The 57363-nt window shown below is 57.8% G+C and carries 54 protein-coding genes and 1 pseudogene (2 of these 55 cut by a window edge); 18 read left to right on the forward strand and 37 right to left on the reverse strand.

Annotation, left to right across the window (positions count from 1 at the left end; translation table 11 throughout):
• Window positions 1–373: the 3' portion of a hypothetical protein gene (locus BLS41_RS36680; protein ID WP_074774200.1), read on the forward strand. 92 nt of this gene lie to the left of the window's left edge; 373 of the gene's 465 nt are visible here — the last part of the coding sequence; its start codon lies beyond the left edge, outside the window; it ends in the stop codon at window positions 371–373.
• Window positions 374–384: 11 nt separating this feature from the next.
• On the opposite strand, the gene BLS41_RS39320 is transcribed toward BLS41_RS36680, so the two are convergent.
• A complete protein-coding gene (locus tag BLS41_RS39320; protein ID WP_171910398.1) occupies window positions 385–522 on the reverse strand; it encodes a hypothetical protein in 138 nt (45 codons plus the stop codon).
• A gap of 107 nt (window positions 523–629) precedes the next feature.
• Here BLS41_RS39320 and BLS41_RS36685 point away from each other — a divergent pair, with 107 nt between their 5' ends.
• From BLS41_RS36685 to BLS41_RS36700, 4 genes are all read left to right on the forward strand, one after another.
• Window positions 630–872 carry a DUF3717 domain-containing protein gene (locus BLS41_RS36685; protein WP_074774203.1) on the forward strand — a complete coding sequence of 81 codons (243 nt, stop codon included), beginning with the start codon at window positions 630–632 and terminating at the stop codon, window positions 870–872.
• 116 nt (window positions 873–988) lie between these two features.
• Window positions 989–2065, forward strand: a complete 1077-nt coding sequence (locus tag BLS41_RS36690) for an ATP-binding protein (RefSeq protein WP_074774206.1) — start codon at window positions 989–991, stop codon at window positions 2063–2065.
• A 111-nt stretch (window positions 2066–2176) separates the two neighbouring features.
• Entirely contained in the window at window positions 2177–3103 is a 927-nt protein-coding gene (locus tag BLS41_RS36695; protein ID WP_074774209.1) for a hypothetical protein, read from the forward strand.
• Between the two features lie 7 nt (window positions 3104–3110).
• Entirely contained in the window at window positions 3111–4355 is a 1245-nt protein-coding gene (locus tag BLS41_RS36700; protein ID WP_074774212.1) for a vWA domain-containing protein, read from the forward strand.
• A 313-nt stretch (window positions 4356–4668) separates the two neighbouring features.
• Here BLS41_RS36700 and BLS41_RS36705 read toward each other — a convergent pair whose 3' ends face one another.
• Window positions 4669–5679 carry a zinc-dependent alcohol dehydrogenase family protein gene (locus BLS41_RS36705; RefSeq protein ID WP_074774215.1) on the reverse strand — a complete coding sequence of 337 codons (1011 nt, stop codon included), beginning with the start codon at window positions 5677–5679 and terminating at the stop codon, window positions 4669–4671.
• Between the two features lie 78 nt (window positions 5680–5757).
• On the opposite strand from BLS41_RS36705, the gene BLS41_RS36710 reads away from it, so the two are divergent.
• Window positions 5758–6138, forward strand: coding sequence for a MerR family transcriptional regulator (locus BLS41_RS36710; RefSeq protein WP_074774218.1), 381 nt, complete (start codon window positions 5758–5760; stop codon window positions 6136–6138).
• A gap of 608 nt (window positions 6139–6746) precedes the next feature.
• Here the strand turns inward: BLS41_RS36710 and BLS41_RS36715 are convergent.
• Window positions 6747–7163 (reverse strand): response regulator, encoded by a 417-nt coding sequence (locus tag BLS41_RS36715; protein ID WP_074774221.1) that lies wholly within the window; start codon window positions 7161–7163, stop codon window positions 6747–6749.
• Between the two features lie 130 nt (window positions 7164–7293).
• Between BLS41_RS36715 and BLS41_RS36720 the strand changes: the two genes are divergently transcribed.
• Both BLS41_RS36720 and BLS41_RS36725 read left to right on the forward strand, forming a co-directional pair.
• The gene (locus BLS41_RS36720; protein ID WP_074774924.1) at window positions 7294–8415 is read left to right on the forward strand and encodes a sensor histidine kinase; all 1122 of its coding nucleotides are present in this window, start codon (window positions 7294–7296) and stop codon (window positions 8413–8415) included.
• A 418-nt stretch (window positions 8416–8833) separates the two neighbouring features.
• Window positions 8834–9706 (forward strand): manganese catalase family protein, encoded by an 873-nt coding sequence (locus BLS41_RS36725; protein ID WP_074774224.1) that lies wholly within the window; start codon window positions 8834–8836, stop codon window positions 9704–9706.
• A gap of 549 nt (window positions 9707–10255) precedes the next feature.
• Here the strand turns inward: BLS41_RS36725 and BLS41_RS36735 are convergent.
• From BLS41_RS36735 to BLS41_RS36760, 6 genes are all read right to left on the reverse strand, one after another.
• Entirely contained in the window at window positions 10256–10741 is a 486-nt protein-coding gene (locus BLS41_RS36735) for a type II toxin-antitoxin system HicB family antitoxin (RefSeq protein WP_074774230.1), read from the reverse strand.
• A gap of 47 nt (window positions 10742–10788) precedes the next feature.
• Window positions 10789–11061, reverse strand: coding sequence for a hypothetical protein (locus tag BLS41_RS36740; RefSeq protein ID WP_074774233.1), 273 nt, complete (start codon window positions 11059–11061; stop codon window positions 10789–10791).
• Window positions 11062–11949: 888 nt separating this feature from the next.
• Entirely contained in the window at window positions 11950–12831 is an 882-nt protein-coding gene (locus BLS41_RS36745; protein ID WP_074774236.1) for an NmrA family NAD(P)-binding protein, read from the reverse strand.
• 68 nt (window positions 12832–12899) lie between these two features.
• Window positions 12900–13910, reverse strand: a complete 1011-nt coding sequence (locus BLS41_RS36750; RefSeq protein ID WP_074774239.1) for an alpha/beta fold hydrolase — start codon at window positions 13908–13910, stop codon at window positions 12900–12902.
• A complete protein-coding gene (locus BLS41_RS36755; RefSeq protein ID WP_074774242.1) occupies window positions 13903–14808 on the reverse strand; it encodes an aldo/keto reductase in 906 nt (301 codons plus the stop codon). The genes BLS41_RS36750 and BLS41_RS36755 overlap by 8 nt, the downstream gene beginning before the upstream one ends.
• Before the next feature lie 115 nt (window positions 14809–14923).
• Window positions 14924–16024, reverse strand: coding sequence for an alpha/beta fold hydrolase (locus tag BLS41_RS36760; protein WP_083380289.1), 1101 nt, complete (start codon window positions 16022–16024; stop codon window positions 14924–14926).
• A gap of 266 nt (window positions 16025–16290) precedes the next feature.
• On the opposite strand from BLS41_RS36760, the gene BLS41_RS36770 reads away from it, so the two are divergent.
• A complete protein-coding gene (locus BLS41_RS36770) occupies window positions 16291–17226 on the forward strand; it encodes a GlxA family transcriptional regulator (protein ID WP_074774931.1) in 936 nt (311 codons plus the stop codon).
• A 330-nt stretch (window positions 17227–17556) separates the two neighbouring features.
• On the forward strand, window positions 17557–18183 hold the full coding sequence (locus BLS41_RS36775) for a tyrosine-type recombinase/integrase (RefSeq protein WP_074774252.1): 627 nt from the start codon (window positions 17557–17559) through the stop codon (window positions 18181–18183).
• 295 nt (window positions 18184–18478) lie between these two features.
• On the opposite strand, the gene BLS41_RS36780 is transcribed toward BLS41_RS36775, so the two are convergent.
• Complete coding sequence (locus BLS41_RS36780; RefSeq protein WP_074774256.1) at window positions 18479–20944, reverse strand: arylsulfatase; 2466 nt, start codon at window positions 20942–20944, stop codon at window positions 18479–18481.
• A gap of 943 nt (window positions 20945–21887) precedes the next feature.
• On the opposite strand from BLS41_RS36780, the gene BLS41_RS36785 reads away from it, so the two are divergent.
• Window positions 21888–22985: a DUF6708 domain-containing protein gene (locus tag BLS41_RS36785; RefSeq protein WP_074774260.1), complete on the forward strand. Its 1098-nt coding sequence runs from the start codon at window positions 21888–21890 to the stop codon at window positions 22983–22985.
• 1384 nt (window positions 22986–24369) lie between these two features.
• On the opposite strand, the gene BLS41_RS36795 is transcribed toward BLS41_RS36785, so the two are convergent.
• Window positions 24370–25923, reverse strand: coding sequence for a MocR-like pyridoxine biosynthesis transcription factor PdxR (locus BLS41_RS36795; RefSeq protein WP_074774263.1), 1554 nt, complete (start codon window positions 25921–25923; stop codon window positions 24370–24372).
• A gap of 118 nt (window positions 25924–26041) precedes the next feature.
• Between BLS41_RS36795 and BLS41_RS36800 the strand changes: the two genes are divergently transcribed.
• Window positions 26042–26680: an FMN-binding negative transcriptional regulator gene (locus BLS41_RS36800; RefSeq protein WP_074774266.1), complete on the forward strand. Its 639-nt coding sequence runs from the start codon at window positions 26042–26044 to the stop codon at window positions 26678–26680.
• Between the two features lie 44 nt (window positions 26681–26724).
• The gene (locus BLS41_RS36805; protein ID WP_074774269.1) at window positions 26725–27051 is read left to right on the forward strand and encodes an antibiotic biosynthesis monooxygenase family protein; all 327 of its coding nucleotides are present in this window, start codon (window positions 26725–26727) and stop codon (window positions 27049–27051) included.
• 21 nt (window positions 27052–27072) lie between these two features.
• Here the strand turns inward: BLS41_RS36805 and BLS41_RS36810 are convergent, their stop codons facing one another.
• Complete coding sequence (locus BLS41_RS36810; protein WP_074774272.1) at window positions 27073–27693, reverse strand: LysE family translocator; 621 nt, start codon at window positions 27691–27693, stop codon at window positions 27073–27075.
• A gap of 132 nt (window positions 27694–27825) precedes the next feature.
• On the opposite strand from BLS41_RS36810, the gene BLS41_RS36815 reads away from it, so the two are divergent.
• Window positions 27826–28758, forward strand: coding sequence for a LysR family transcriptional regulator (locus BLS41_RS36815; RefSeq protein WP_074774275.1), 933 nt, complete (start codon window positions 27826–27828; stop codon window positions 28756–28758).
• 442 nt (window positions 28759–29200) lie between these two features.
• On the opposite strand, the gene BLS41_RS39875 is transcribed toward BLS41_RS36815, so the two are convergent.
• The 9 genes from BLS41_RS39875 to BLS41_RS36860 form a co-directional block, all read right to left on the reverse strand.
• Window positions 29201–29572 carry a uracil-DNA glycosylase family protein gene (locus BLS41_RS39875; protein WP_253189929.1) on the reverse strand — a complete coding sequence of 124 codons (372 nt, stop codon included), beginning with the start codon at window positions 29570–29572 and terminating at the stop codon, window positions 29201–29203.
• A gap of 352 nt (window positions 29573–29924) precedes the next feature.
• On the reverse strand, window positions 29925–30956 hold the full coding sequence (locus BLS41_RS36825; protein WP_074774278.1) for a fumarylacetoacetate hydrolase family protein: 1032 nt from the start codon (window positions 30954–30956) through the stop codon (window positions 29925–29927).
• Complete coding sequence (locus BLS41_RS36830; RefSeq protein ID WP_074774281.1) at window positions 30953–31756, reverse strand: cyclase family protein; 804 nt, start codon at window positions 31754–31756, stop codon at window positions 30953–30955. Before BLS41_RS36830 ends, BLS41_RS36825 begins: the two co-directional genes overlap by 4 nt.
• Complete coding sequence (locus BLS41_RS36835; RefSeq protein WP_216350662.1) at window positions 31753–32946, reverse strand: MFS transporter; 1194 nt, start codon at window positions 32944–32946, stop codon at window positions 31753–31755. The genes BLS41_RS36830 and BLS41_RS36835 overlap by 4 nt, the downstream gene beginning before the upstream one ends.
• 11 nt (window positions 32947–32957) lie before the next feature.
• Window positions 32958–34088 (reverse strand): FAD-dependent oxidoreductase, encoded by a 1131-nt coding sequence (locus BLS41_RS36840; RefSeq protein WP_074774291.1) that lies wholly within the window; start codon window positions 34086–34088, stop codon window positions 32958–32960.
• Between the two features lie 40 nt (window positions 34089–34128).
• Window positions 34129–34491 carry a Rieske (2Fe-2S) protein gene (locus tag BLS41_RS36845; RefSeq protein WP_216350668.1) on the reverse strand — a complete coding sequence of 121 codons (363 nt, stop codon included), beginning with the start codon at window positions 34489–34491 and terminating at the stop codon, window positions 34129–34131.
• A 46-nt stretch (window positions 34492–34537) separates the two neighbouring features.
• Window positions 34538–35488 (reverse strand): VOC family protein, encoded by a 951-nt coding sequence (locus BLS41_RS36850; RefSeq protein WP_074774297.1) that lies wholly within the window; start codon window positions 35486–35488, stop codon window positions 34538–34540.
• Window positions 35489–35509: 21 nt separating this feature from the next.
• Window positions 35510–36670, reverse strand: a complete 1161-nt coding sequence (locus BLS41_RS36855) for an alpha/beta hydrolase family protein (protein WP_074774300.1) — start codon at window positions 36668–36670, stop codon at window positions 35510–35512.
• A gap of 65 nt (window positions 36671–36735) precedes the next feature.
• Window positions 36736–37635 (reverse strand): SphA family protein, encoded by a 900-nt coding sequence (locus BLS41_RS36860; protein WP_074774303.1) that lies wholly within the window; start codon window positions 37633–37635, stop codon window positions 36736–36738.
• 210 nt (window positions 37636–37845) lie between these two features.
• Between BLS41_RS36860 and BLS41_RS36865 the strand changes: the two genes are divergently transcribed.
• Window positions 37846–38790 (forward strand): LysR family transcriptional regulator, encoded by a 945-nt coding sequence (locus BLS41_RS36865; RefSeq protein ID WP_074774306.1) that lies wholly within the window; start codon window positions 37846–37848, stop codon window positions 38788–38790.
• A gap of 784 nt (window positions 38791–39574) precedes the next feature.
• On the opposite strand, the gene BLS41_RS36870 is transcribed toward BLS41_RS36865, so the two are convergent.
• Window positions 39575–41242, reverse strand: a complete 1668-nt coding sequence (locus tag BLS41_RS36870; RefSeq protein WP_074774309.1) for a Na/Pi cotransporter family protein — start codon at window positions 41240–41242, stop codon at window positions 39575–39577.
• A 362-nt stretch (window positions 41243–41604) separates the two neighbouring features.
• On the opposite strand from BLS41_RS36870, the gene BLS41_RS38805 reads away from it, so the two are divergent.
• Window positions 41605–42024, forward strand: a complete 420-nt coding sequence (locus tag BLS41_RS38805; RefSeq protein ID WP_143026500.1) for a hypothetical protein — start codon at window positions 41605–41607, stop codon at window positions 42022–42024.
• A gap of 24 nt (window positions 42025–42048) precedes the next feature.
• Here the strand turns inward: BLS41_RS38805 and BLS41_RS36875 are convergent, their stop codons facing one another.
• From BLS41_RS36875 to BLS41_RS36925, 11 genes and pseudogenes are all read right to left on the reverse strand, one after another.
• Window positions 42049–43059, reverse strand: coding sequence for an inorganic phosphate transporter (locus BLS41_RS36875; protein WP_074774312.1), 1011 nt, complete (start codon window positions 43057–43059; stop codon window positions 42049–42051).
• Window positions 43059–43685, reverse strand: coding sequence for a DUF47 domain-containing protein (locus BLS41_RS36880; protein WP_074774315.1), 627 nt, complete (start codon window positions 43683–43685; stop codon window positions 43059–43061). The genes BLS41_RS36875 and BLS41_RS36880 overlap by 1 nt, the downstream gene beginning before the upstream one ends.
• Before the next feature lie 186 nt (window positions 43686–43871).
• Window positions 43872–44249 (reverse strand): NUDIX hydrolase, encoded by a 378-nt coding sequence (locus tag BLS41_RS36885; protein ID WP_074774318.1) that lies wholly within the window; start codon window positions 44247–44249, stop codon window positions 43872–43874.
• A gap of 488 nt (window positions 44250–44737) precedes the next feature.
• On the reverse strand, window positions 44738–44989 hold the full coding sequence (locus tag BLS41_RS36890) for a hypothetical protein (protein WP_074774321.1): 252 nt from the start codon (window positions 44987–44989) through the stop codon (window positions 44738–44740).
• Window positions 44990–45086: 97 nt separating this feature from the next.
• Window positions 45087–45245: a hypothetical protein gene (locus BLS41_RS39325; protein WP_171910399.1), complete on the reverse strand. Its 159-nt coding sequence runs from the start codon at window positions 45243–45245 to the stop codon at window positions 45087–45089.
• A 103-nt stretch (window positions 45246–45348) separates the two neighbouring features.
• Window positions 45349–45615 carry a hypothetical protein gene (locus BLS41_RS36900; RefSeq protein WP_253189930.1) on the reverse strand — a complete coding sequence of 89 codons (267 nt, stop codon included), beginning with the start codon at window positions 45613–45615 and terminating at the stop codon, window positions 45349–45351.
• Window positions 45616–45687: 72 nt separating this feature from the next.
• Entirely contained in the window at window positions 45688–46200 is a 513-nt protein-coding gene (locus BLS41_RS38810) for a hypothetical protein (protein ID WP_143026501.1), read from the reverse strand.
• 295 nt (window positions 46201–46495) lie between these two features.
• On the reverse strand, window positions 46496–46774 hold the full coding sequence (locus tag BLS41_RS36910; RefSeq protein WP_074774330.1) for a hypothetical protein: 279 nt from the start codon (window positions 46772–46774) through the stop codon (window positions 46496–46498).
• Between the two features lie 13 nt (window positions 46775–46787).
• A pseudogene (locus tag BLS41_RS36915) lies at window positions 46788–47466 on the reverse strand (MgtC/SapB family protein).
• 813 nt (window positions 47467–48279) lie between these two features.
• Window positions 48280–48897 (reverse strand): NAD(P)-dependent oxidoreductase, encoded by a 618-nt coding sequence (locus BLS41_RS36920; protein ID WP_074774333.1) that lies wholly within the window; start codon window positions 48895–48897, stop codon window positions 48280–48282.
• 175 nt (window positions 48898–49072) lie between these two features.
• Window positions 49073–49549 (reverse strand): cupin domain-containing protein, encoded by a 477-nt coding sequence (locus tag BLS41_RS36925; RefSeq protein WP_074774336.1) that lies wholly within the window; start codon window positions 49547–49549, stop codon window positions 49073–49075.
• A 159-nt stretch (window positions 49550–49708) separates the two neighbouring features.
• Between BLS41_RS36925 and BLS41_RS36930 the strand changes: the two genes are divergently transcribed.
• A complete protein-coding gene (locus BLS41_RS36930) occupies window positions 49709–50344 on the forward strand; it encodes a TetR/AcrR family transcriptional regulator (protein WP_074774339.1) in 636 nt (211 codons plus the stop codon).
• A gap of 411 nt (window positions 50345–50755) precedes the next feature.
• On the opposite strand, the gene BLS41_RS36935 is transcribed toward BLS41_RS36930, so the two are convergent.
• Window positions 50756–52435, reverse strand: a complete 1680-nt coding sequence (locus BLS41_RS36935; protein ID WP_074774343.1) for a P-loop NTPase fold protein — start codon at window positions 52433–52435, stop codon at window positions 50756–50758.
• A 556-nt stretch (window positions 52436–52991) separates the two neighbouring features.
• Complete coding sequence (locus BLS41_RS36945) at window positions 52992–54722, reverse strand: P-loop NTPase fold protein (protein ID WP_074774349.1); 1731 nt, start codon at window positions 54720–54722, stop codon at window positions 52992–52994.
• A gap of 411 nt (window positions 54723–55133) precedes the next feature.
• Here BLS41_RS36945 and BLS41_RS36950 point away from each other — a divergent pair, with 411 nt between their 5' ends.
• Window positions 55134–55565: a hypothetical protein gene (locus BLS41_RS36950; RefSeq protein ID WP_074774352.1), complete on the forward strand. Its 432-nt coding sequence runs from the start codon at window positions 55134–55136 to the stop codon at window positions 55563–55565.
• Between the two features lie 417 nt (window positions 55566–55982).
• On the opposite strand, the gene BLS41_RS36955 is transcribed toward BLS41_RS36950, so the two are convergent.
• Together BLS41_RS36955 and BLS41_RS36965 are read right to left on the reverse strand one after the other, a co-directional pair.
• Complete coding sequence (locus BLS41_RS36955) at window positions 55983–56237, reverse strand: hypothetical protein (RefSeq protein ID WP_074774355.1); 255 nt, start codon at window positions 56235–56237, stop codon at window positions 55983–55985.
• Window positions 56238–57345: 1108 nt separating this feature from the next.
• A protein-coding gene (locus BLS41_RS36965) for a hypothetical protein (RefSeq protein ID WP_074774365.1) crosses the window boundary here: on the reverse strand, window positions 57346–57363 show its 3' end. It continues 447 nt past the right edge of the window; the window shows 18 of its 465 coding nt (coding positions 448–465); its start codon lies beyond the right edge, outside the window; it ends in the stop codon at window positions 57346–57348.

Here is a 57363-nt window from a genome sequence, read left to right on the forward strand (position 1 = left end):
AAAAATCGCCCACGCCTACCCGCTATTCGCTGACCAGCTTGCGGCTCCGGCTGTGCTGTCGGTCGACGAAGAGAAGGAGCGTAGGGAAAGGATGTTCGAGCGCAGCGAGCAACGTATGCGCGACCTGATCGCGCGCCAGTGGCGCGACGCGCGGCGGGAGTACTTTGCCTGTCCCGTCGAGGTGCGCGAGCAGATCACGGCTGAATGGAAGTGTTGGCGCGGTCCGGCCAACACGGTCTGTTTCTCGTACGTCATCGAAAAGCACAACGGCGTCGCCGAGGAGAAGTCGCGAGCTTTCCGTGAGCGCGAGCGCGCGATGATCGCGCGGATTGACGCAGTGCGGTCCGCGCAATCTTCCCTGTCTTTATGCTGACTGTTTTTCTTTCAACCAACCGGCGCGCTGCGCCGGTTTTTTTTCTTCCTGCAGAAAGAAGTGCGCTTGCCGCCCGGCGTAAGCAGGGTGGTTTTCTGCAGCATACCGGCGGCCAGGATTTTGATGGCTGCATAAACTGTCTGAATCACCCGCGTCCCTGACGCATCGAACCGCCGGTCAGCCGGCAACACTTCCGCCCCAGGGGACCACGTCCTTGACGGGCACTTTCCGGGGCTACTTTTAACCTGAGGGCCCCATGAACCAGCACACCTCTGTCCCCGCAGTTCAGCATGTTTCGATCGCGCAGATCGAAGCGGCTATCAACGTCTGGCGCAACCGGCAGCCCGGTGCGTCCGATGACGACGTTCTCGTGCTGTGCGCAGAAGCGCGCAGTCTCGCGAACCTCTATGGTCACATGATCTTCACCCGCGCAGACCGCGTCGACGTGACCGCGCTTTCTGACACACAACTGGCCGCGCTGCGCGCAGCGATCGGCTAACGATTTCCCGCGCCCCCGGGCGCAACGACACGCCGCATCGCGGCACCTCAACCTTTCCCACAGGGACACGTCCCTGTGGGGTCGTTCCTTGTGGGTTTTCCTTGACGAGAACTCTCATGAACGCATCTGTACGAACCTCTGCGCCTGCCGGCGCCAACCAGGCACCTGCCAACCAGGTGACTGCGAGCGAACTGACCGAACTGCTCCTGGCCTACGTACCGGCACGGCTGCCGGTGCTGATCACGGGTCGTTTCGGCATCGGCAAGAGCGATATCGTGGATCAGGTCGCACGGGATACTAGCCATGGTCTACTTATCAGCCATCCGGTTGTCGAAGACCCGACCGACTCCAAGGGACTGCCTTTTCCATCCGCCGACGGTCTCACGGCGCATCACCTGCCGTTCGGGGACCTTGAGACAGCGGTGAACAGCACGAGGCCCCTGATCTGGTTTCTTGACGATCTGGGGCAGGCGTCGCCCGCAGTTCAGGCGGCCAAGATGCAGTTGCTGCTCGCGCGACGTGTCGGCAGTCACGTGCTGCCCGATCACGTCACTTTTATCGCGGCGACCAACCGTCGCAATGACAACGCAGGCGTGACCGGGATTCTCGATCCGTTGATCTCACGCTTCGCAACGGTCGTACAACTGGTGCCGACTATTCAGGACTGGTCAGCCTGGGCAGTGCGTCATAACGTACCCGCCGAGCTGATCGCATTCCTGCGGTTCCGCCCGGACCTGCTGTCGGTCCAGAAGACAAACCGCGACATCGAAAACTCGCCAAGCCCACGTAGCTGGGGCTTTGTCGGGAAGACGATGCCGGTTGTTCCGAAAGCATTGGAACTGACGTCATACGCGGGATCGGTCGGGGAGGCTGCTGCAACCGAGCTGCTCGCCTTCCTCAGTATCTACCGCGAGTTGCCGTCCCCGGACGCAATCCTTCTGTCGCCTGACACGGCGCTGATCCCCGAGACGCCAGCTGCGCTGTATGCGGTTTCGACTGCGCTGGCTGCGCATGCGACCGAAGGCAACTTCGATCGTGTGCTGACCTACAACGACCGGTTGATCAACGCAGGGCACCGGGAGTTCGGCGCGCTTCTCGCGCGCGATGCGGTCCGCCGCACGCCGACGCTGCAGAACACGCACGCATTCATCCGTGCGCAGGCGGGTCCTCTCGGAGAAATCATCCGCGGCTAGTCAGCCACTCTTCACTGTTCCATTCGTTGTTCTTTTCGCCACGGCCCGCTAGCGCGCGCCGTGGCTTTTTTGTTTCTGCCTGATCCATTCCCTATTTTTTTGGAGTTATCCATGAACATCACCAATATCAAGTCCAAAGTCATGCTCGCGTCGGTCACGATCTCCACCTGGCAGGCGCGCTGCTATGACGGGAAGGCAACTGAGGAAGTCGAGAAGTCGCACGAGGCAAAAGGCATTGGCCGCTTCAACAAGCGTTTGATGCCCGAACATGCGCCGAGCTACCGGGAGGTTGTCTCGATCGGCAACCGCATCCGCGCGTATTACTACGACCACTCGTTGAAGTACGACCAGCTCGGCGTGCGCCTGCTGCCGACGATGATCTACATGGACTTCGCCGATCAGATGCGCAGGCTGAAGGACGAGTTCGATCTCGCCGTGTCGGTTTTCCTGACTGACTATCTTGACCTGAAGGAGAAAGCTCGCGCGGAACTGAACGGCCTGTTCAACGAGGCCGACTATCCGAGCCTTGCGCAGCTGCACGGCAAGTTCGGCATCCGGATGGCGGTTCTGCCGTTTCCTGATGCCACGCAATTCGGTATCGACCTCCCCGAAGATGTTCTGGCCGGTTTGCGGACCGAAATCGACCAGCACGTCCTGGCGTCGATTTCCACGGCGAACAACGATCTGGTTGGCCGTCTCTATGAGGCAACGTCGAAGCTGGCCGACCGGCTGTACTCGGAAGGCAATGTGCGGCTTGATGTGACCAATCAGGTGCGCGAGTTGTGTGCGCTGCTGCCGAAGCTGAATTTCAGCAACGACCCGAAGCTCACGCATATCCTGGAGCAGGCGAACCGGCACCTCGCTGTTCACACCGGTGCGGATTTGAAGGAGTCGCGTGTGTTGCGCTCGCAGGTCGCAGCGAAAGCCCAGGAAATCGAAGGGCTGATGGCTGCGTTCATGGGCAGCACGCCGGAGCCGATGATTGATCAGGTGCCGGCCGTGCAGGAAGAGACGCCGCTTCTGCGACTCGTCGCGTGAGGTGGCCATGGACCCGCGTATCTCCAAGCAGCGCACCGCGCTCGTACTGGATCAGCCATTCTTTGGCGCGCTCGCGCTGCGCCTGAAGGTGGTCGAGGATCCGTCCTGCAAGACATTCTGGACGGACTCGGTATCGATCGGCTACAACCCTGCATACCTCGCGAGCCTGAACGACCTGGAAACGCGCGGCACCGTTGCTCGAGCGGTTTTGCATGTGGCGAACGGTCATTGCTGGCGGCAGGGTGATCGCGACCCTTCGCTGTGGTCTGAAGCGTGTGGATACGCAATCAGTCCCATCATTGTCGATGCTGGCATGGTTCTACCGAAGGGCGTTCTGATGGATGCGCGTTTTCGGGGCAAGTCGGCCGAAGAAATCTGCGGCGTCCTTGCGCAGGAGAAACGGCACCGGGAGAAGCAGCAGGGCAAAGGGCAGAAGCAGGGCGGGAACCCAGGTGGAGAGTCTGGCCAGCAGCCGGACAATCCGCCTAGGGATAACCGCTCCTCGCAATCGCCGAGCGGCGCGAACACGCCGACCGGAAATTCCGATGCCAGCGGTACTCCCGAAGCTACTCCCTGCGTCGAGGTTCGACAGTATGTGTCTGATGATCGCGCGAAGCAGGAGGCGGAATGGAAGGTTGCCGTGCATCAGGCTGCGAAAGCGGCCCAGATGCGCGGTGGCTTGCCCGGCGGCCTGCAGGGAATGATCGCTCAGGCGGTTGAGCCTGCTGTCGACTGGCGACCGATCCTGCATCGTTTCGCGCAGGATTCGTCGCCGACCGACTACAGCTTCGCCATGCCAAACCGCCGCTATCTGCATATGCGCCTCTACCTGCCGTCGCTGCATGAACCAGCGGTGGGCGACGCGGTATTCGTTCGCGACACCAGTGGCTCGGTTTGGGACGAGACGCAGGCGCAGTTCGCGGCGGAGATTCTGGCGGTGAATGACGCGGTACGGCCGCGCCGGCTCATCGTGGTTGATTGCGATACGCGTGTCACGCAGGTGCAGGTGTTCGAGCGCGGCGACGCGGTCGAACTGCTGCCGGGGCGTGGTGGTGGTGCTACGTCGTTCGTCGATCCGTTCAGGTGGCTCGCGGCCGAAGGCATTCATCCTGCGTTCCTGGCCTATCTCACCGACATGGACGGGAGTTTTCCCAGCGAGGAACCCGCCTATCCCGTGTTGTGGGCGTCGACGACCCCACTGAAGCGTGCGAGGCAGGCACCGTTCGGGGAGATGGTTGAAGTGATTTGCTAGCGGGCTGTATGTTGCCCATCTTTCTGACCCAGACCCGGCTATTGCAGCCGGGTCTTTTTTTGGGGCCCACGAATTTTGCGGTAGGCGCGTTCAGCAGGTGGCGCGGGTCGAATTAGCCGACCGTTTCGCTCTCGGTGGCATCCGTCGCATATCGACCCGTTACGGTCAGACAGCTTGCTCCAAACCGGTCGTCAGCCAGATCTAGGCTTCGCAAACTGGAATGCCACTAAGCGGCCGTTGGCGACCTCACCCAACCGGCCAGAAACGGCCTCTCGGAAACCTCGCCCGCAAGCAGACACTCGTCCACCCAGGATCATACGCGCATGACAATTTTTCCAAAATGCTGACCGCTTCGCAGGTACGCATATGCGCTGACCGCATCTTCAAAATCAAACAACCGATCAACTACGGGAACCAGACGCTGCTCGTTGATGAAGGTATTCATCGCAGTGAAGTGCGACGTTGATCCAACGGTGATGCCCAGGATGTCCGCATTCATACTTTGTAGTCTCGCAAGATTCGGGGTAGGTCCGAACCCGGTCAGTACTCCGATTTGTGCGATCTTGCCACTGGCCGCCACCGCTCTTAAAGAGCGCTCAAACGTCTCCGGGCCGCCGAGTTCTAGAATGTGACTCACCCCTTGGCCGTCTGTCTCCGCTATCACTGCCTTGTCCCACTCCGGCGTGGTCTTGTAGTTGATCAATACAGAAGCGCCAAGACTTGCTGCGCGTTCCAGTTTCTCATCTGAAGACGACAACACAATAACCCGCGCGCCTTTCGCCACTGCGAATTGAAGAGCAAATAGCGCAACGCCGCCGGTCCCCTGTACCAGTACCGTGCTAGTGGCACCCACCTGACCCCGCGCGATCAGTCCCTGCCACGCTGTAACAGCCGCACACGGTAACGCTGCAGCCTGCTCCATAGTAAGGTGCTCCGGTATCGCAACAAGAGCGCTTTCTGGCAAAACAACGCTTTCAGCAAGAACGCCGTCAGTCACACTGCCACCCAAGGCTGACTTCAGATATTCGCCCTTGAATGGACCGTCGAGCCAGTCGCGAAAAAAGGAAGCGGCGACCCTGTCTCCAACTTTCCACCTGATGACCTTATCGCCGATTGCTGAAACTTGCCCAGCGGCATCCGAAAGTGGAATACGCCCGTCGTAGTCGCCGTTGGCAGCATTATCGAGCACGATCAAATCACGATAATTCAGGCTGACAGCCTTAACCCGGATGCGCACCTCGAAAGGGCCGGGAACCGGGGTAGCGTCTTCCGTGACAACCGGGACTACGGTATCGCTGCGTCGCAGTAAGCGATAGCTACGCATCTATTTCTCCTCGATGAGAACGCCATTTATCATTCGCAGGTTAAACTCTGACAGCGCTGTTAACGTCAAGGGGAAATCGTGAAAATCGGTGAGTTGTCACGCCACAGCGGCGTGAGCGTGCGAATGTTGCGTTACTACGAATCAGAGGGGGTGCTTACCCCCGCACGAACCAGTGCCGGTTACCGTGAATTCGATGCGGTAGCTGTAGAAACACTGAAACGTATCCAGATGTTGACCTCAGCAGGGCTGAAGCTCGAAACCATTCGCCAGCTGCTTCCGTGCGTGCGCAGCACTGAGCCGACGTTTGAACCGTGTAGCGAAATGCGGGCAATCCTGCGACAACAGATTGAGTTGTTGGATTCCCGCATGGCAACGCTGTCGAACAGCAGGCAGATTCTTTCCCGCTTTCTATTTGACGCAGCAAATGATCCGGGTAAGAGCCAGAAAGTTCGGCAATGATGAAATCGCTTGCGGACTAGCTAATCGAGCAGATATGCAGCTCGCCTTTGAATGTCCGCTTCTTCAATTGTGACAGACCGCTCGGGGTCGATGACGGTCCGCTGCGCGTCGGGCACAAGTCGGCCACTTGGGGACGTTGGCCGACGACCGTCGATAGACTCCCGAAAGTCTCCTACGCTCGCGCAACAGACCTTGGAGGTCAGCACGCGCCAAGTGCGACACGGAACGTCGAAAAGGCACTTTAGCGCGTGGAGTAAAGCCGTTGATGCGAACCGGAGCAGTGCCAGCGGACTTCCACTGAACACGAGACTACGGGGATGTGCCGCACCGGCATGTGTGTCACTGCGATGTCGCCCTAGCGCGTGACAAACACCGTGGTCTCGGATTCATACGCGATCCGCACGTGACTATGGCGCGTGAGCGACTGCATCACTTTCACGAGTTCAGGGCGGCTGACCCGGACCGAATGCGCGCTACCAAGGAGCAGGCTCTAACCTCGGAAGGAATTTATATATGCCATCTGCATAGTTAGACAGAAGTAGGCGAGCCATCGTGCGACAGGATGCGGCCACAAGGATCCAGTGGACGGAAGTCTCGAAAGCGGACGATCAACAACGGCTATGTAGCTGTGCGATATTCGGGTCACTGACACGTGAATGAGAGGCAACCGTAGCAAGAATGACCTGCAATTCCGCTGGTTTTGCGAAGTGATGGTCAAAACCGGACAGGAGGGATTCAGCTCTTTCGGACGGCGACGACAATCCGGACACCGCCACAAGCAGTGGCGCGGAGCGGCGCCTGAGACGCCTGATTTCTCTGGCCACCGTCCGACCGTCGAGTTTAGGCATCTGAATGTCGAGAATGACAAGCGCCGGAAGCCACCGGCAATACTCGGTCAAAGCACCCTCTCCGTCTTGAGTGGCCCGAACCTCGTAGCCGTGCAGCTGGAAATACTGGACGTATGCGGCGAGCAAGTTGGGGTCATCATCTGCGACAAGTAAGTGGTGAGTGCGGATGGGGAGCATGTCGGTTCTCCTGACGGTCCTGTTTTGACGCAAATGGCGGGCCCGGCGGGATCTGGCGATAATTGCGCGTAGGATGAGGGTGGCAGAGATATCCGGTTCACGGTTTCTTTGCCACTTCTTCGAGGCTGACATGCGGCTGGCTGACTTCATCTTGTGTAACATGGAACTAATCGTGGCGCAATGGGAGGCGTTTGCCGGCACTCTGTTGCCGGCCGCCGCAAACATGAAGCCGCCAGCTTTACGCGACCACGCGCCGCAGATCCTGGAGGCGATCGCAAAGGATCTGTCGGCCGCGCAGACGAGGGAAGCACAACTCGAAAAGTCGAGGGGCCACGCCCCAAGCCTGATCGATGCTCCTGAGACCGCCGCGCAGATGCACGCAATTCTGCGGGCGCGAAGCGGTTTCGACGTCAAACAACTGGTAGCAGAATACCGCGCGCTCCGCGCCAGCGTCCTGCGTCTATGGATGGATCGGTGCTCGCGTGACGTACTCGATATGGACGACGTCATCCGGCTCAACGAGGCAATCGATCAGGCCGTCTCAGAATCGCTCGGCGACTTCAGCGCTCAGGTGGACCAGGCGCGCAACCTGTTACTTGGGATGCTTGGGCACGACATGCGCAGTCCGCTTCAAACCATCCAGACGACGGCTTCGTATCTCGTCGCGTTGAACGCCGGGGAGCGTGTGACAAGTGCTGCAGATCGCCTGATCAGAAGCGGCGCCCGCATGCAGTCTCTTTTAGACGATCTATGCGACTTCAACCGGACGAAACTGGGTCTGGGCATCGCGATCGCTCCGACCCTCGTCGACCTGGCGGCTGTCTTCGGCGACGAGCTGGACCAGGTTCGCGCGAACCATCCCGGTCGCCAGCTTGAACTGGAGGTACGGGGAAATATTGAAGGTATTTGGGACGGCCCGCGTCTGCAGCAAATGCTTGGCAATCTCGTTCTGAACGCAATTAGGTATGGCGCGCCGAACACGGTTGTGCGAGTCGTTGTGATCGGTGAGAAGGCGGACGTGCGTATCGTGGTCGCAAACAGCGGACCGACGATTGAACCGTTAGCCCTGCAACAGATCTTCGAGCCGCTAACGCGCGGCGAGGGTCAGAGCGAACGATATGATGAGGGCAGCCACCTCGGCCTCGGACTGTATATCGTGCGCGAAATTGTGAAGGCACATGGAGGCGAAATCGATGTGCGGTCCGAGCAATGCGAAACTGAATTCGCGGTACAGCTGCCGCGTAACAGGTAGCTATTCATTGTGCCGTTGGTCGAAGGCAAAGAAGTCATCCACGCAAATAACTCCCAACCTCAGCGCAAGCATCGACAATCAAACTCGCGAAGAGTCAGCGTCACGTCGCAGACGTGTCCGTCAGAGCACCGATGCTGGCTGCGTGCGCCCGGTCAAATAACAAAGTTTGCACTCTGGGCATAGCGCGTGCTGCAGAACGTTCGGTACTGCGGTGCCATGCCTGGCAATTTTGCCGCGCATCCGCCAGAGCGTCCGCTCTGAGAGCCGGGCGCCCATCGTTGGGTGCGGACAACCATCTGGTTGTGCCGCTGTCCGGGTTGATCCATGGTCGTACGCGATTCCTGACGGGTTCAGGGGCACTTCCGTTCCCTGTTTAATCCCACAACGAGCTGCGTTGGCCAGTCACCGGAGAAGTCTCATGTTTATACATAACAAACGCCTCCAATACACCGTGCGAGTTGCCGCACCGAACCCGGGTCTTGCAAATTTGCTACTGGAGCAATTCGGCGGACCACAGGGAGAGCTTGGCGCCGCATGCCGATACTTCACCCAGGGTGTCGGCGAAGATGATCCTGGCCGCAAGGATATGCTGTTCGATATCGCAACCGAAGAACTCAGCCATCTGGAGATTGTTGGCTCGATCGTTGCGATGCTTAACAAAAGTGCAAAGGGTCAACTTGCCGAAGCCGTCGAAGCGGAGGCCGAGCTGTATCGTTCGATGACCGGTGGCGGAAACGACTCGCATACGACCGCTTTGCTATATGGTGGCGGTCCGGTCCTGACCAATTCCGCCGGAGTACCCTGGAGCGCGGCCTATGTCGACACGATCGGCGAACCGACGGCCGATCTGCGGTCAAACATTGCGGCGGAGGCTCGCGCGAAAATCGTCTATGAACGCCTCATCAATGTCACTGACGACCCGGGCATCAAGGAAACACTTGGCTTTCTGATGACACGCGAAATCGCACACCAGAAGTCGTTCGAGAAGGCATTGCATTCGATCCAGCCCAACTTTCCTCAGGGCAAGCTGCCTGGCGTGCCGCAGTACACGAGCGTGTACTACAAGATGTCGAAAGGCGATGATGCGCCGCGCGGGCCGTGGAACGAGGGGCCGGACTGGGAGTTCGTCGAATCTCCGGAGCCCGCGGTTGACGGAGGGGATGGAACGGCCACGGTTAATGTATCGAAAGTGGACGTAAAGGTGCTGCAGTCGATGGCATCTAGGACTGCGTCAGATACGACTTCGGATCCAACGACGGGTGCAGACCTTGGTATGGGTCAGACCGTCTGACGCTGCAGGCAAATGCGCGGCTGTTAACACGGCCGTGCGTTATTTGCCTCGCGCCCTTCTCGAATGTCTCTTTCGAAAAAGTTCAAGGACCTTTGTGGGTCGATTTCTGCCGACCGCGTCGGACAGCAGGCGGCGGCCATGAACGGTCAGCGGGCCTCACGTTCGAACTGCTGTTCGCGTGCCATCTTGTGACGTTGACGATCGACTCTGATCCCGACTGGATCAGTTTCTGGCGGAAATCAACAGCCCAATGCGCTTCAAACTACGGGAACAGCGCGTCTGATAAGCGTCGGTCGCGAAACTTTCAAAGACGCCAGCGTTTCGCCGGCCTTTCCCGCGCTCGTCGTGCCGACGAACTGGCGTTTCGTTTGACGCGCCAAAATCCACTAAATTATCCGACCGCCAGCACCGAGCCACTTCCGGGCTTCTCGTATCCACTGTTTGGGTGCTCTTTGAGGGATACGGACAGGCACCGTCGGTACTACCGGCACACCACCGTCGGCGCGGGTCTCCTGCAGAGCCCGCCACCTCTTGCTTTCTTCGAGTTCTTCAAGGTTGACTTGATCGTCGATCATAATTTGCACCTAATATAGAGATAAAACTCTTCGCTAGGGACGAAGGCGTCTGCGCCATTCGCGACGCTCGGTTCTCTTCCAGTTCGTGCATCGCCGCCCGCGAAAAGAAGGCAGCCCGCGTCATATGATGTTCCGCTGCTGCCGCGTCGACGCGATCAAGCAGGGTGTCGAGAATGTTAAACCGGAGTTCGACGGCTGTCGAAGACACGCGTGCCAGATCGATATCGATGAACACCCAAAGTCCATCGCTGCCATCCGCTCTGAGAGCGCGTAGCTCTGTGTCACTGGTTGGTGCGGAAATTGGCTGATCACTACCGTCATATGCCTGCTCGATGACCTGCTGCGCGTTGAGTTCGATTTCTGCGCGGGAACTTCCGATCAGGTCGACTCGCGGAAAATCGGGAAAATGCGCATGCAACTGGGTACTGCTGATGCGATTGACGTAAAGCGGATATTTCATGGTAGGGCTCGATCTTGCCAACGGACGGAAATGTGTACGTGCGCGACTCACAACTGCGCCGGTTGAATTTTGCCGTCGATAATGTCCTTGCCATATTGCAATGCAAGGTTTAGTGCATCGACGGATAGAGCGGGTTCGCTGCCTGCAAACTGCACCGCATAACGCTCTGTCCCGGCATTGGAAGACGGTCCCGCATCAATCCTTACGACCGATGCAAAGCGCCTAGGCCCTTTGGCATATGGGTCCCGGTGCAGGGGGAAGACCTGATTTGAATAGGCGCGCAGTTCGTGCCCCCTGTATTCGATGGTTGGAATAGTCATGATAATGTGTTCCTGTTAAACAGAATTTGAGCGAGTAGCGCTATCCGCAAGCTCTGCTGCGGTAAGCCGTTTGGTCGAACTGCTATAGCGACACCGAAATCCGCACCAACTTCCGTGAAAGTGCGGCATACGTATGGCCCTTGTTCGGATAGTTCATGGACGGCGCCACGGCTTGGGCAGGCCATCCCGCCCCCGCTCACGTGACGTGAACGCGGATTTCGGCGCAGAGAACGTGAGGGTGAGCCGCCACTGGGGCATTCGAAGGCTCTGGGTTGCCTACAGACAGCCGGAAGAGCGCTGGGTTGACTTGTGTCTTCTAACCGCACAGTAACGTTATAGACGGCGCCGCAACCGGCTTGGTGCTAGGGCCCGAAGGCATTCAAGGCGCTAGCCTTCAAAGAGTTTGCGTATCAAAAAAACAATTTTGCGGACGAATCCACTGTATACCCTCTGCAGAGGAAGTACAGCGAATCCACCGCACATAAGTAGGCGTGCTCAATAGGGGTATCAACCTCTCACCGACGCGTGACTCCGGGTAGCATGCGCCGTCGGCCGGGCTCTGGATGCCGAGCCTAGATATGTCATCAGCGAATGGCCGTTTGGGGTTAGCCTTGAGACAAACGAAAATGATCACCGAACGGCAGTAACGGGTCGGGAGTACGCACTGCCGACTGGCCGCTTCGGGGCCGCGGAATTTCACTGACCGCTTTAGAGCGATGAGTTAAGGGAGCGGACCGACGTAGCCCGACCCGTTGCAGACAATCGCGGTGCATGCATTGACTGTCCGCTCTATGCGCGATTGCTGACAGCGAGCCGGCAGCGATTGATGCGCCGTCGTCGTCACAATGCGAACGTGGGCCTCTCCTTTAACTTCGCCGGTTGTTTTAGTTAAGCAAACAGAGTCGCGTGCCGTCGAATAAAAGCCTCGACTGTCATGGGTGGCGTCCCGGTGAGGTCCTCGACAACCGTATTCGTACCCGCGAACACGCCATCTTGATAATCAACTGCGACAGACATCAGATGCTGGGCAAACGTATCGCTAAACTTGGCATCGCTATCCAGGCGCTTCCTGAACAGATCCAGGTCGATCGGCCGATATGTCACTTCACGTCCCAAGGCCTTGCTCATCTCCGAAGCAATCTCGTAGTGATTCATTTCCACCGGGCCATGCAATGGATATACCTTTCCTGAATGCGAAACAGGGTCTCTGAGTATGGCGGCAATCACTCGACCCTGGTCTTCTGCCGCAATAGGCGCATGTCGCCCGTCTCCGAAAGGAAGTTGCAGCACACCTTCCTTCCTGATGCTTGCCACCTGTCCAGGATAGGTCAGCCACTGCGCAAAGAAGGTTGGGCGAAGGTGTGTGACCGGCGTGCCGGACCAGTCAAAGATTCGCTCGGAAATCCAGTGATCTCGTGCGGCATGACTCTTCGCCGCTTTGCGAGCTGAGATCTGTGACATGTTCACAATTGCGCGAACTCCCTGCTCACGCGCAGCCTGCGCAAAGTAAGCGCTGGCCGAGACACCGCCTGACTCGATGGGAAATACAAAATAGGCAGAATAGATACCTTCAAGCACAGCGCTGACGTCGTCGATATCCGAGAGATTTCCAACGACCACCTCGACACCCCGCGCCTTAAGCCGCTCGGACCGGTCATCCTCCTTTCGGACCAGTGTCCGCACGCGCTCCCCCGCATCTAGAAGCTCATCTGTCGCGGCTCCGCCGGTATCGCCTGTCGCCCCGGCTACAAAGATTGTCCGATCAGTCATGCAATGTCTCCAGAAATTGCTTCAAGCTGGTGCGCGTACCTCTCGCACATTCCGCCGAAGGCTCGCGCCTATAGTGCATGCGCCTTGAGCCACGCACGGATCGACTGGACAAGCTCGGCTTTGCGTTCGAGAGGAAGCCAATGTCCAGCGGGAAGGTTCGCGACGGAAAGGTCTGTACAACTGGCATGCATGGGTTCGCCGAGCCGGCCGCGGTTGATGTCGCAGATCGCATCCCAATCGCCATTCACGAACAGGACGGGTTGATGCAGACGGCCATTGTCGGGTGCGGTTGAAGTGTAGGCGATGTTGACCGCGTCGTTCAGGTACCACGAATTGGCTGGGCGGAATCCACTGTCGCGAAACGACTGGACCAAAGCATCGAAGTCAGCAGATGGCCACATTGTCGGGTCAGGGGGCGTGGCCGGGGCGCGATGAGCTGAGCCATAGCGCCCACCGTTATTTGTGATCAAGGCCGACGGAGAGACCATGCCCGCGGACGCAGGATTTCCTGGGCGATACAGTGATGCCAACGCCGCAGAGAGGTCTGCCTCGAAGTCACTTACCGTCTGTTCGAAGTGGGTCAGGTAAAACCGATAGTAATCCCACTGTCCGTCGGGATGAAGGTGGAGCGGGTACAGCTGTCGATCGATGAGCGGCAAAAGGCTGGGCAGCGCGAAGCCGTCCGGGAAATAGGGCACCGAAATCAGTACCTGGCCGCGACTGCGGTCGCTGTGCTGTGCGGCAAGCGTCCCGACCACCGGGCTTCCCCAGTCATGCCCGACCCAGATTGCCGGACGCCCTCCCAAATGGTCGTGGAACTCGACCATGTCCTGAACGATCTCGCTCAGGGCGTAGGCCTCGGGCGCGGTCGGACTCGACGAGCCGCCGTAGCCGCGCATGTCTGGCGCGACGCAACGCCAGCCTTCAGCCGAAAATGCCTCGAGCTGGGCGCGCCACATCAGGCCAATTCCCGGCCAGCCATGAATGAAAACCATCACGGGCCCATCGGCCGGTCCGCACTCCCAGTAATGTGTCGTGTGACGTGGCGAGGTGAAGGTGCGCGCGCTCAGTTCAGTCATGGGTGGTCAGTGGGAAGGTTTGAGGACTGACAAGTTCCGGGTCCGGTCCGCCGCGTTCTCCGGTGTCGAGCGCGCTGATTGCCTGGACCTCGTCAGCCGCAAGCGCGAAGCTGAAAATATCGATGTTCTCGGCGATTCGTTCCTGACGCACGGATTTGGGAATTGGACAGGTGCCTATCTGGATCTGCCAGCGCAGAATGATCTGTGCGGGACTTTTTCCGTACTTTGCGGCGAGTTGAGCCACGCCCGGATGGGACAGCGGATCGAGCACCCTTCCCGACGCTTTTGCTTTCTCTCCGTCACGCTTGATACCGCCGATGGGAGACCACGCTTGCGTAACGATCCCCAGCTTCCCGTCGGCTTCGCGAAGTTCCTTTTGGGTGAAGAACGGGTGTACTTCTATCTGGTTCACAGCCGGGATATGTCCGGTTTGCTCGATCAGGTTGCGAAGATGAGCAGAGCTGAAGTTGCACACCCCGATCGCCCGGACGCGCCCCTCCTCAACAAGCTTCATCGCGGCTCTGTAAGATGCGACAGTTTCATCAAAGGCCGAAGGGACGGGCCAATGAGTCAGATACAGATCCAGATAGTCGAATCCGAGCTTGCGCAGACTTCTATCGAAGGCATGGAGAGTCTGGTCGTAACCGTAGTCCGTCATCCACACCTTGGTCGTAACAAAAATATCCTCGCGAGGTACACCGGAAGCGCGAACCGCTTCACCCACCTGCTGCTCATTCATGTAGGCCGCGGCCGTATCGATAAGCCGGTATCCGTTGGCGACTGCCGACTGCACGGCATTCACCGTCTGTTCCGGCTCACTTCGAAACACCCCGAAGCCGAAGCCAGGCATCTCGATTCCATTGTTCAGCTTGAAAACAGGGCCTTTGAAAGTCGCCATCGTCGATTCCATTTGAGTTGATTGTCGTTACGCCGCTGTGTTCATCTGAAGCAACGTCGCTCTATCTCGTACCACGACGCCCGGCGCGTGTTGGCAGCAAGCGCGCTGGTCGAAGTCACGCGGGACTGACGTTGTGTAGGAATTTGACGAGATGCTCATTGACCACGTCCGTGGCTTCGTGCTGCACCCAATGGCCCACATCATCCAGGTCAAGGCTCCCCACGAGACCGGGAAGACCGGCACACATCTGGTTCGCCGTAATCGGATATAGCTCCTGCATGCCATCCGCTTTCCCCCAGATGAAAAACGAGGGTTGGTTGATCCTTGCGCCCTTCCATGGAGCGGACAAGTAGAAATACGGCTCCGCGGCTCGATAGTAGTTCAAGCCACCATGGAAGCCAGTCCGCTGAAATTCAGCGATGTTGTAAGCGACATAATCGGGTTGCGCCCATGACGGTATAGGGATGGGCGCGGCACGGTGGAGGCTTCGGGCCGGATCCATCGGACTCCAACGCTTGTCGGCTGGAGCAGAACCTGAGGCCCAATACAGCATTCCGGGTATGGTGACCGCGGCATCAGCCCAAATCTGATCGGCGTCGGGCCGGATCTGTTCGAACATATAAAAGCGGTCTTGATGGCCCGATTTCCGCATGCGTTCAAACACGCTCACATCCCCACGCGGAACGTAGGGCACGCTCAGGCAAAACACCGCTGTAAATCGATCGGGACGCAGCAGCGCGGCGTTCCATGCGTGTGTGGCCCCCCAGTCGTGGCCCACGAGGACTGCCGTGGGGATATTCAGCGCGTCGAGTAGCCCAATCAGATCCCCTGTCGTGTGCAGCGGTGTGTACAACGTCGCGTCCGTGGGGGCGGAACTGCGGCCATAGCCGCGCATGTCCGGAGCAATTGCCCGGTATCCGGCAGCCGATACCGTTTCCATCTGTCGGCGCCACGTATAGGACGTATCCGGAAAGCCATGGACAAAAAGCACAACCGGTCCATCTCCTTGCTCGGTGACGTGCAAAGAGATGCCATTGGTGCTGATGTCATACTCCTTGAATGTATGACCTCCGCCGGTCAGGGGACTTTGAGCGTTCGCCCGCTGATCCAGCAACAGACTCGCGCCCAACGCAGTGCCATTGGCGAGGAACGTGCGGCGAGCAAGAGAGGATGGCGGTGTCAGAGCAGGTGCCGCTTCGGTGAAATTGCTATCCATGGAGTAGTCTCGGCTAGTCATGCTTCGGTTCGGGGACTCGCACATAGTAGAAGCCGGCGATCGGTCCGGCGGGTCGTTTATCCGACAATTCAGGCCATACTTGCGAAGCGACGTGTATGACGTCGGTATCGACCGCTAGAATCGCAGCCGGGGTCAGACGGAACCGCGAAGTCAGCGACAGCCGGCGCGCTGCTGGAAAGCCCTGCACACCTCGCCCGCATGTCAGAAGCATGTTCGGCTATACAACTTTCCCCAGAGGACATGTCATGCTTCGTATCGGCTATATAGTCACCCCGAATTTTCAGGTGATGATCTTCAGCGGCCTGACAGTGTTTGAAATGGCGAACCGTCTGACAAAAGAACCTCACTACGAGATACGTCTGATTTCTGAGGAAGGTGGGCCCGTCAAAAGTTCTCTCGGATACTCCGTCATGACGGACCGTTTCGATGAGGGTAGTTTCGATACGGTGATCATTGGCGGCGTTATAGATGGCGTGTATGAGCCAAGCCCGGCACTGGTCGATTTTCTACAAACAGCGGTGAAGACCACCCGCCGTGTGGCCTCGATGTGCACCGGAGCATTCTTCCTGGCAAAAGCCGGGATTCTCGACGATCGACGCGCCACGACCCACTGGGCGCATGCTCGCGCATTGCAGAGCAGCTATCCGAAGATCAACGTCGCAGAAGATCGTATCTTCATCGTCGATGGTCCCGTATGGACATCTGCGGGCATGACAGCAGGGACCGATCTGGCGATTTCCATGGTAGAACGCGACCTCGGCGTAGAAATAGCCAGCACCATTGCCAAGCGGATGGTCATGTTCCACCGACGTGCCGGCGGGCAGCTGCAACACTCGACCTTGCTGGATCTCGAAGCCAGAAGTGATCGAATCCAGACCGCATTGGTGTTTGCAAAGAATAATTTGCACACTCAGTTGACGGTGGACCGACTCGCCGAAGCCGCCAATTTGAGCGTGCGGCAGTTCACCCGCGCGTTCCGCGAGGAAACAGGGCAATCACCCGCGAAGGCTGTGGAAAATTTGCGGCTAGAAGCAGCGCGTCTCATGGTTGAGCAAGGCCGGTTGCCTATCGACGTTGTTGCGCGAGAGACTGGTTTTGCTGATCCAGACAGAATGCGTCGGGCGTTTTTGCGGGCGTTCGGTCAGCCGCCTCAAGCTGTTCGACGTGCAGCGCGGGGGTAAGCAAGCGGCTAAGGCGAACCGGGCAAAAGCGGACCAAGATCGAATCGTTGCTCGCTCCAATTCTCAACGCCGAGAAAGCGACCACGGATGCTGTAAACCAAAGTGGCTCCTTTGGTGTCAGTACCGGTCATTCTGATCCATCTGTTCGACTGTCGCTTGTTGGCCGATCGGGTGAGTTCGCCAGCGGCCGCTTACTGGCTTTCCAGTTCGCTGAACATGGATTCGATTGAATGACTGGTTTGGAGGAAGCTGTCTGACCGGGTTGGGTCGGGCATCGCCCATCGGGAATTGGCGCAGACTGACTCTCCCTTCATCAGAAAGGAGTTTGTCATGGAATCGATCATCAGCACGAGCGTGCCTCATGTCCCGTGGAACAAGGGCAAGCTGACCGGGCAAAAGTCACCGCTGAAGCTCAAGGAAATTTGGGCCATTCGAATCCGCCTTCAACTAGCCGGAAAAACCCGTGATCTGGCGATGTTCAATCTGGCAATAGACAGCAAGCTGCGAGCGTGCGACCTGACGAAGCTGCGGGTGCGAGATGTCTGCATAGGCACTCGTGTAGCGCCCCGCGCGACTGTCATGCAGCAGAAGACGCAGCGGCCGGTGCAATTCGAGATCACCGAGCAAACGCGGGAAAGCGTCGAAAACTGGATCAGGACAGCTGGGCTGTCTACCTCCGACTTTCTGTTCCCCGGCCGAATTCACACGTCACCTCATCTTTCAACTCGTCAGTACGCGAGGATCGTGCATCGTTGGATAAAATCGATCGGGCTCGATGACACGGCCTATGGCACGCATACGATGCGCCGAACGAAAGCATCGCTAATTTACCGCCGTACAAAGAACCTTCGGGCGGTACAGCTCCTGCTCGGCCATACAAAACTGGAGAGTACGGTCCGGTATCTCGGCATTGAGGTCGACGACGCGCTCGAGATGGCTGAACAAACCGAAGTGTGAGCATCCCGGCCGGGCGGCAATCGGACGCGGTCCGGCCATTAGCGGCCGGTCGAGGTCGTCATCCAGTTCGGCTAACGGAGACCCCATACGTCCCTGCTGAATGGCCGTTGTTCGGCAAGCTGATTTCCCTTGGGACTGCCGCAAGCCGGCCATGATGGGCCATTCGTCCGGCGCTACTGAATGGCCGGTCATGGGAAGAAAGAGGGCGTTCGCACAGCATCGCCGATCCATAGAATGGTACGTGTCGTTAGAAAGAGTCCAGACGCGCATTCGCAAGTCCGGGTTACCTCAAATACTAATTCGTGAGATTCAGGGCTTCATCTGCTTCGCGCTTCGCGCCTTCGGCCGCGCCCTGCATATTGGTCGGAACCGGGGCAAGTTCAATCGTGACCTTCTCAAGCTTGCCTGTGAAGGCAAACGGCATCTTCTCCATGTAGTCCATGAAAACGGGGGTGCCAGTGTCCTCACCCACATCCATAGTCTCGTCAAAAGAGTAGCGATTACGGACAGTTTGTTTGATATGTCCCTCGGCGACCTTTTTGTCGTTGACGTACAGAGTGCCGGTACCGCCCTTGCCCACGCCGCCGCCGTCATACGCAAATTCGAAGCGAATCTGAACCTTGCCGGCCGGCAACTTCTCGTTAGACGCGATCGTCGTGAACTCTTCCTTCATCCAGTTGTAGATGAACTGCGGTGTACCGTTGATGACCCGCAGCGCCCAGCCGGAAAAGAGGCCGCCTTGGGTAATCAGGATTCCGTTGGCGTCGCCATTGGTGTCGACATAGGCTGTGATCTTGTAGGACCGGTTTTTCATGTCCGGTGCGCTGCCTTCCGGGAGCCGCACCATGCCCGGATAAAACGTGATCTTGTTGACGCCCTCCAAAGCGCCGGCAGGACGACCTGTGAGCTTTGTACTGAAACGCTCGACTGCGCGATCGTCCAATGGAAGCACGTTGTATTTCCTCGCTTCGACCATGAACGCAGCCTGCATTTCCTTGAGCTTCTGCGGGTTCTGAGCCGAAAGATCATCGTGCTCTGTAAAGTCGTTGGCGAGGTTGTAGAGCTCCCAGGTATCTTTGTCGAAATTCCCCTTGGATTCTGCATCTGTCCACGGCTTCATGCCATGCGTCGTCGCGGCAATCCATCCATCCTTATAGATAGCGCGCGCTCCGGCCATTTCGAAATACTGAACATGACGCCGACTGGGCGCGTTGGCGTTTGCCTGGTCAAAGGTGTACATCATGCTGATGCCGGACATGGGTCGCTGCCTGACGCCATTGACCTCTTTGGGTTGCGGAATATGCGCGGCTTCAAGAACGGTCGGGACGATGTCACTCACGTAATGAAATTGAGTACGTATATCGCCTCCATCTTTGATCCCCTTTGGCCAGAAGATCACCAGTCCGTTGCGCGTGCCTCCGAAATGAGAGGCTTCCCGTTTGGCGTACTTGAAAGGCGAGTTGGTGGCAAGGGCCCAACCTACCGGGAAATGGTTGTAGGTCGTCGGTCCGCCAATTGCATCGAGATTCTTCAGCGCTTCTGGAACGGCGTCGGGCCGGTAACTGTTCAGGTCCGCTGCAATCTCGTTGAGCGTCCCGCTGAATCCGCCCTCGGCGCTAGCACCGTTATCGCCGACAGCGTAGACGACCAACGTATTGTCGGAGATGCCGAGATCGTCCACGGCGGCAAGCATGCGTCCGACCTCCTCGTCAGCATAGGCGAGATAGCCCGCATAGACCTCCATCATCCGCGCGTAAACCTTCTTCTGATCCGCGCTGAGTTGGTCCCACTCACCGACTTCCCCAGGAATCGGGTTGTATTTTGAGTTGGCGGGAAGGATGCCCTGTTGCTTCATCCGGTTAAACGTCTCTTCGCTAACCTTGTTCCAACCCTGGTCGAACTGCCCCTTGAACTTGTCGGCCCATTCCTTGGGCGCGTGATGGGGAGCATGGGTCGCTCCGGGTGCGAAGTAAACGAGAAAAGGCTTGTTGGGTGCTATGGACTTCTGATTGCGAATCCAGGTGATTGCGTGATCTGTCATGTCTGACATGAAGTGATAATTCTTCACGCCAGGCTTCTCGACGGGTTTGGTGCCTTCAATGATCGCAGGCGACCATTGATTCGTATCGCCACCGTTGAATCCATAAAAGTACTCGAAACCCATGCCTGTGGGCCATTGAGAGAATGGGCCAGTTGCGCTCGTCTCGGAGTCAGGGGTGTTGTGATTTTTGCCAAACCAGGCGGTGTTATAGCCGTTGTCTTTCAGAATTTCGCCAATCGTTACGGAAGTGTCCGGCAGGATGGCGTTATAGCCTGGAAAACCCGTGGACATCTCAGCTACTACGCCGAAACCCTCTTCGTGGTGGTTGTGACCTGTCAAAAATGCCGCTCGTGTTGGAGAACAGAGCGAGGTGGTATTCCATTGTGTATAGCGCAATCCGCCTTTGGCTAAGCGGTCAAGCGTAGGTGTTGGAACGGGCCCGCCGAAGGTTGACGTTGCGCCAAACCCGACGTCATCGAGAAGAATCAGAATGATATTCGGCGCACCCGCCGGCGCCGCACGATTCTTTGGAAAGTCCGGCTTCGAGTCCGCAAAGGTCGTGCCGATCGTACCCTTGAATTCTCCGGGACGGCGATCAGGTAGGACAGTGCCCGGGGTAGCCGAAGGCATGGCATTTTGTTGCGCCTGTACGGAAGTTGTCGACACGAGAGAGACCGCGATCGCGACCGTTTTTAGCAAAGACCGGATTCTGCGAATCATCTGAGCCACCTCGCAACGCGATTGTTGGACAAATTGTCGACGGTGCCACCTAACGCGGGGCTAAAACCACCGCACCATTTTCCGCCAATCATCGCCCAGTCTTGTTGCCCTCAAGGGCAAAATGGGTTGCCCAATACCCTATTAGGGTCGCCTTAAGGCACCGACAGCTATCCGTCTCAGTTCGGCCTTTGGAGTTACTGAACCGAGCGCCTCATTCTGGCCCATCGGGTGAGTTCGCCAGCGTCCGCTTACTGGCACTCCGGTTCGCTGAACATGGATTCGGCTGAATGACCGGTTTGGAGGAAGCTGTCTGACCGGGTTGGGTCGAACTAAGCCCGTCGCCTAGCGGCCTGACGTAGATCGATATCTGTTCAGCATAGGACCAGGTTCGGCCGGTGACTGCCTTATGCGACTAGCATACGTCGGCCCGGATCGGACCTCTGAGATCGCTGCAAGCGACCGGTCGATACGCTATTGTGCTGCAGTTTTATACTCCCTCGGTCACGTAGCCCTAACCGCGATATGAGCCCAGCACCGCCCGACGATCTGCAAGCAGACTTTATGAAACAATGCGATCTCCTTATGAGCAGAAATGCGCAGGCCCATTGCTATCGCAGCATGACTTGGAGCGCTGGACCGAGATTGCCGGCTCGACGAAGCGCGAGGCGTACGACATGATGGCTCGACATTTGGCTGTTGGCTTTCATGAACGCCGACTTCCCGTCTGATTTTGTGACGCAGTCTTGATCGCTGTAATCTGTTTCTTATTTCGGGCTTCTGGATTGCATTCGTTGCTTCGATATTTGTTGGCATCGCGATTGCCGTTTTCAAGGCATCGGAAATGAAAGATTGGATTTCGCGTTGCAAGTTCAGTACAGGTGAGCACTACCCCACGCTCGAAGCTGAAGTTCGTGCGTTTACGTCGGCTGCTGGAAGCTAAACCATGGACGAGCGATTGATGAAGAAGTGCATCGGCCAGCCTGTGCCCGAGTGGGATATGGCGCACAGGTTGCCGATCAACCGATCTGTCGGTCCAGAGGTTCAGGATTTCGGGGCGACCTTTTGTACCAACTCCACGTTCATGGATGTGACGGAGCCGTCATACCTGGACAAGCAATGGGTGCTGGCAGGGGCCGCGCTAGCCTGCGCGGGTATGGCTATCGGCCCATACGGTTATGTGGTTTCTCATGCAGAACCTGGGCCGGCTTTCTGGATGTTCGCTTTTGACTGCGTGGCTCTTCTAGTTGTCGCGGCGTTCGGCTCGTTGGTGTGGAAAATTGCGCGAGGTTTGGTGTTTGGTCTGAGGTACCGGCCGATTCGTTTCCATCGCAGTGAAGCCAGGCTCTACGCAATCCATGCACCGCGGTACTTCGCCAAGCCTGGCGACGGCGATGTCGTATGGGAAGCTCCGTGGACAAGCGATTCGATCTTCTGTCTGCACCGCGAGGAAACGCCATTCGGGACGGTATTTCACATCCGGCACTATACGGTCGATGCCAAAGGCAACGTCGTCCGGGCGTTCTCGATCGGCCGGGAGTGGACTGGCAAGGCACAGGTTGAGATGGCCTTGGCGCAATGGAATTACTGGTGCAGGTACATGAGCGATGGGCCGAGTCGCTTGCCGAAGCCTATGCTGTTCCACACCCAGCGCGAAACGCTGCGAGAGTCGTTCCTGTTTTCAATGTACGGCTTCGGAATGCGTGCCCCCGCGTTTTTGCGCATTATCATGATGCCGCAGATCCTGCTGTTCACAGGATTGCGGGCTCTCGCAAACGTAACCAACCGTGCCCCGGTCTGGCCAGCCGACGTTGAAAAGATCAGTTCGATTGCGCAGAACGACCCCTATGCAGAGCCGCGCCACAAAACCCCGGTCGGCTGGGGAGACACCGTGCTGGCCCAGCAACGCGGCGACTATCCAGAGAACCCGAAGGCGCGGGCTGAAGACTGGACCGGTGAAGTCGATGGCAAGGTGCACGCGGTAGCCTGGCTCGCGAATCCGGCAGCGCTTGTGGAACGGTCCGTTGTGCGAGGGGTGCAATGAAAGATTGAGCAGTGCGCGGCCACAATGCACTTCGATCACGGTTTGCTGGCCGGCGGCCTTGACGGTTCACAGATTCGTCCGCGCTCGTTGCCGCACCCGTCCCGCATCGTCGAATACTTCCGGCGCTGCGTGTCCAGTTCTCCCGTTCTCAGAACCGCCTTCCGATGCGGCGGATAACGAAGATATGACACAGCCCTCATCAACATTCATGACTTGTCGCACGTTTCCGTTCGCTTATTGGCGGAGGACCGCTTTCGGGCTGGCGCCGCCGCCCGAACGTTCTACTCCCGAAGCACACGTCCGTCTTTTCCTGGTCGGACCCGCTCCTATGCCGAATAGATATTCGATCTGCGTCAGGCCGTTAGGCGACGGGCTCAGTTCGACCGAGGCCGTGTGAAAACGCGAAAATACTCGGTTTTCAGGTGTCGCTTTACCCGTCCCAAGTGGCAACCAAGCCAATACTGCGCGATCTGAAGGGTTAATTTTTCACGAGCCGCATTCAACGCGAGTTTTCACGCGGTCTCGGCCACTTTCGGACGTTCGGATCAGCTGGTAGATCGTCGACAATTTGTGCGCACATCGTAGGCCTACCTGCATCCCCGCGATGCACGTCCCAAGACTTCTAAGCGGGTGCAACCACCTCGACTTTAATGCGATCAGGATCCTCGCAATAGAGTGCGTAGTGTTCGGGTCCACCGGCAAATGGGTGCCGATCTTCGTACAGGAGGCGGAAATTGTTCTCCCGTATCCAGAGCGTTATTTCATCGACCTGCTGGCGTGAGGCTGCAGAAAATGCAAGATGATTCAATCCGACGCGTCTACGATCGTATCCGTCCGCCGACAGCGACCCGCTGGCTTGAACAAAGACAATATATGTGTCATCAAGTTTGTAACTCCGGCCGCTGTCCCAAGCTTGGTATTCGACGTACGCAAATTGCTCGAGAAGTGGCTTCCAAAATTATAGCGAGACTTGTAGTGAAGAGACGTTTAGCTCAATGTGGTGCAGCCTACCGGGTAAGTGCATGAGTGGTGACTCCGATGACTTAATGAGCGCCTACGCTGCCGTAATTATTTTTCGTTCGCAAGTGGGACAAAGGGAAAACTTCCTGCGCAAGCTTCATATGCTGTCCACACGCAGATGACGACATCGTGGACGTCTGCTCTCTGCGGTCTTGATCGTCCCATATGGGTCGGGCTGCGTCGGTCCGCTCCCCGACTTCATCGCTCTAAAGCGGTCACTGAAATTCCACGGCCCCGAAGCGGCCAGTCGGCAGTGCGTACTCCCGACCCGAAGCCGACTGTCGAGCCGTACGAGATCGAACGGCCGTTCCACAAGGTATAGCGATGATTCACCGAGTTCCGGCCCCAATGAACATCTCGCCGCCTACGAACGACGAGAAGTAGGCTTACCTCGAGAAGCCTTGCGCCTTGGTGCAGTGTTGCCCGGGCTCGTACGCATCACCTCGTGGATCACGTGAGCGAGCCGCTCAGCTGACGATGTCATTTGTGCGTGACCAAAGCCACTAAAACCCAAAACCAACCCCATTCGCTCCGTACCAGCGGCGTACATGGGCGAGACGGCGCGAACTGAAACGCCAGCCTGTGCCGCTTGCTCAGACACGTACCGATCGTCGAGACAATCGGCCAACCAAAGCACAAGATGCATGCCCTGGTCACCTGGATCAATCCATGCAACCTCGCTTGGAAGGATGCGCTCCAGCGTGCGTATGAGGTGATGTCGCTGTTCTCCATACGCTTTGCGTACCCTTCGGATGTGGCGTTCCAGGTGACCCTCTTCGATGAAAGCGGCCAACGCATACTGATCCGCGCTCGGAGGATGTCGGTCCATCAAAATGCGCGCGCCGCAGAAAGCGTCAACCAGTTCGGCGGGCGCGATCACATATCCCAGACGCAGCGACGGGAAGAGAACCTTGCTGAACGTGCCCAGATACACCACCCGTTCGGGGGTTTCGCCCTGGAGCGACGGAAACGGATGCCCTTCATAGCGTAGCTCGCTGTCGTAATCGTCTTCGACGATCCAGCTACCGGTCGAACGTGCCCATGCGAGCAGCGCGTTGCGACGCGACATGCTCAACGGCATCCCAAGCGGATATTGATGCGACGGTGTAACGAAGGCCGCGCGCGCACGAGGCGCCATCCGCACACCAGCAGCCACATCGATACCTTCTGCATCGACGGGAAGCCGGACAATCGTCTCCCGATGTCCCATGCTGTCGAGAATCGCGGTGATGCCCCGATACGCGGGATTCTCGACCCAAACCTGGTCACGTGCGCCCAGCAGGACCTGGCATGCGAGATATAACCCCTGCTGTGTTCCGCTCGTCACGACAACCTGTTCCGGCTCGCATCGAACGGAGCGCGATTTCCGTACATGACCCGCAATGGCGCGTCGCAGCGCCAACGCGCCAAGCGGATCGGCGTAGCCAGCAGGTGCACCTGGGCCGCGTGCCCGCGTGCGGTTGCCAAGCCGACGCCAGATTTCACCGGGCGCGGTCGTGCCGATGGGCACAGAGATCGCAAATGGCACGGGTGGCAGCGGCCGGAATTCGCGTGCGATCTGAGCATAAACGTGGGCTCGCTCGGGCACTTCGGAGGCCTTCTTCGAATGGCGTTTGCGATTCAGCACGCCAACGCCGGCTTGCGGTGCGAGAGCCCGAGCCACACTCGTTCCCGCCCGGTCCGTGGAATCGAGAACGCCTTCGGCGATCAACTGCTCGTACGCCTCAACCACGGTTCCGCGACTTATCTGCAGGGTTTCAGAGAGAGTGCGAGTGGATGGCAAGGCGTCACCGGGATGGAGGACGCCCTTGCTGACGGCATCCCGCAATGCAGAGACGAGCTGACGACTCAAGCTGCCGCTGTTGCGATCCAACGTGCTCAACCACGGCAAGTCCGCCGTACGAGCTGTTCTAGCCATGATTCTGGTCTCGTCGATTTGATCAAAACTGGTTCTTCAGGATAAACCACTTTCAAGCGAAACTCCTGAAATCCCTTCCAAAAGGGTTTCCCAAGATCCACTTGATGAGATAGCCACAATGTACGTGCCCGCCCAGTTCGAAGAATCCGATGTAAAAGCAATGCACGCGCTCATTACGCAGCGCGCCTTTGGCACTCTGGTGACGCACGGTAGCGGGGGACTGGACGCGAACCATGTGCCGTTCGAGCTTTGCGCCTCCGAGGACGGGATTGGGACGCTGCAAGCGCACGTTGCACGCGCCAATCCGGTCTGGCAGGACGTGGAGGACGGCGACGAAGTGATGGTTATATTTCACGCTGGTGACGGCTACATCTCTCCGAACTGGTATCCGAGCAAGCATGAGCATCATCAACAGGTGCCCACCTGGAACTATGTCGTCGTACATGCGCACGGTAGAATTCGTATCCGCGATGACCTGAAATTCGTGAGGGGTGTCGTGGCACGTTTGACACGTACGCACGAAGCCCATGAATCGAAACCATGGAAGATGGGAGATGCTCCAGCCGACTATCTGGACGAACAGCTTCAGCACATTGTTGGTCTAGAGATCGAGATCACGAAACTTGCTGGCAAGCGCAAGCTGGGTCAGCACAAAGATGTTCGCGATATCAAAGGTCCAGCGGAAATGCTCAATGCCCGCGGCAACCATCAAATTGGCGACGCAATGCTCGCGTGTGCCGCAAAGAAGGATGAGTGACCGGGGTCGCAGATTAGAGCAGATGTTTTTATTGGAAACCGTACATGTACTCTTCCACCTTCATCTTTCGCGCTGGCGAGTATGACGATGAATTTCATCGACTCGATCAGGACATCGCAAAGCTCGCACGTTCGATTGCTGGATATCTTGGCGAGGAGACGTGGGAGAGCCAGGACGGCGGTCTGATCCAGAACGTCTATTACTGGGAGTCTCTAGAGGCGTTGGACAAATTGATCAATGACCCAGTACATCAGACAGCGAAGGCGAAACAGGCTCGTTGGCTTGACGGCTACCGCGTGGTGATAGCCGAAGTATTGTGTGAATACGGCGATGGAAAATTACCTTCGCCCTATTCGATATCCGCTGTTTGAAACCTTCACCAGTCGCCATGTTCAACATTTGTCGAGAAGCAGAAGTCCGCCGAATGCGATAAATAGCGTTCCGGCCAGACGATTGAATGCTTTACGGAGCGCTGGACGGGCAAGCAATCGGCGGACGTGGCGGCTACCCGTACCATATACGCAATACCAGAACGTCTCGCACGCCACGAAACAAGCTATCACGATTGCGTACTGAGGATAGGGATTTGACAGGCTGTCAACGAACTGCGGCATGAAGGCCGTGCCGAAGATCAGCAACTTGGGGTTCGTCAGGCCAATGGAACATGCTTTACCGAACATTTGCAGTGACGATTCCGCCTTGGTCGATTTAGCGGCTGGTGAAATTTCGTCTGTCGCCAGCCATTGCCGTATTCCCAGATAAACCAGATAAGCGACGCCGGCATATTGCACAACATGGAAGCAAAGCCCCGAGGCGCGCATCAATGCTCCAAGCCCCGCTGCCGACAGTGCGAGGACAAGGACAAGGCCGAGAAGACATCCTCCCATCGCGGGTAAGCTGCGCCGGAAGCCAAACTGGACACAGCGGGTAAGCACGTGAAGCATGTTCGGGCCAGGAGTCGAGCAGATTAGAAATGCAGAAACCAGAACTGCGAGCATTGCGTGAGTGGTCATCTTTGTCCTTATTCAACCGGGTTTTTGGGTGGCCGTAGCGAGATATACGCCAACTGCGATCGATCGCTTTGAACTGCGCCGCATGTGAAGCAATAGCGCCAGAATATCGATGGACGGCTATAAGGAAAAACGATGAATTCTCACGGAATCGGTGAGGCAGACTCACGCAAGTCAAAACGGAAGCTTCCGTCTCTTCACGCGTTGCGGTGCATGGAAGCCGCTGTTCGAGAGGAGAGCTTTACGCGTGCTGCGGAGTCGCTTCACCTGACTCATGGCGCAGTAAGTCGCGCTGTTCGTCTGCTCGAAGAGGAGTTAGGCGTTCCATTGTTTGAGCGTCGAAACCGGCGCGTATTCGCGACCGCGGCCGGCCGTAAGCTTGCAGAGGCTGTGTCGCTTGGATTCGAACTTGTGGCGAACGCCTGCGAAGAGTTGCGAGAAGCTTCAGACGACACAACCCTAACCTTGGCTTGCGAGCCGACATTGATGATGCGCTGGCTGATTCCGAATCTGCCTTCTCTACAAAACTTTCGACCGCAAATTAACGTGCACCTGGTGGCCGCTTCTGGACCGGCGTTGGGGTCTGGGGTTGACATGGCGATCCGCCGTAATGACGTCGAATGGGGCACGGGGATCGAGGCTGTCAAGTTATTCGAAGAGCGGGTTGGTCCCGTCTGCCGAAGTGATCTCGTTAATCGATATTTTGGAAAGCGCCATGGCTTGCCATACACCAAGGCCGCGGCGCCAATTCTGCACACCAGAACTCGCGAGTCTGCATGGGACACTTGGTCCTCGATCACGCGTACTAGCCTCCAAAACACAAGCGAAGAAACCTTCGAGCATTTCTACTTCAGTCTTCAGGCAGCCAGTGCTGGTCTCGGCGTCGCCATAGGGCCATGGCTGCTTGTACGCGACGAAATTAAGAGTGGGCAGCTCGCTGCACCTATGGGATTCGTCGAAGATGGATCAACGTACTTTTTAGTTTCCAGAAGACCGTTCGTCTCGAGTCCGGCACGAACTGCAGTACGAGACTGGCTGCATGAGCTGGCCAGCTCTGCCCGTGATTGAAGTGTTGGCCGATGTGCGCTGGCACAATCGACGTGTATGCAGCGGGAACTTGACCACGACAATGTTCGAGTGACCGCGCCGGAAACAGTAGGCGACGTTCGAGTGCGCGCATAGGGCACTCGTCGAAGGTCTGCTACTGGCCGCACACGGTCCGACCGTAAGCCGCCGTCGGCACCTCCGCGATCGTAGTTGGGGCCTTTATGCCTGCCCCGCGATCTCCCAGCGTCTGGCAATGGCGGTCCACTGAGCCGGGTTGAAGCGATAACACTGCCCACTAGGGTGCACGGACGTGTGGATAAGCAGATCGGGCCGCAACGCCTGCAGCAGGCGTAAGGCACGCCGCGCCGGTCCGCCGACTAGCACGACGGTGCGCAGCCGTGGTAGCAACGGGAGCAGGTGGCGAATTTCATCGCCCCCGCGACGGACCTCCTCTGCGTTGTACCTAATCGTCGCGTTCCAGCCGGGCATGACGTTCCACAGGATTGTGCGTTTTTCGTTCGATTCCGGCCGTACGCATGAAGTTGAAGATGTTCTCAGCCGTCTGATCGTTGTTGTTCCTGCTAATGAAGCCAGAACCCACTCGCTTGCCCGTGGGTGATGTCATGGGACCCGGCTTTTCTAGGAGAAACAGCATGTCCGCCTCGGTGCCGCCGTCGAGCGGATCGAAGTCTTGAAACTCCCAGTCGGAGTGCATCAAGCGCAGCCCCTCGACGTACGCCGCGAGCGGTGCGACGTGGGTCTCTGTTAGCATCGCGCGGCGGAGCGCGATCGCCTCGGGCGAGTGCAGCGTGCGCGGAGCGTCATCGAGCGTCATGGTTGACTCAAATGGTGCGGAAACAGCGCATTAGTCCTGCGAAGGGTCGATGCCGTCGCGATTGTCGGCGATCTGTGCGCCAAAGTCGACCGGCTGCTTGTGGCCGAACCCCGTCCTGTGATGAACAGATCATCGGTCTGCGTCAGGCTGCCGGGCGACGGGCTCAGTTCGACCCAGAACGGTCCCACGGTGTGAGCAAAAGCAGTCGTCCGTAGTCTCGAGTGAATTGCTCCGAGACGCTGCTCAGAGTAGCTCAAGCAAGGTGTTATAGAGTAACGGCTTCCTTCCAGGTGCAAGCCTTTGTGCTCCCGAGCAATCTTGTTTCTGGCACGCCGTCAGCGGTCCGAAAATTTCATTTGATAGATTGCTCTTGCGAGCCTTCGCAAGAATTGTTGTTGCCGAGCGCTGCCTGCGATACAACGCGTTGAGAGATTTCGCCAAATGGTGCATTTCCCTCGGAGTCACGGGCAACTATTCTCACGTGGTCGCCGAATCTCATGAAATCTGTTTTTGGTTGCCCATAGTCCAGCATCTCAATGACTCTCCGCTCTGCGATACAAGCTGAGCCCGCGCTGCGATCGATATTCGACACCGTCCCGGAGCCGATGATCGTGCCCGGAGTGAGGCGGCGGGTGCGCGCTGCATGAGCAATGAGCGCGCCAAAGCTGAAGTTCATCTCACGGCCATGTGGATGGCCGAACCATGCTCGGTTCCACTCAACGTGCAACCGCAAATGTACTCTCCCGTCGCGCCAGTTCAAGCCCAATTCGTCTGGCGTGATCGCGATCGGCGCAAAGCTGGTCGACGGCTTTGCCTGAAGGAAACCGAATCCACTTTTCATCTCTCGAGGACCCAGCGCGCGCAAGCTCCAATCGTTGAGTTGGACGACCAACCGAATGTGGTCAAGAGCATCGATCGCACTGGTCCCGGGCGGAACGCAATCGGTCACGACACCAAATTCACCTTCGAAATCAATACCGTCCGCCTCGTCAGGCAACGGCACCAGCGCGGTCGGCCCAAGGAAGTCATCGCTTGCGCCTTGGTACATGACCGGTATGGTTTCAAAATCGGGAATTGGATCAGTGTTGAATGCACGTTCCATCAATCGACCATGATTGAGGAAGGCTGACGCATCGCACCATTGCGGGCTCCGTGGTAACGGTGCGGCGCAAGCAGAAGGATCAAATTCGAACGAATCAAGAGCTAGACCTTCATTCAACGCGTTATAGCGCTCTTGTAGCCGGAGAGCTACTTCGCTCCAGCGCTCCAGCGCGCTCACGAGCGTCGGCACGATGTCGCATGCGTGCACAGCTCGTGACAAGTCTCTCGAAACAATCAACAAAAGACCATCCGGGCTGCCAGTGGCAAGTGTTGCGAATTTCAAGGCGCCTCCTGTTCGATGATCGCGACCGCACGCGTCCATCCTGCCGACGCCTTTCGAATCTTGTGTGGAAAACAACTGATCGTGAAGCCGTGTGGCGGCAGCGCTTCCAGGTTGTGCAACTTCTCGAGGTGACAGTAGCCTATCTCACGCCCAGCCTTATGGCCTTCCCAGATCAAAGACGTGTCGCCGCTTTCCGCGACACGCTTTGCCGTGTACGAAAACGGCGCATCCCAGCTCCAGGCGTCGGTGCCGGTCAGACGTACACCCCGGTCAAGCAGATAGAGTGTGGCCTCGTGCCCCATGCCGCAACCAGCATTCACATAATCACTATGACCATAGCGCGATCCAGCGCGCGTGTTGACGACCACGATGTCAAGTGGCTGAAGATTATGGCCGATCCGGATGAGTTCAGCCTCCACGTCGGCAGCCGTTACCACGTATCCATCGGGGAAGCGACGAAAATCCAGCTTTACGCCTGGCTGGAAGCACCACTCGAGCGGTACTTCGTCAATGGTAATTGAAGGTTTTGATTCGCCAAGACGGGCGTCCATTGTCGAATGGAAATGCCAGGGTGCGTCAAGGTGTGTGCCGCTATGCGTCGTTAGCGTGACCCATTCAGCAGCGGCGGCCTCGCCATCCGGATAGTCTTCGGGCCGCGTGCCTGGCAGCATCGCCATGAATTCGGGCAACGTATCCGCGTGCTTCTGGTAGGTGATCTTGGGCGCGAGCGGAGGCGGATCGGAGAGGACGTCGTTTTCGAGATAAATCGAAATATCGATGAATTGGCGGACTGGTTTCATGGTGTGGGACTTTTGGGTGCGATTTGTCGAGGAATCTGGAAGAAGCACAAGAATGCGACTGCGCCGACACCAATTGCGGCGAAACCAAGGCTGCCATGGCCATAAAAGCGTACGAGTGTTCCACCCAGCAGTGGCCCAATAGCGGCACCGGTCATCAGCATCGCGGGCGTCGCGGCTGTCGCGCGCCCTGAATTGTCTAACCTGGCCAGCAGACCGAAGGCGAATGTATGGCAGAAAATCATTACAGCGGGGAACGCAGCGGTCGCGACCGCATAGAAGACGAAGGCGCGGCTTTGCGAGATTACGAGCGCCAGTACCGCTTGCACGAATGGCCCAATTAGCACCACGAGCCGGGCGTCTACCCGCCGCTGCAAGACCGCCGCGAGCGGGGCCGGCAAGAGATTGACGAGGCCAAGCGCGATCAGCACAGAGGTCACGGCAGCTACACTAAAGCCATCCTCGGTGCCGATGCGAGCTATGAAGCTGGCCAGCATTGCCTGCGTCATCGCCATGCAACTCACACCTGCGATGCAGAACCACACAGGCCATGCGAGTGGCGACATTGTGCGCGTCGATATCGTTTGCGGTTGTGCTGCAGGGAAGACGATTGCGCAGACCAACGCGGCTAGCGCCATTGATGCAGCGACAGCTCCGAAGAACGCAATGCCGCCGCGCGTCGAAATTAACACTGGTGTGAGGCCAAGGAATACGATCGAAAAGCCGCCAAGCGACAAGCCTGCGAACGCGAACAGTCGGTGCGGATTTGCACTGTGTCCAATGGTTCCGTGCGTGATGCTGAGACTACAACCGACGGCGAGACCTGCAACCAAATGCAAGAGGGCCATCAGTGCATAGCTTTGGACCGTCCCGGCGTAGAAAAAAGCGATGGCCGCTGTCGCGAACCCGATTGGCACTGCGCCTCTGCCTCGTAGACGTGCGAGAAGCGGCGAGCATATTATGCTGCTCGCCACCACTCCCGCGAGGAATAGCGTCGGCAACGCGCCCGCACGCTGAGCATCGAGGCGGTAGGCGCCGATCAGCGTAGCGACCCAAACCGGCAACGCGACGAGGTCGACCATTCCGGCGCAGTGCGCAATCATTAGGGCGACGACGGATCCCTTGGTAAAGCCTCGGCTCGCCCCTGTGTCCGCCGGTTGCGCCGCATGAGAAACAACGACATTGGGTTCCATTCGTGTCCCCTTCAGATGGCGCGTGCGAGATATTGGTGCGTCTCGTGCATGATGCGGGTGTGTTCGGCGCGGTCGCCATTGGTGATCTCTATCTCACCCAGTCTCCCCGAATTCTCGACGACCAGACGGCAACGCTCCCAACGTCGTTCCTCGAACGCTATCAATGCCGCCTCTACCGTCGTAGCACTCGTCAGTTCTTCGGCAAGGACGATCCCATCCTCAATACCGATACCAGCGCCTGATGCCATATGCGGCGTCGTGGCATGAACCGCGTCGCCTATTAACACAATGCGACCGCGGGACCATGCTCGCGGCATCAACATACTCTCGAGCGGACGATAGATAACGGAAGAATGCGGGCCGATCTGCTCGCGGGCTGCCTGCAGGACAGGCGCGCTGAAAGGCGCAAGCAGGTCACGCAAGAGTTCCTGCGCCGTCGTTGGGTCGACATAAATCCTTTCCGGGCTGTCCACAGTCACGAAGAGATACATCTCTTCCGCAGACACCGGATTCAGGCCGGCCTTGACCTTGTGACCAAGCCACATTGATGCGCAGTTAATTTCAGCGGGGCGAGGTAGTACCGCGCGCCACACTCCCTGGCCCGTATAGCGAAGATCAGGCGCCTCAGGGAAGATCGCTGCACGCACTGTTGAGTAGAGGCCATCAGCACCGACGACGAGATCGTAGCGTGCCTGCGTCCCGTCCGTCAGCGTAACCGAGACATGATCGTTGTGCGGCTCCAGCTTTGCGAAGCTGCAGCCAAGCTTCACGTTCACACCAGCCGCTCTCGTTGCCTGTGCAAGAATTTCCGCGAGTGCGGGCCGCATGATCGCACCGCCGCCTGGAACGTCTTCGCCAGCAACGCGTGGAGTCGGGATGGACCCAAATGGCGCACCGGTGGGCGCGAACAGGTTGACGCCGTCACTCGCATGGCCGCGCTTAAGGAATGCTTCGATCACGCCGACTGTGCGCAATGCGCGAAGGGTGGGACCGCCAATGCTGATGCCAGCGCCATACGAGCGCCAGCCCGCATCGATCTCCACCAGGTCGACTTCCAGACCACGCTTCGCGCATTCGATGGCCGCAGCCATGCCTGAAAATCCGCCGCCTATGATCAGGACGCGTTTCAGGGGCATATTCATCTTGGTGTCTCCTTGTATTGCTGTTTCGATCGCGCCGTATCTAGGCGGCGCTCGATTTGTTGTGGTCGTCTTCCGGTTCGAGCAGAAAGATCTCGCCGTTTTGGCTAACGCGGATTCGAACCGGCGTTAACGTCTGGCCAAGGCAAGGCCCCAGTACGCACGCGCCAGAATCCATCTCGAACTGGGCGCCGTGCGCATGACAAACGACCCGCGTGCCTCGCGCATTGAGATACGCGTCCTTACGCCAGGCCATCGGCGTGTCACCATAATGCGGACACGCGTCGCGCCATCCATAGACGGCACCCGCGCGCCGCACGACAAATATCGTGTCGTGCCCCGCGCCGTGAGGGTCGAAACCACGTGCGCCAGGTTCGGACAGCGCGTCGAGATGCGTCAGGAAGATCACTGTCTTTACATTTCAGATGGAAGTTAGCGTCACCGCCGAGGCATCATCGGGCTGCGGGCGGCGGACCGCCCGGCGCCCACTTCTCTCGATGTTCGAGCAGGAACAATTGCGAGGCATCGGCACCCATCGGGGCCGCGCGAGCCAGCCAATCGTCGTTGTGCAGATCCATGTCTGCGTCATATTCGACGTGACAGCCGAGTGGGCTGTTGAAGTACCAAAACCAGTTCGATCCGAACCGATGCCGGCCTGGTCCCCAGAACGACTGATAGCCTTTTTCGACGAAGCGCGTACCGGCTTGCACGACTTCACTCGGACCGCCCATGTGGAAAGTGAAGTGCTCGCAACCTTTCATGAACGGCGGCGTCTGAATCAGGAAAAGAGTGTGGTGGTCAAGCGTACCGGCGGGACGCAGGAACGGGCCAACGCCAGTAAAACGGTCGGTGCAGCGAAAGCCGAGGCGTTCAACGTAAAACGCTTCAGCGCGCGCGGCGTCGGGCACGAAATAGACCACGTGAGATAGCGTGCGCGGCGTTAATAGTGCGTTGTCGTTGGATGCAACAACGTTAGGGGCGCGCTGCGCTGGCGCTCCGGGTGCATTGATAGACTCAGCAGGTAACGTGAGCGGGCGACGGGTGCTTACCTGGAAGCCGAGCGTGAAGCCCATATCGTCCGTGCTCTCCAGCGATCCGTCCGCAAGCTTGCGGACTTCCCGGTCCTTGCGCAGTTCGTGCGCAACCTGCTCCAGCGTTGCTTCATCCGCGACGCCGTAGATGGTCTTCCGTAACATGCTTGCCGTGCCGAGCGAAGGCGGAAGGCTTAGGTCGTCGACGTGACGAATTTCGATCGAGGTGCCATCCAGCGCCTCAAAACGGCCCACGTCGTTTTCGTTGCCAACGGTACTGACCGGCAATAAGCCATAGTCGACGAGGTACTTTCGGCAAGCGGCGACGTCATCGACGCCGAATACGAGACAGTCGGGTCCAATGATATTCATGGAAATATGACTCAAGTGTGATTACAGGTGAGTTCGGCCGCCGAGCACTTCTGCTACCCAGTCAGCAATGTAGTGGCCCGCGTTAATCGAGTTGTCGAAACTCGCGTGTTGAGCTCCACCTTCGCGCTCGGTGAAAATCTTCAATTCGCGCTTCGGGCTATTGACGAGCTGGTCATACGTGCGTTGTGCCCACGCGAGAGGAATCTGAGTGTCCTTCTCGCCGTGCGTGACGAGGAACGGCACCCGAATGCGATCGAGCACGCCGTCGAGATGGACGTTCTCCGCAATCTGCATGAAATCGTCAATGTCTTTCGCCCCCCATACCCAGCACACATGTTTCCAATAGTGCGGCACCGGAAAGTCGCCTTCTCGTTGCAGCCGCTTTTTCTGCACATCCCGCCAGTCGTGATTTGCGCCCCAGACTACGCCGCACGCAAAACGCGGTTCGAAGGCCACTGCGCGCGGGCAGTAATAGCCACCAAGCGAAACGCCTTCCATCCCAATACGTTTCGGGTCCACGTCGGTGCGGGTTTCAAGCCAATCGACGATGCTGCTGGCCCAGCGTTCGCTGTCGTAGACGGCGTGCATGTCGTGCAAACGGAGCGCTTCGCCAGTTCCGGGTTGATCAATCACTAGCGACGAGACCCCCCGTTCGGCAAGCCAGGACGGTAAGCCAACGAAATACTTCATCTCTTTCGTTGAATCAAGTCCGTTGACCTGTACGAGCAGTGGCGCGCGTTCCGCCGCTCCTTTCGCACGCACCAGCAATCCTGAAAGGTGGCCGTCACCATATGGGACTTCGACGCGCTCGCAGTTATCGCCAGCGAGTCTTGTGCCTTTTTCGAAAGTGTCCAGGAGGCGCTTGTAGAGTTCGACGCGTCCCGGCGAGTCATGTGCAAGCATGCGCTCGCAGGTAATCAGATAGACGCTGGCGCGCTTGTACTTTTCTCCCGCTGAAAGAAGGCGACCGCATGCTTCATCTTCCTCCGCGAGTTCGCAAAGCCTGTCGGCCATATGAACCCATGCTTCGCGGAACGCGCGTGTTCCTTCGGCGTCCGGCTGCTTCGCCGCTTCGTGAAGCGGTGCGCACATGGTCTCGATCTCGCCGATGCGCGCGCCCATTTCGATGGCGAGGTCGACCGACAGGTTCCAGACATAGTTGGTTGGAAAGTAGCGGAACATGATATTCAGTGGTCCATTGCAAGAGAGGTATAGGCGTCGGCGCGCAGCTTTCGCGAGTAACTACGTCACATCAACGGAAACGCGATGTTGAGCCAGACGTTGTTGCTCTTCGATGTATTTGCGGCGTACAGACCCTGCTGATAGTTGAGGTTAATTTTGATCGGGCCCGCGTCGTAGACGATCGACGGCCCAAAGCCGACACTCCGCGTGCGGTTTCCGGATGCGACTGTTGCGCCGTTCACAATGTCGTTGCTGTATTGGTTGAGGTAGGACCCCACCACACCAACTTTCCAATGCCCGAAATGCCAGCCGGCCTCGACTTCACCAAGGTAGGCATCGCCAGACGTGTAGCCAGTTTCACCATTACGCTGATTGATCAGGAAGCGATTGGAGAGGCCAATATCGATGCCGTCTGGTCGGCTGTAACGCACCGCGAAAACCGGCTGCAGCGACAAATAGCCTACAGCGACACTGGGTTTAGTCGCGCTGTACGAGCCGGTTGCGAAGGCCAGATCAAGGCCAGTCGCTACCGCAACATCCCTGCTCGGACGCCACAGCATGATTACCGGCGAGACAGTGATGTTAGAGAGACCGTTCTGCGTCGAGCTCTGGCCGGCTACGGTCGTATGTAGCGATACGACTGGAATCACAAGTTGCGAGTAGAAACGCACGCCCATCAGTTCCAGCGGATATGAGGCCAACAGACGCGTGACCGACGTGGCCACCGACGAATGAAATGGCACGGGCAATTTGTCACCATCATTGCCGTACAAACCGTTCGAAAAGCTGTAGTTGAACTGCTGCAGCGCAAAGAGACCGGGGAACGGTGGCATCGATGCAATGTTGTCGCCCGTGGCGCTAGCCGGGTACGGCGACACACCACCTTCGAAAGCGCTAGCCCGCTGTGCAATCGCGGCCAAGGTGATTGCACAGCCGACAATGATGAGTTTCCTTTTGACTGACATTTTGTCTCCTGACGAGCAATCTTTGGAATCGCTCGGTTGTAGTTTTGTATTGGGTAACGCTAGATTAAGATGCGCGTATATATTTGAAAAATGGATTCGATCCATCCAAGGTATGGATGCGATGAATGAGGTGAGCGTTAACCCTAATAAAGGCGGTAACTATGTGGGCAGTTTTACACTCCACACTTGGCCGCCGAGGAGACGATGCAAATGCGGTTCAACAAGCTCGATCTCAATTTGCTGGTCGCACTCGACGCATTGCTGAGTGAGCGCAGCATCAGTCGTGCAGCAGAACGCGTAAATTTGAGTCAGTCCGCTATGAGCAACGCTCTTGCGCGACTCAGGGACTATTTCGGCGATGATCTGCTCATCCAGGTCGGCCGAAAGATGGAGTTAACAGCCCGTGGGGAAGGGCTGGCGGATCCGGTCCGCGATGTACTCGTGCGCGTGGAAGCCAATATCTCAACCCAACCAGCTTTTCTGCCTGCGGAATCGACGCGCGTCTTCCGCTTGCTCGTGTCGGATTACACGGTATCAACGCTGATGCCGTATGTTCTGACTCGCGTCTATGAAGCAGCGCCCGGCATTCGCATTGATTTACGGCCGCAGGTGGCGCATCCGGAACGCGCTCTTGAACGCGCTGATGCCGATATGTTGATCATTCCAAAGGAGTACTGCTCATCCGCTCACCCAGCAGAGGTGCTACTCGAAGAAGATTTCTGTTGCGTGCTTTGGAAAGAAGCGCCGCTCGCTGGCGGTCTTCTGACGCGAGAGGATTACTTGGGCGCCGGCCACATTGTCGTCCTGCCAGCCCAAGGCCAGCCGGCGGTAGAAGACGGCTTTATCAAGCAGCTAGGTGTGACGCGCCGCGTCGACGTGACGACATTCAGCTTCGCGTCACCTGCACAAATGGTTGTCGGCACGCATCGCATCGCAACCATGCATCGACGGCTAGCGCGACAGGCGCAGCGTTGCGAGCCAATTGTGATCCGAGATGTCCCCCTTCCCATGCCTGTTATGAAGCAAACTGTGCAATGGCATACGCATCGGACATCCGATGCGGGACTTCGCTGGCTGCGGGAGATACTCAAAGAGTCGGTAATCGCGATGGATCGCTCGACCGCGAGCGAGCATCCGGAGAATATTTCGGGTTAGGGTAAATATTTCCCCCATCACTCATAGGAGCCTTCCGAGCCAAATCGTGAGCGTCGCTTTGACCTAGCCGGAGGCCAACGTCGCCCGGCGGTTCACCCTCAGGCACTAACTTCGCCACGGTGCGCGGCGTCTGCGTACGTCTGTTCGCACTAGATGCTGTATCGAGCACGTCGGAGAATTCGATCGCGACACCGATATATTCATCAGTTGGTTCCCTATCCAACGCCCGATGATCGAAAACGGCGGTTGGAAGTGGGGCGACATCCATTGGAAAAGCTCGGTTCGCAGGGAGAAATCGCCGCCAGACAGTCAGCCGTGGCATGAAGCGAGTGACATAAAAAAAGCGCTCTCGACCCTTGCGAGTTCAGTGGCCGCTCCCAAGGCGCATCCGACGCTTGAATGTCCAACTGCGTCTCCCCGCGAAGGTCGCCTGTTGGCCGGCTACCGACTCATGCGTTGCGCATCGACGGGCGCGCAAGCAGATGCGGGCGACTGGCAAAATGCGACCCGAAGCATACCTTCAACAAGGCTACATGCCATTGACCCTTTCGAAGGAAAAAGCGGACATTGGAGCTTTGGGTTCCCTTAGGAAATTGCCCAACGTCACGGTCTCCTGCTCTCCCGTGGGGCAACGCTCAAACAGCACGCACGAATTAAACGACTGTCAAACGTGAAGAGATGATGGCTCAGCAGTTGGCTGACGGCAAAAAAACAGAATGAATCGTGCATAACGTGTGCCGTTTTCGCGAAGTGGCTGAACAGATTCAGATCGCGATCTTCGCGCTCACTCCTTTATATGCAGCGAATCGAGCGAACGTTTGCGCAACTGCGTGTCGTGCAAAGCGCCGGCTGCTTCGAGCACGGGGTACGCCGTCGAACAGAACAGCGAGTTCAACCTTTTCATATTGCCGATCAGATCGAGGTGCAACGCGCTGGTCTCGATCGTGCGCGAGCTCTGGCCGGCCAGCCGCTCCAGGTGCTTGTGCGAATAGGCGCGCTCGAGATCCCGGAAACGCTCCTTTTCTGCGAGCAGCTGTTCTGCGCAACGCAGATCGCTATTCAGGAAGACCGAAAGCCCGAGTCGAAGATTGCTGACTAGCCGCGCGTGCAGGTCGTCGAGTTCGCCGAGCCCCTGCTCCGAGAAAGCGAGGCGCTGCGAGATCTTCTTCTCCTCGATGTCGCTGACGATACGTTCGATGATGTCGCCAGCGTGCTCGAGATTGATCGTCAGCGAAATAATGTCGGTCCACCGGCGACTCTCGGCCTCGTCTAGCTGTTCGCGCGAGATCAGTGTCAGATAGCTCTTCACTTCGCCGTAAAGCTGGTCGACGTCGTCGTCCATGCGCATCGTGGCGCGTGCCACAGCGAGATCGTTGCGCCGCAGAAGTTCCGACACGTTGTCCAGCATCACGCGCACGATATCGCCGATGCGCAGCACCTCGCGCGATGCATTGGCCAGTGCGAGACCAGGGGTTACGAGTCCGGCCGGGTCCAGGTACATCGGACGTAGTTCACCACCGGGCACGGGTTTGTCTGGAAACAGGCGTTTGCAGATGTCCGCCATGCGCCTGACGAGCGTGAGGCATGCGCAGCAGCGCACCGTGTTATAGATCACGTGAAATCCGACAACCGCCTCACGGGGATTAGCAATCACGGCGGGAAGCCATCGCGCGAGAAGCGTGGTCAATGGCAAGATGATCAGTGCACCGCCGACCTTGAACGCGAAGCTGCCGACTAACAGTCGCCTCGCCGCCGCATTCTGTGGCAGCGCGCCCATCAGCGCGAGCATGCCGCTGCCGAGGTTGGCGCCGACGACGAGACAGAGCCCGACTTTCAGCGAGATCACACCGGACGATGCGAGCGTCGCCGTCAGTAGCACGGCCGCCAGGCTCGAGTACGACAGCATCGCAAAGGCGGCGCCCACGAGTGCGTCGAGTATCGTGTCGCCCGTCAGCGCACCGAACATCACGCGCACGCCTGCTCCCTGCATCATTGGTTGGGCTGCTTCGACAATCAGGTGCAACGCCAGCAGGATCAACCCGAGCCCGATGATCGTGCGACCCGCCTGCCCAACCCGCGTCTGCTTGCGCGTCAGGAAGAGCGGAACACCGGTCAGGAACATCAGGGGCGAAAGCCAGGAGAGATCGAGCGTCAGCACACGCGCCATCAACGCCGTGCCGACGTCCGCGCCTAACATCACCGTGAGGCCACCCGCAAGCGAGACGAGTCCCTGCGCGGCAAACGATGTAATGATCACGGCGGTCGCGTTGCTGCTCTGTACGAGACTCGTCACCCCGATACCAGCAAGAAACGCACGCAACGTGCTGCCGGTACTTCGCCCGAGGATGGCTCTAAGATCGGCGCCCAGCACCCGGAGAATTCCGGTACGAACGATATGCGAGCCCCAGACGAGGAGCGCAACGCTTGATAGCAGGTTAAGAAGAATCAGCACGGCAGATCGGCTTCCACAGCAGACGCAACGATGTCTCGAGAAATGTCCGCACACGGACGACGAAATGTGACAATAGTGTTACACAATCGGCCAACGTTTCAAGTGTTGATTTAACCACTGAATACGACGTCTGCCGCGTGATTGTGGCGATTTGAACTGCTTGAGTGGACGGTGTTTTTGTCGTGATGTACTCCGCTGCCAGCTTCCTTTTTCGCGGTGCACGCTTCGAAAACGAAATGATGACTGGGCGTTTCGGACGCGCTGGTTCACGAAAACGTCATCCAGTCGCGCGCTGCAATCGCTAACATGAAGCGACGACCTCGTCGAAAAAATCCGAATACGTCACTGAGGGAGGGGCAGACGTGCAAAGACGAAGCGCTTTTGACATCTGGCTGCCGTTCGCATTTTTTGCCGTCCTTTGCCTGACGTCCACTCCCGGACTGATATTTGCCCTGTCGTGGATGACCATCGGCATGATGGCCATCGGCCACCGTGGACTTGACAGTTTTCCCCGCGTGGAACCCGATGTACGCTGGCGTTCAGGGTATCGCTCGGCGGCCGTGTGGTTCTATCACATCGCCTGGTGGCCTTGGTATGCGCGTCGCGAACTGACTCGCTGGACGAAACGTATTTTGCTGCCGGTCGCCGCGGCGATCTCACGCGATTCTGTCGTACGCGATAGCGCCCGATCACAACAACGTGCCGACAGTCCGCCCGGCGAGCACGTTGACCTCAGCGATGCACCGCCTGCAGCGCGACGGCGAAACAGATTTGAGAACTGAAGGCCCGCAACAGTCCGCAAGAAACTACTGGAAGCGGTGAGCGAGCCACCAGCCGGCCGCCGCGATCACTGCCGAGGCCGGGATCGTCAGTATCCAGGCCCATACGATATTGCCAGCTACGCCCCAGCGCACCGCGCTCAACTTGCGTGTGGCACCGACGCCCACGATGGCACCGGTGATCGTGTGCGTCGTCGACACTGGAATGCCTAGCCATGACGCAGTGAACAGAGTCAGCGCACCGCCTGATTCCGCGCAAAACCCACCGACCGGTTTGAGCTTGGTGATTTTCTGCCCCATGGTCCGGACGATCCGCCAGCCTCCGAAGAGCGTTCCCAGTCCCATCGATAGGTAACACCCGCCGATGACCCAGACCGGCGGTGCGTCGGCTGTGGCCGATGCGTAACCCGAAGCGATCAGCAGCATCCAGATAATGCCGATGGTTTTCTGGGCGTCATTGCCACCGTGGCCCAGGCTGTACAGCCCGGCAGAAATCAGCTGCAATCGCCTGAAGCGCCGGTCGACCTTGCTTGGCGGCGTACGGAATTCGAGCCACGACACCGCAAGCATAAAAAACGATCCAAGCACGAAGCCAAGCAGTGGCGAAATGAAGATGAACGCGACCGTCTTCAGGAGGCCGTCCATGTTCAGTGCGCCCCACCCGGACTTCGCAAGCGCAGCACCGACGAGCCCGCCGATCAGTGCATGCGAGGAACTCGACGGAATCCCGTAGATCCACGTGACGATGTTCCAGCCGATCGCCCCTGCGAGTGCGCCGAAAATCACGTAATGGTCGACGATATCCGGATCGATCGTCCCCTTGCCGACCGTCTGTGCGACCTTCAGATGGAAGACAAAATACGCGATCACGTTGAACGACGCTGCAAACGCGACGGCCTGTTGCGGTTTGAGCACGCCTGTGGAAACGACCGTGGCGATCGAATTGGCGGCATCGTGAAAGCCATTCAGGAAGTCGAACACGAGCGCGATCGCCACCAGCAGGCCGACCGACCAGATCGCGAGCTGGACGGACTGCATCAGCCGTTTTCCAGCAGAATGCCTTCGACGACCTTGGAAACGATCTCGCACTTGTCCGTGATTGTTTCCAGCAGTTCGTACACGCTCTTGAGCTTGATCAGGGTCTTCACGTTTTCCTCCTCGCGAAACAGTCGCGAGATCGCCGTGCGAAGCAGCCGGTCCGCTTCCGATTCGAGCTGATCGATCTCCCGGCAGCACTGCCGGATCTCGTTCGCCTGTTTCATGTCGGAGAGCATCTGCACGGCCTGCTGAACCTGAAGTACCGTCTGCGTGCTGATTCGCGCGAATTCGATCGCGTCTTCCGGCAGCGCTCTCACCTCGTACAGCGTGATGGTGTTCGCCACGTCCTCGATCACATCAATGATGTCGTCCATCCCGCTGATCAACTTCTGGATGTCGTCGCGATCGATGGGTGTGATGAAGGTCTTGTGCAGCAGGTCGTTGCAGTCGTCCGTGAGCTTGTCCGCCGATTTCTCGGCAATCTTGATGGTGCCGCGGTGGCGCTCGGCCTCGCCGAGATCCTCGATCAGTTTTTCGAGCGCGCGACTGCCGTCGACGATGAAGCGGGCGTGGCTATTGAAGATCTCGAAGAAGTTGCCCTCTCGGGGCATGAAGCGACCGAACATACGCGGATCACCCGTCAGCGACGGAGCGCGGATCGCCCCGTCATGAAAAGTTCATATTCTAACGATAGACGGGAGTCAGCTAAAAAACTGCGGCCAAAGCCTATGGCGCCCCGAAGGACATTTGGACTAGCTCGCCTGCAAAGGACGCTCGAAACCTCTGGCCCAATTTCGCGTAACTATTTCGGTTCAACGCGCCGCGTGGTCGCCCTGCCCGAACAGAAGTCTGACGATCTCGCGCGTTGGCACGCTGGTGACCAGCGTGCCAACTTTTCTCGGGCGGAACCAACGGCATCGAAGTATCTCATTGCATGGCGCGGGGCGCGCTTCGTCCGGAAGGATCGAAACAAACACGTGATGCCGCTTGTTCAGACCGCCGAACTGGAACAGGTAGTTCAGCTCATGCCCTTCCAGTGTCGTTTCCTCGCTCAGCTCACGACGCGCAGCCTCCACAGGCAATTCGTTACGACGAACTGTGCCGCCGGGCAACGACCATCGTGACCGTCCGCGTTCCACGAAAAGAATCCTGCCGTGGCGCCAGCACACTACCGTTGCCCTGTCTTTCATGACCTGTAGATCTGTACCCCATGTCCTGTTGACTGGGCCGCCCCGGATGCCGCTTAGAAAGGCCCGCAAGCGGTTCAACCTAACTCACACCATAGCAGCCAGCACCCTGTCCGGCAGATCGCGGCCGCTAGCGACGTATTCTGACGGGAAGAAAATGCGATGAAAACAGCTCAGGCGATTAAATCCTTTCGCCTTCAGGCCTTATAGCCATTGCCTATGTCTTATCTGCGCCGACATTGATGGTGGCCGTCGCCCAAGTGACGATTGGCGCGCCGCTTCTGGGCTACAGACTCATCGAGGAGTGCCTGTAGAAACATAGTCCAAGCGCATCGCGCCGCGACATTCGCAGCAATCCGGCGGGTACTTGACGAAGTGCCAACCCGGATGCGCGACTACTCGTCGCGTGGGATGCTTTCCGGACAGTGCGTATCTACGTCCGCGCCGGGTATGCAGATTTGCCGGCGCTACAACCAGCCGAAGCAATCGGCTCACGAGCCCGTCAAGACACGTTGCTGCCTGCCGTCGACCCGTTCCAGACGCGCAAGCAGTTCCTCCGCCTGCTTGCGCAAATATACCGGCAGCATCGGCATCGCGAGTATCGCCCCGATCCTTGCTCGCCAATAGTACAAACCGATTTCCCGGCCAGGCTGATTCGACGACCTCTCCGGAGCCCTTCGCTCCAGATGATTCAGCACGGAGCGGATATGCGTCAGATCGTTTTCCAGCAATGTGAAACTCATGCCCTCTCCTCGCTATTCTGTGTGACTTCGGGCATGCCGATCCTGTGTGATCCCGATGGAATCAGCGTGCCCAGTTATTCTGATTTTGTTGGAAACGTTACCGTTGCGAGCGTGTCCAGCGACACCAGTCGTGATGATCCAGATTTCGCAAAAGTTCGGCGCGGCGCTTTTCCCGCCTGTAGTGCGCCGTGACTGCGGTTGCGGCGATGACCAGCACGGTCGTGCCGACGACAATCCCTATCCAGGTTTGCTCCACGTCCGCCTCCTTGCGCCACATCATTTGCCGGCATCATCCTCGCGCAGTGAATATGACTGTAGGGCGCGCAGATGACAGAACGACTGCGATTGAACGTGCAGTATCAGCAGCGGAGCGCTCGCAGCATCCCGTGTCCGCGGGCGCTAACACGTGGTTTCGGCATGACGACGTCAGGCGGCCCCATGTCGACCAGTTCCAGCTTGCTCAGGGCGCCCAGTTCCGGACTGTCCAGACCAACCCTGTCCGGCGCATCCTTGATCAACAACAGCGTAGCCACTTCGTGAAGGCTCAACATGATGCGGATCTCCAGGAAATGAATCGCGAAAACGATGGGCAATCGGCCACTGACGGCGCAATAAGGCAGACGCAATAAACCAGTTTCCGGACTTTCAGGAGGATGTGTCGGATGTCCTGGCGGACAGGACCGTCCGGTAAAGCTATTTCATCGCTTTGGGACAGCAGGTGGTGCGCACTTGCCGGAGGCATAAGCGGTCGAGGACCCGGCCGGCGATGTAGCAGAAGACATTGTGGCTGTATCCGGCGTCAATGTAGGGAGGCTTATCACGCGCAACATCATGTCGACGCCTTTTGCGCTCCACGCCATGTCGTCGAGCAAGCCGCGCGAATGCGAAACGTCAACGACATCACATCCACGAAAAGGCCGGCAGGTTGTCGCCATCGACAGAATGTCGAACCAGCCCTGCGTGTACGCCGCGATCTGCGCACTCAACAGCGGCAATGTCTGCGCATGAACGCGAATCGCCTGCTCTGCAGTGCGTGCCAATGCCAGACGTTCACAGTGTTGCGCAGCATTAGCGAGCGCAGAACAGCACGTCTCGAGGTTCAGGCGCGCCAGATTTCCGAAGCTGAAGAACAGCTGACCTGTCCATGTCTGGACATGCTCCACGCCTGCATCATGAGTCATCGCATCTGGTATCCGTTCAACAGTGCTCATGGATTTTTCTCTCAGGTTCTAGATGAGACAGGCCGACTGTTGCAGTCACAGCACACACAAGCCGCCCTCTCGGAACGGCCCCTAGGCCCCTTCATCGATTTAGAGTAATCATTCTATCGCTGTCATGCTGGCGCTAATAATGCCGTATGCATCAGGAATTTCCCCACTATGTGGGATTTATATATTTGTGTTGAGAGGGCTCCGCGCCATTCAACGGACGCCGGTGTGGCAACCACGGTCACAGTTGCGAGCACACCTTTCCAGATTTTCGGAAGCTGCCGCCTTCTCGTCTTGCTCAACCCGGATCGTGACAAAAGAGGTCGTCGACGATCTTGCGCGCGGCGCTATAGCCGCCCATCAACGCATCGACTTCGGTCATGAACGGCCGTCCAGAACTCTCTCCAAAACGCAGTGGAGAAAAGACCGCAAGTGTGCGGTCCGCCAGAAAGATCCGCACGATGGCGACGTAGCCGGGCCGAACCGGCACGCCTGCAGACCGCTGCCGCTGGGTGTCGGCATCGGATTCGACAGATACCTCGAGCGTGTAGCCTTCGTAGTCGTAGGTGCGCATCATGGTTGATCTCCCCTCATTTTTCCCGCCGATACTCGCGCACGCCCACCATGCCCTCAAGTCGCGAACAGATCGCCGAAAATTCGACCGCCGTCGCGCGCGACAGTGCGATCTATACTTCATCGAGATCAGCGTCTTCTTCTGCCTGCTGGACGATGAATTGTTTGACCCGCACGCTGCCCGACCCGAGCGCGCGATGCAGAGTATCAAGCGTGACACTGCCGCGCTCAACGAGCAGCTGTATGGTGCGCTGTTGTCGCACGGAAATAAAGCGGCGCTCAAGCGGCTTGATGCCGGCCAGAATGATCAGGATGATGACCGTGGCACCGATCGCTGCGGTGTACATGCCGCCGCCCACGGCGAGGCCAATTCCGGCTACCGACCAGAGGCTCGCCGCGGTCGTCAAACCGCGCACAACCTCGCCGCGCAGCAGGATCGAACCCGCTCCGAGAAAGCCGATGCCCGACACCACCTGTGCCGCTACTCGTGATGGATCGAGCACCACATTCTTCTGGCCGAGTACGTCGGCAAAGCCGAACGCCGAAACCAGCACCATCAATGCAGCGCCTACACAGACGAGCATGTGCGTGCGCAAGCCGGCCGCCCAACTTAGACGCTCCCGCTCGAAGCCGATCACACTTCCGAGAAGCGCTCGCGATCAGCAAACGGGATACTAGTTCCAGATTTCCAATCATTCAGTCCAGTCCAAGAGCCGCTGCAAAGCACTACCTTCGCAGCTAAAGACGGATTGTGACATTTTTATGACATTAATGCGGATGAGCCGCACATATGGGTGATGGCGGTCATCGGCATCTAGGGATTCAAACCTGGGATTGGACTTCCGTAGTCAGGCAACAGCTAGTCATCAGGAATCGACTGCCTGATGCCCAAATAGCTTCGTTTCACATTCGCCGACGACAGCTCAAAGCGGAATACCTGGATCTTTCGCTGAAGCCGAGAGGCGAAAATGAGGTCCTCACTATCGTTGAGCTAAGCGCGAGCACTATTGCGCGATTGCCTTTGCTGTGCCCGAAACCTCGAACTTTGGTCTTGTAAAGCTTGAGTCGGGACGATCGTGACCAAGTCGGGAAATCGAATGCTTGGTTTAGAGCAAAGAGCGGCCGTTCGATCGATGAGCTTGCGCGCTGTTGAACGTCAGTTGTTAGCCGATTGGGCGAGGTCGCCAACGGCCGCTTTTCGGCACTCGAGATCGCAAAACCTGAATGTGGCTGACTGACCGGTTCGGAGAAAGTTATCTGACCGGAGTGGGTCGGGAAGACGCATTGCCAAGTGGCCGCTTCCAGGCAGTTGAATTCCACTGACCGCTTTCCGGCGATGAGTTTGAAGTGTGGACGGACTCAGCCCGACCCGAAGCGGTCACTCAACGTCAACTGCCGCATACGGCCGCTTGCAAGGTACAACGGCCGCTGATGTGAGCGAGATGTTCATGAGTATTTGCTCGGAGCGACCATTGACCGTGAGGCATACAAATCAATGAGAAGCCGTGCCTAGCCAACGACTGGGGACTGACGCAGCCAGATGTCGCTGGCTAGTTGGCCGACCATCCATTCCGCCAGATCCGCGCGAGTCATGCTCTGCTTTATTCCCGTACCATCAGTGGACGCCTTGACGCCACCGCGAGCGGGTTTGTTGAGCAAACGGCCGGGACATGCATTCACGTAGTCCACATCAGACGAAAAGAGCAGACGTTCGGCGCGTTTTTTGTCTGCAAAAACGTCTCGCAAAAGCGTGCCTTGCAGAATCGTCTGCATTAAGTTGATATGTTTGTGCGAGTCTTGCGCGCCCCATGCCGAAAGATTCACCAATCGCTTGACGCCATGCATGGCCATTGCAGCGAGGATATTGCGCATCAAAACTTCTTGCGCATCGTCTTTTTTCAGCGAGCGCGGCCCGAAAGCGGATATCACGGCAGTTTGTCCCCGCATGGCGCGAGCCATCAGGTCGGGGGCGAGCACGCTGCCGGTAATTAAAACCAGACTCTCATGTTTGATCGCGATGGCTTCTGGCCGTCGCACCACAGCCGTTACGGTATGGCCTGCTGCAAGCAAGCGGCTTAGGATTTCCCCGCCTGTGCCACCTGTGGCACCAATCAGCAAAACATTCATAGCTATCCTTGTTTCCAAAGTCGTAACCCTCGCCTGCCGTGAGTTGGGGGCCTGTCGATCGACGGCGTGGCTTTCGTTGAAACGATGCGCTTCTATCGGGAAGTCAATTCTTCCGCGCTTGCGGACATTCTTGATGACGACCGTCGTGGCTAATGACGCTTGGGCCGCGTGGCGTTCACCGCTGAGCGGACTGCGTTTTTCCGTTCTCCGGGAAGGGGACGGTCGCGTATCGCAGCATCACCGCAAGATTGTCTTTGTCGCTTGGTCGGCCTTTGCCGCTCAATGCCGCCATTTCACGGAAATAATTGATGTAATACGCCGGAGTGCAGGTGCTGAAGAACTCGACCGGCGCATCGGACTCGTTGACAAACGTATGCGGCACCCCGACCGGAACAACGATGTAGTCGCCGACGTTGGCATTCCATTGGAGATCGCCGAGGGTGAATCGCAGAACACCACGAGTAATCAGGAAAGTTTCGTCGTGCATGAGGTGGCGATGCTGCGGAGGTCCTGAGACGCCAGGGAGCAAAATCGACGCCACCGCGCCGACTCGGTTTTCGGTGTGTGAGCCGTCTTCAAGCACACGCATCTGTGTAGAACCGATCATCAGCAACTCGCCGGAATCCGCGCTAATCAAGCTTGCATTCAACATTGCTATCTCGTTTGGTAATCAAGATGGTAGGGGGCGTGACGCCCGGTTTCGATCGCAAACCTAGGCTCTCCAAGAGTTCAACTCACAACAATCACGATACGATAGGGTATCATATCGTATTGAGAGCGATAATACTCGTTATCGTTTGGGGAGGCAAATATGAAAGTGTGGTCGACTGACCATCCGAAGGCGAAATTGATGGCGCGCAAGCGGGGCGACATCCTGGCAGCAGCCAAAGCGTCGTTCCTCGCCACCGGATATGGCGGTACGAGCATGGAGAGCATTGCAAAAACTGCGAACGTCTCGATCATGACGTTGTACCGACATGCGGAAAACAAGGACGATCTGTTCGCGGCAGTGATTTCAAACGCATGCGCACCAGTTGATGAAGCCGAGCGGGCCGAACTTGAAGGCATTCTGAGAATGCCTCTACCACAGGCGCTCGTTGAGTCTGCAATTCACATGCAAAAGGTCCTCGTCGAAGACGACAATATTGCCCTTTTGCGGGTTGTTGTCGCGGAGGCGCCGCGCTTTCCGCAACTCGCAGAGTTGGCCTATGCTGGCTTCATAGGCCGGTTGGAGGACCGGACGGCGTGGATGCTCTCAGAGATTCCGCAAACGTCAGGCTTGACCGAGCGTGAGCGGCGGAGACTTGGCGGGCTGTTCGTCGAGAGAATAGTCGGCCCCGAGTTGCTCTGTGCGTTGCTCGGACTTCGCGGGCCGACGGGCGGTGACCAACGGCGCCGCGCAGAAAGAGCGCGCGATGATGTTCTCCGCGAGATGAATATCTCTTAACCGAAGGCAGTAACTGATCGAACGCCCGCCTCGGTCCGCGATCCAACCGCCGAAACTGGCCGGGCAGCGTCCCACGACCGAGCGCGGCGAAAATTGTTGGCGTATGCGTCATACGAAGGGCATAACGCGACCCAATTCGGCCGTTGGACCGTCGGTACCTAGAGCGTCTCGTTACGGAGTGCATCGGCCTCTCGCCGTCAATCGCCGTCGACGTCTCACCGGCCTGCGGACGTTCACCGACGCCAATCAGGCGGCAGCACAGTGCTATGCGGACGTTCGGCCGAGCGCAAACGAGGGGGCTCAGTCCTTCCGGCCGCCTATTTGAATTTCCGTGTGCGAATGGCCGTGAGAATCGCTGTTGCAATCGAAGTATCGTTAGGAGCGGGACAGGGACTCGCGATCGAACGGGAATCAATCTGCCATCTGCACACCGAGTCTCTGGACGCGCATCCGGTCGATCACGGATCGCTGTCCAACTACCCGCAACGCTTCGACCATTTTCAGGCGGGCATTTTCGCGTTCCTCAGGAGACGCGGGCATCCTGAAAACTCCTGTGACCAGGTGCTGTAGATCCGGTCCCTGATGACTCGTCACCAGCGCAATGAGCTGATCGGTCGTGGCCCGGCTGAACGCATCGGGGATACCATCGTTCCAGTCGGTGTTCTGGATGATCAAGTCTGCAGCCGCTTCCAAACTCAGGGCCGGGCGCGCTGCTTTGAACTCTTGTGTAAAGCGCGCACGGGTCTGCGGATCGTCGATATCACCCATTATTGCGGCCTTGTTGATATCGAAAACCTCCGGCGTACTACGTCGTGCCGCGATGTACATCTCCAGTACCTCATCGGCCCGCTCGCCGAAGCCAAGCTCTCTCAGGAGCCGGACCGTAGCGTTCAAGTTCAGGGGCGAGATGACCATCGCACTTTGCCTGACAGCATCTGCGAGAGCGGCGGTCACTGTCCCAGCGTCCACATCAAATCTCTGGTGGAAGAGATCCCATGCGTCTGAGAAGATCTTCTCTAGCTGCTCGCGGTTCGCGACGGCGTCGAGTGATCGAGCCTGTGCGTCGATGTCGGTGCCGGCCACATACCCTCGCGTCATCGCTTCGAGCAGCGCCCTGTCGAAATCATCGGTCGAGGAATACTGACATGCGTCGAGCCAGCCGACCCATTCTTGCGGTTCTGCGTTCTGGCGGCCACCATCACCGCGTCCCATACGATGCGTTATGTAGTTGTAGCGGACGAGTTCATCCGGCGGCGGGAAGCCGCGTCCGCGCTCATAAAGCGAACAGGCAAGTACGGCAATGGTGGTCGCCGCCTGCTGGCGCACGCGCTGGGAACGCCCGCCAATGGCCTGATCGAGCATGCGGGCGGCAGTCTCCACCTTCTTGATGACCCGGATATTGCTCACTCGAAGCGCCGTCAGAGGTGCAACAAGCAGTTCCCTCATCGGGGTGTCACTCGCTAGGCCGATGTCGATCGCCTCCGGCACGTCAAGCACAAACTCCAGTTTTTGGTCAACGACCTTTTCCGCTAGCGTCTCGTAAGCTTCTGAGGTGGCGGCATCAAGTTGCTCTTCGTTGAAGACCAAGATCACCTTACAAAGCCCCTGTTCCTTCAGGTCGGAAGCAAGACCCATCAGTTCCTGGATCGTCAGCCTCGCGCCGGATCTCTCCAAGTCATCAAGGACGATTAAGGTTTCGCCTATCATCGATCCAGCGATCGCTTCGAGCGCGATCACCAGGTGCTTTCCACCCCACGGGATCATTTCCTTAAGGGCGTTGAACGCCAGTCGAAAGTTGCGCTTTTCTGCCTGTGCTTCAATGCGGCCGCGCAACTTTCGCGTCGCATCGCCCTCGAACGGCAAGTTCCGCGTCTTCGCCAGTAGCGCGGTCCGGATTTCCGCCACCGACTGAGCTCCAAACGCCGACGCATAGGCGTACTTGCGCAGGCCTTTCGTGCTCCGGAAACCGGCGATGATGTCTCTGAGCAGGAACGTCTTGCCGACGCCCCAGGGGCCGGTAATAGCTAGCACCCCCGGTGTCGTGTTCCCGATAAACTCCGTGATGACCTGCTCGATGATGGCCTTGCTCATGTCGTCTGATCCCCGAAACTTCTACCGTTGATTTCTTCTAACTAACTATGCGCTTCCCGTCGAATCGATCAGACGCGCATTCGCCCGCTGTGCTTGTTGTGTTTTTCGACCCGAAGCACTCTGTTGTCTCCGAACCCAAAGGCTGGCCTTGGCGGGTTGAATCTTATCGCGCAAAGGCCGGTTCCTCATCGGCTGCGGCCGGGTGGCCATCCGCGATCTGTTGCAAGGGCTGTCGCCGAGGCTGCGCAGGGCCGAAGGCGCCGCTCGCACCAGGGTCGGCAACGTCGACGCCCACAAACGATTTCAACTGATTTTGTTTCGTAAGGGTTACTGCGACCGCGGGGCCAGCAACCTGCCGGTCGCCAGTGAGTGTGCCCGACCCATACCCGATATCGGCAGTACGGGTTTGGGCGCCCAGAAGCTGACGCTCATACAGTCGAGCAACGAAGCAGATGTCGCCGCAGGCCCGTGGTCCCGATGGAAGTTGGCTGCCCCTTAGAGAACCGGGGACAGTCGCCCTGGTAACGCTGCATTCGACCGCTGTCTATCCCTGGGACTAGGCTTCAATTCCGCCCTCGGCCAAAAGCGCTGGAACTTTGCTCTCTGCGAACAACGTTCGCAACAACCGTCCGAAACGGGTCTCTTTTTCGGCTCTGACGATGCGCCGGCATGCTTCCAAGAAATTGATCCCAGCCTGGCCGAAGTGTTTCTCGTACATTTCGTGCTGCTCGAGAATGTCCAAACTTTTTAGTACGAAAAGCTTGAAATCACTACCTTTCAACGTGCGCATCGCAGTCTCGAAATCGTCGATCGTAGCCGCCCTCATCGCCGCTTCTTCCCGATGGCCCCATCCGTCGTTCTCAAGAAGGTGCTTGATGGCATCGACGACGGTCGCACTGTGAATTCGAGCATCGCGCGCATCGTCGATTGCTGCCTTAAGTTTTGGGTGTAGCGGCTGACGGAACGGTGATTCCCCGAATTCGGCTTTGTCGGCGATGGTCGCAAAGTGAGCCAACCAACCATCAATCAAAGCTTCTTCAAGTTTGGCACCGCCAGGTAGATCGGCCATTTGTTTTCCAAGCGCCGCGACAGTGTAGGCGTCAAGGTCGCCGACTCTGGCGATGAGCTTGACCGCATCAGCTACGAGATCGTCGTCGCAGTCTGTGACGTCCCAATTGAAACGTTCAAAGAATGCGTGCGCGAGATTTCTAGATTCGATGCGATTCTCATTGCGTTGGTATCCTTGGACGATGGCCTCAATCGCCTTTGCGTCGTGCTTTCCGTCGGAAACGAAGGCAACAACCAGTTCTTCAAATTCGTCCGAAGAATTGATCCCTAGCTTTGACAGCAGAACTTTCCATGCGGCCGGCGTTGAGTCCTCGGCTTTCTCTTTTGACGCATCGCCTTCCTGCGCGAGGTAGCGCCTCACAACGTCGCTAGAACCTCGGTTGTAGCCTGCTACATAGTCCAGCGTCGGCCCGTCCTTGATGGCTTTGTTTGCAAGAGCAGAAATGAGCACAATCGAGGGAACAGTTCGTGCCTGGATCGCGAGAGGCATGTCCCCGGTCGTACCGACGAGCCGAACCACAAGACGGTAAGCCTGACGGATGACCCGGATATTGGTGATCCCGCACGCGTCCACCGCAGTCCTCGCCGTCGCGCGGTAAGGGCTATCCAAGTTCGGCACCGCGATGTCAAACGCCTCCCCAGGTGTCGGCGTGAAACGAAGTTCTTCTTCGACCACCTTCTCTCGGAACGCAGCCCAGAGCGCGCTGTCGGTAGGTGCGGAGAACTGGCCCGAGTTGAGAATCAAGAGGAATCGCGTACCAAAATTCTGAGAGTATTCGTCGACGAAGCCTAGGACCTCGTCAACTGACAACGAGGCGTGCTTGCGCTCGATGTCATCGACGACTACGAATCGGTTGCGCAAGGCAACAGGAACTGCTACCAGCGCAAGCTCGTCAAGCGCCGAAAACCCCTCGTGGACCTTCTTCAAGGCGTCGACGCTGACCTTCCAAGTCTTCATCAGACCTTCGGTCAACGAGTTGCTGTCACCGCCTACTGGGAGCGCGCTTTGGACCAACTTGAGCTTGAGCTGATTGATATCTTTCAAGCCAAAGAGGGACGCGTAGCGCGCGCCTTCGACAATCGGGTCCTGCGACTCTTTGCGAATCTCGTTCCAGAGGTGGGTTTTGCCGGTGCCCCATGCGCCTGTCAGCGCGATGACTTTTAGGTCGGCGTTGTCGATGAGCGAGATCAACTGCGTTTTAGATTGTTCGATCGTCATTGCTTTATTTGGCGCTGAATCCAGCAGGCGGTCCCGCCAGTCGACGTTTGGGTTGCATCACTGGCGCACGCGACCAGCCAGCTCCTGTGAAGATTGTTCGAGATTCGAGGAGAACGCGTCGTCATATCGCAATTCTAAGTCAGCACCGGGCCACCGCGATTTTTATGGGCCGCTCCGAAGCTGCCGTTCTCGATCGGCAGCAAATGGCCAATCAGCGCCTCATGCACACAGCATACGAACGTGCGGCAGCGACGACGAGGACAAAAATATTCTCCCGGCCTTCTGTAAATAAGCCCCTCCTTTACCGATAACCAATAAAGTGGCCGTCTTCGACCGGCAGCGGGGTCGCTGCGAGCGACAGCGTCGCGGGCGTTGCCGCGTTCATTTTTAAGTGCATCAAGGGAGGCACACATGTATTTGTTCAAGGAAGGCCGCAAGCACTACCTCGATTTCCTCAGGAATGTCACCCCGCAGGCGCTCCTCGTGTTCATTGGCGCGGTTTTTGTGCACGGCGGATTGCACGGTCAGCCGACACTGGAGAAGATCGCTATCGGCGTCGTCCTCTGGGGCATGGCGGCCTTTGCAGCGTGGTGCAGTGTCAGTCTTTTCTTCGAGCCGCTCAAGGAAGGCCACGTCAAACTCGGAAAGGAGCGGGCGCGGGCGGCTTACCCCGATATTGAAGGCAGTCCAGCAATGCGTCTTAAGCAATCAGCGAAACGTTGGTGGCACCTGACGCCCTTGGTGGCCGAACTCGTCGTAGTGATGCTGATCATCGAGGCCACGTGTGTTGTAGCGGCCATCTCTGGCGGCTTCAGTGCGGTGAGCGCCCTCCATCTCACCTAACGACACGCCGCAGCTTGCTTCCATAAACCACAATAATGGGGCGCCGCTTCTGATCCGGAAACGCCTGTCAAGCCCGATCGCGGTATCTCTTGTTTCAGCGACATCGCTTCTCGCGCCTTTACGATGTCGCTCAGGTGAGTAAGTCTCTTGCCCAAGGCGAAGCAGACGTTCGAATGTCCGTGTGCATGCCAGCGCGAACGTCAGCAAATGGCCGACTTGCGGCAGCCCCAGTGGAAATCAGCCTGCCGAACAACGGCCATTCAGCGCGGACATATGGGGTCTCCGTTAGCCGAACTGGACGACGACCCCGACCGGCCGCTCATGGCCGATTGTCGTCTGATGCGTATTGGCTCAGTTCGGCCGAGACTGTGGAAAAAAGCACGCAGAACACCTCGAACGAGAAAAGTACCCATCAGTTCATGCAGCCTCGATCCAAATCGGTTCGTCGGGATGGTGCTCTTGAATTGCGGCAACTGCGCACGCCAGTTCCTTGGCGTCTCCTGCGCGAACATGGCCCGTAAAATTCGTAACGAGTGCTCCTGTAGCGCGAAGCACCGCGATTTCTTCCTCAGTTAGCACGCCTGCGTCCACCCACAATTGATGGTCGTTGTTATGGCACCATAGACTCTCGAATGCGGCAACGCCGATCTTCGAGCATGCGAAAAATACCATCTCCGTCTCCATCGTGTTATCGACGTTCGGCCGCAACGCATTCCTAGATTGGCTTCCAACTTATGTCCTCGGGACGTTGGTTTCCCGGGCCATAGGAGTATTGATTGTCTGCACGCACTGTCAAAACCCAGCCGGATTCTCGCTCAAAGAGCATCCATTGCTCATACGTCGGATCTTCTCCATATGGCGACGTTCTTAGTTCACCGCCTAGATCGAACGTGAAACTCCACGATCCTGGCGTCGGACCTTCCGAGACGGAGGTTATCCGTTGACCGTCAAGTCGCTCAACCGCGGTCTTGATCGAGTCATCAGGAGACTCGTCGTGGGCGGCTTCCCGGCCATCAATCAAAATTGACCAATGACAGCAATAAATCCACAAATGCCAGCGACCGGTTACATGGACCTGCCTGCGCGCCAGCCTTGCTCGGACTTTTTCTGATGCATCCGGCGAAGCATTCATCGGCTCTCGTATTCGAAGGGAGGGTGTTCCAAACTCAAAGGTAAGGAAACTTCCATGGCCCTGTTTCACAGACCATGCGGGATTTCCGTAGATTGCTGCCCAAACTCGTTCGGTTTCCTTCGACTCCAATTCTCCCTCCTATTTTTATTCCCGTCTGGTCACGGTCGGTGAGGCGTTCAGTTTCGGATTGTCAACATCACAGACCGGCTTGTTGAATGTCCAGCTATGATCGCTCTCACTCTTCCTCACGGCTGGGTTCCATTGGCTCTTGCCCGTCTTGGGAAAGGAGGTCTGACAGTTCAGACGCAGAGATGCGCTTCATCTTCTTTTCGAGCTTGCGATCGTATTGTCGGTCGTTGGGCTCTGTTGCTCGCGCCTTGCGAGCGTATTGCTGTACGAAGCGACTAAGCTCGCCAGCCAGCCGAGTTTTCGTGCGGCGCGTTGTCATGTATCGATCTGGTGATAACCCAAGTCACGGCTTGATCGCCCTGACGCCGATTGTCGACGATTCAGGCGGTGAGGTCGAGTGGCCGTTCATGGCCGCACCGCGTCCTACGATCACACTTTAATTTAGCCGCGGCGGCCGCGCGTTAGATGTCGAATCCAAGAAAAAAGCCCGCTCGATGGCGAGCTGGCCGCCGGCGCAGACTACGCTTGTCGGCGAGT

Source organism: Paraburkholderia fungorum, from assembly GCF_900099835.1.
Lineage (GTDB): Bacteria > Pseudomonadota > Gammaproteobacteria > Burkholderiales > Burkholderiaceae > Paraburkholderia > Paraburkholderia fungorum_A.

Bases quoted from the DNA above. Each gene is read 5' to 3' on its own strand.
- BLS41_RS36930 (WP_074774339.1), top strand. From the start codon at position 49,709: ATGAAAGTGTGGTCGACTGACCATCCGAAGGCGAAATTGATGGCGCGC.
- BLS41_RS36745 (WP_074774236.1), bottom strand. From the start codon at position 12,831: ATGACTGATCGGACAATCTTTGTAGCCGGGGCGACAGGCGATACCGGC.
- BLS41_RS36835 (WP_216350662.1), bottom strand. From the start codon at position 32,946: ATGGAACCCAATGTCGTTGTTTCTCATGCGGCGCAACCGGCGGACACA.
- BLS41_RS36850 (WP_074774297.1), bottom strand. From the start codon at position 35,488: ATGAATATCATTGGACCCGACTGTCTCGTATTCGGCGTCGATGACGTC.
- BLS41_RS36810 (WP_074774272.1), bottom strand. From the start codon at position 27,693: ATGACCACTCACGCAATGCTCGCAGTTCTGGTTTCTGCATTTCTAATC.
- BLS41_RS36860 (WP_074774303.1), bottom strand. From the start codon at position 37,635: ATGTCAGTCAAAAGGAAACTCATCATTGTCGGCTGTGCAATCACCTTG.
- BLS41_RS39875 (WP_253189929.1), bottom strand. From the start codon at position 29,572: ATGACGCTCGATGACGCTCCGCGCACGCTGCACTCGCCCGAGGCGATC.
- BLS41_RS36725 (WP_074774224.1), top strand. From the start codon at position 8,834: ATGTTTATACATAACAAACGCCTCCAATACACCGTGCGAGTTGCCGCA.
- BLS41_RS36910 (WP_074774330.1), bottom strand. From the start codon at position 46,774: ATGATGCGCACCTACGACTACGAAGGCTACACGCTCGAGGTATCTGTC.
- BLS41_RS36720 (WP_074774924.1), top strand. From the start codon at position 7,294: ATGCGGCTGGCTGACTTCATCTTGTGTAACATGGAACTAATCGTGGCG.
- BLS41_RS36890 (WP_074774321.1), bottom strand. From the start codon at position 44,989: ATGAGTTTCACATTGCTGGAAAACGATCTGACGCATATCCGCTCCGTG.
- BLS41_RS36935 (WP_074774343.1), bottom strand. From the start codon at position 52,435: ATGAGCAAGGCCATCATCGAGCAGGTCATCACGGAGTTTATCGGGAAC.
- BLS41_RS36755 (WP_074774242.1), bottom strand. From the start codon at position 14,808: ATGGCGACTTTCAAAGGCCCTGTTTTCAAGCTGAACAATGGAATCGAG.
- BLS41_RS36945 (WP_074774349.1), bottom strand. From the start codon at position 54,722: ATGACGATCGAACAATCTAAAACGCAGTTGATCTCGCTCATCGACAAC.
- BLS41_RS36785 (WP_074774260.1), top strand. From the start codon at position 21,888: ATGGACGAGCGATTGATGAAGAAGTGCATCGGCCAGCCTGTGCCCGAG.
- BLS41_RS36695 (WP_074774209.1), top strand. From the start codon at position 2,177: ATGAACATCACCAATATCAAGTCCAAAGTCATGCTCGCGTCGGTCACG.
- BLS41_RS36875 (WP_074774312.1), bottom strand. From the start codon at position 43,059: ATGCAGTCCGTCCAGCTCGCGATCTGGTCGGTCGGCCTGCTGGTGGCG.
- BLS41_RS36830 (WP_074774281.1), bottom strand. From the start codon at position 31,756: ATGAAACCAGTCCGCCAATTCATCGATATTTCGATTTATCTCGAAAAC.
- BLS41_RS36700 (WP_074774212.1), top strand. From the start codon at position 3,111: ATGGACCCGCGTATCTCCAAGCAGCGCACCGCGCTCGTACTGGATCAG.
- BLS41_RS36855 (WP_074774300.1), bottom strand. From the start codon at position 36,670: ATGTTCCGCTACTTTCCAACCAACTATGTCTGGAACCTGTCGGTCGAC.
- BLS41_RS36690 (WP_074774206.1), top strand. From the start codon at position 989: ATGAACGCATCTGTACGAACCTCTGCGCCTGCCGGCGCCAACCAGGCA.
- BLS41_RS36955 (WP_074774355.1), bottom strand. From the start codon at position 56,237: ATGGTATTTTTCGCATGCTCGAAGATCGGCGTTGCCGCATTCGAGAGT.
- BLS41_RS38810 (WP_143026501.1), bottom strand. From the start codon at position 46,200: ATGAGCACTGTTGAACGGATACCAGATGCGATGACTCATGATGCAGGC.
- BLS41_RS36920 (WP_074774333.1), bottom strand. From the start codon at position 48,897: ATGAATGTTTTGCTGATTGGTGCCACAGGTGGCACAGGCGGGGAAATC.
- BLS41_RS36705 (WP_074774215.1), bottom strand. From the start codon at position 5,679: ATGCGTAGCTATCGCTTACTGCGACGCAGCGATACCGTAGTCCCGGTT.
- BLS41_RS36800 (WP_074774266.1), top strand. From the start codon at position 26,042: ATGTACGTGCCCGCCCAGTTCGAAGAATCCGATGTAAAAGCAATGCAC.
- BLS41_RS36880 (WP_074774315.1), bottom strand. From the start codon at position 43,685: ATGTTCGGTCGCTTCATGCCCCGAGAGGGCAACTTCTTCGAGATCTTC.
- BLS41_RS36840 (WP_074774291.1), bottom strand. From the start codon at position 34,088: ATGAATATGCCCCTGAAACGCGTCCTGATCATAGGCGGCGGATTTTCA.
- BLS41_RS36815 (WP_074774275.1), top strand. From the start codon at position 27,826: ATGAATTCTCACGGAATCGGTGAGGCAGACTCACGCAAGTCAAAACGG.
- BLS41_RS36685 (WP_074774203.1), top strand. From the start codon at position 630: ATGAACCAGCACACCTCTGTCCCCGCAGTTCAGCATGTTTCGATCGCG.
- BLS41_RS36775 (WP_074774252.1), top strand. From the start codon at position 17,557: ATGGAATCGATCATCAGCACGAGCGTGCCTCATGTCCCGTGGAACAAG.
- BLS41_RS36780 (WP_074774256.1), bottom strand. From the start codon at position 20,944: ATGATTCGCAGAATCCGGTCTTTGCTAAAAACGGTCGCGATCGCGGTC.
- BLS41_RS36760 (WP_083380289.1), bottom strand. From the start codon at position 16,024: ATGGATAGCAATTTCACCGAAGCGGCACCTGCTCTGACACCGCCATCC.
- BLS41_RS36770 (WP_074774931.1), top strand. From the start codon at position 16,291: ATGCTTCGTATCGGCTATATAGTCACCCCGAATTTTCAGGTGATGATC.
- BLS41_RS36715 (WP_074774221.1), bottom strand. From the start codon at position 7,163: ATGCTCCCCATCCGCACTCACCACTTACTTGTCGCAGATGATGACCCC.
- BLS41_RS36735 (WP_074774230.1), bottom strand. From the start codon at position 10,741: ATGAAATATCCGCTTTACGTCAATCGCATCAGCAGTACCCAGTTGCAT.
- BLS41_RS36885 (WP_074774318.1), bottom strand. From the start codon at position 44,249: ATGAAAGACAGGGCAACGGTAGTGTGCTGGCGCCACGGCAGGATTCTT.
- BLS41_RS36950 (WP_074774352.1), top strand. From the start codon at position 55,134: ATGTATTTGTTCAAGGAAGGCCGCAAGCACTACCTCGATTTCCTCAGG.
- BLS41_RS36750 (WP_074774239.1), bottom strand. From the start codon at position 13,910: ATGACTGAACTGAGCGCGCGCACCTTCACCTCGCCACGTCACACGACA.
- BLS41_RS36795 (WP_074774263.1), bottom strand. From the start codon at position 25,923: ATGGCTAGAACAGCTCGTACGGCGGACTTGCCGTGGTTGAGCACGTTG.
- BLS41_RS36805 (WP_074774269.1), top strand. From the start codon at position 26,725: ATGTACTCTTCCACCTTCATCTTTCGCGCTGGCGAGTATGACGATGAA.
- BLS41_RS36740 (WP_074774233.1), bottom strand. From the start codon at position 11,061: ATGACTATTCCAACCATCGAATACAGGGGGCACGAACTGCGCGCCTAT.
- BLS41_RS36865 (WP_074774306.1), top strand. From the start codon at position 37,846: ATGCGGTTCAACAAGCTCGATCTCAATTTGCTGGTCGCACTCGACGCA.
- BLS41_RS36925 (WP_074774336.1), bottom strand. From the start codon at position 49,549: ATGTTGAATGCAAGCTTGATTAGCGCGGATTCCGGCGAGTTGCTGATG.